Below are 57,671 nucleotides of genomic sequence, written 5' to 3'. Positions count from 1 at the left end.
AGCCAAATCTTCCGTCGGTTCCATGTCCGGATAGCTCAACCTGATAGATTCTGAAGCCGTCATATTTTTTGTTCCCGATAGACAGTACATTTACTCTTCCTTTGAGTTGTTCTTTAATTTTATCTTTTAACGTTTCGCGCGTAAGTGAAAGATTGTTACTGCCAGTATCAAAATTAAGAACCAGAGAATCTGTTTTATTAAGAAGTGTTTTTACAAAGATGGTATTCTGCCCATTGATCCCGAGACGAATACTATCGTGAAAAGGAGGATTCAAATTACTGAAATTTTTGGGAATCTGACTTTCAATTCTGGTAAGACAAGAATCTTTATCTTTAAGAATAATGATAAAATCTTTTTTCTCCCCTTGTTTCACGGTAATTCTGATGGAATCGATATCTGTTTTTATTTTTACGGTTCTGGTACCTTTGCTTATTTTTGTAACCGTGTATACATCAGGTTTTATAGAAGGATCGATATTCCAGTCCGTTTTCAGTCCGGTATCTTCTTCTAGAAAGATCGCCTTGGACGAATTAGCCTTTACCACAGGAAGCTTTTTTTGAGCCATAATCTGAAGGTACGAAATAGTTAAAAATAAAAAGGTGAAAATATATTTCATAGCGAATATGATTATATGAGAAACTTTCCGAGATAAATCATGACAATATCCAGTGATGTACTTCCCAGAGTGGATCCGTCATGGAAACAGTTATCGGTAGGAGCAATGTAAAAATGATGAGGTTTATGCTCTATTTTCAGCATAGGATAATCGGGAAACAGTTTCATGAAATAAGAAGTAATGTTTTTGTTGTTTACTTCGTTCTCTTTCAGGTCTATTTCTTTTTTTATCATATTATACGCTTGTATCATCGACAGATTCATTAGCAATAAATAACGCGATTCCTGTCCTAAATTAAATGTTATTCTGTTTCCGAATGTATGAGAATTATGCAGCGTCATATTTTTTGAGCTGTCTTTATGAACTCCAATAAACTGCAAATCATTGATGGAATATCCTGCCGGCATTCTTCTCTTATCAAGAGATACAATTTCACTGTTTGCATAATTGGTTGCGAGGCTCATAAATCGGAATGGAGCCAATGAAATACGCTGCAAAAATTCATTAATATGGATATTTATCTGGTCTACGAGTTCCTTATGCTGTCTGAATTTATTAAAGACTTCTTCTTCAGTAATGGATGTCCCAAGATCCAGCTCGGAAAAAAGGCTGCGGATATTCTCCGGCAATTCACCTGTAAATACAGAATTGTAGTCTTTTTTGTTCTTATGGTCTCCTATGATTATTTTATATTCCTCAGCATCAGGCGTACGCCAGTCCCGCTTTGGCAGGTAAGCTTCGGGCTCATATTGCTGTAAAAACTTTTCGCCTCTGAAAATAAATTCGTTGGACTCCTGTTGGGTATGATGGAGAACTCCTGAATTAATCTGAAGAGTTCCGCCATTATAATCTGAGTATATTTTGATTCCGGGTTTTAGTTTATTCATGGGATTCAGTATTTGTCAAATATTCCGACATAGACCATGGTGACGTCAAAACCTCTATTTCCGAGGGTCGTACCATCATGGATGAAATTATCGGTAGGGGCAATATAGTATTGATAAGGTTTAATTTCCAGTCTTAAAACAGGATATTCGGAATAGTGTTTAAAAAATTGCTCAACAATATTATCAGACGTTATTTTCTCTGAATATTTTTTTTGTATTTCACCATAAATCTGTCTCAAAGTTAAATTAACAAAATACAGATAACGTGATTCTTTGCTTATATTTATAGAAATCCGATTTTCTGATTTATGGGCAGTATGAGGAGTATAAAAGTCGCTTTTATCGATATGTAGACCCGTATATTTAAAAGTATTCTGCCCTATATGATGAAAGGTGGTGCTCTGCATATCGGGAAGGGACCTGGCAATTCGATGAAACTTATACTTTCTCTGCAAAGATTTCTCATCCAGAAAAACATTTAGTAAATCATTAATCTGTTTTGTGAGCTTTTCATTTTCCTGAAATTTCTTAGGAATATCAAAAAGAGATTCACAGTCATTGAGATCCAACTTTTCAAATAAATCCTGCAACTCTTCCGGAATGGCGCCCAAGCCAAGCGTATTAAATATTCTGCTGCCGGCATCTGCTGTAGAAACCTTTCTATATTCGGAATCTGTGAGACAGCGCCAGTCCATATTAGGCAAATAGGCATTGTTGTAATATTCAATTTCAGAATCTGTATTTTTAACAGGACCTACTCCCGAATTGATGCTGATCTGATTTTTTATATCCTGAATATGCCGATCGTATATTTTAATTCCTCTTCTTAAACTCATGCTAAACTGTAGGCTGATAATTTATCTTTAATATTCTTCTGAACAGAAACAGATCCTTTATTCTCAAGCTCTTCTACAATTTCGTGATACGAAACTCTGGTGAGAGCCATTTCTTTGCAAGCTTCATCAGACAAACTGTTTATCAGGTCATTTTGTATATAACTTACCAGCTTTATCATATCATGGCAGTAGATCGTAGGATTATCAAACCCATTCTCGTTGGAATATCTGTTGAGAAGAAAACCACCGCCGCATATTTCATAAATTGGGCAGTTAAGGCACTTTTCGTTAACCATCTGGTGAGAATTGATATATATATCAAACAATGGATCTTCCAGTACAGAGTCTATCTCGTGAGTATGAATGTTAATGTCATTTCTGGTAATTCCTTCGTAGCATGCTCTTATAGAATCTGCCACTTCCAGGTTTCCGTTTGTTTCCAGAATGGCTACCCCGTTTTTTTTCAGTCCGAGCATCTGATCCCCGACTTCTTCACCCGCAATAAGCTGAATCAATGTTTTAAAGAATCTCATATTGGGTCGTTCCGGATCATTTTTCCAGATGGCAAAGAGTTCAATCAGCCAATCCGCGTAAGGCGTATAATTGTTTGTATTTACTTTTTCTCTGATGATACCGTCCGGCAACTTGTCGAAATGTCCATCTGGTAGTAAAAGGTTAAAACTAAGAATATTGAGATCTTTAAATTCCTGATACAGTACCTGAGGACTGATATTTAGATTTGCAACGGATAATACGTTATGCATTCCTTTATCCAATCCGAGCTGTATGGCATTGCGGACCTCATCATAAGACCCTTTCCCATTGTGAAAAACACGATATTTATCGTGATATTCTTTGGGTCCGTCTATACTGACACCGACCCGGATGTTTAATTCCTTAAATAGATTATACCATTCTTCATCCAGACCTACACCGTTGGTTTGAAGGATAAATTCTAAATACGAATCACTGAGTTTTTCTCTGAATATTTTTATGCTTTCCCTGTAAAATTCTTTTGGATATAATAAAGGCTCACCGCCATGAAAAATAATCTGAAAGGATTTCAGTTCATATTCATCACTATAGCGTGACAGTTTTTCTGCGAATGTTTTCATCGTATCAAGTGACATGAATTTGGGTTGTTTGAGATAGGTTTTATCTCCCAAATTATACATGTAACAATACGAACAATTGAGATTGCATCTGCTTGCAACCTTCAGAACAAAAGAAGTAACCATATCTCTAATAATCAATAAAGTTCTTCGCTATTTGACCAGCGAAGAACTAAAGTTTTTAAAATCAAAAAATTAAGCTTTTAAAAATGGATCATACCTGTTGTAAGCAGCTGATGCACCTGAAATGGCTACTACATCACAGCTACCACCTCCCGGAGGTAATGTAATGACACCCCCTCCACCTGGAGCAACGCCTAAATTATTACTTCCTCCGAAAATAGATTTGTAAAGATCTACATTTTCTTTTTCAGAATTCTGGATTGATTTTTTTAGAATCTCTTTTTGTTCAAGATTACTCGTGATTTTAAATTTCTTTTTCATAAAGATGAGTTATTAATTTGTTATTTCACCAAATATAGAAAATTAAATTCACAGCAAAAAATAATTTTAAATAAAAATTTAATTATTTATTTGCTTAATTGATATAGCAAAACCACCGCTTCTCACCATTTTCATATTGATCCTGGATTTGCTGGTAATCTGTTTTTTATAGATATGATAGCTTTGCGGATTGTTGATGTAGTCTGCATCCTTCCCGTCTTCGTAGATAGTGGCTTCATACTTTTTACCTTTATCCAGGAATGAAAAATCCAGTTTGTAATCCCGTTTATTTTCATCGGTAATCCCACCAACAAACCAGTTTTCAGTACCTTTTGCTTTTCTCGCTGTAATCACATAATCTCCGGGTTCCGCAGATAAAATTTTCGTATCGTCCCAATCTGCTGCTACATCCTTAATAAACTGGAACGCATCCATATGTTTCTTATAGTTTTCAGGCAGATCGGCAGCCATCTGTAGCGGCATGTACATCGTTACGTACAGTGCCAGCTGTTTAGCCAGTGTAGTTTTTACAAAACGTTGATCTCCCGGGAAATAATAATCTAATTTAGTCTGGAAAATTCCCGGCGTATAATCCATAGAACCGCCCATCCATCGGGTAAACGGAAGAATGGTCTGGTGGTCCGGATTGTTTCCGCCAAATGCTTCATATTCGGTTCCACGTGCGGCTTCGGCAGAAATATAATTCGGATAGGTACGGCTTTCTCCTGTAGGACGTACCGATTCGTGGGAATTGACCATAATTTTATACTCGTTTGCTTTTTCCGCAATCCTGTAATAATGATTAATCATCCACTGTGAATAATGGTGCTCTCCTCTCGGAATTACATCTCCCACATATCCTGTTTTCACGGCATCATAACCATATTTATTCATTAGCTGGAATGCTTTATCAGACCATCTTTCATAGTTTGTTGCAGAACCTGAAGTTTCGTGGTGCATAATCAGCTTGATTCCTTTTGAGTGGGCATATTCATTCAGCATTTTAATATCAAAATCAGGATAGGGCGTAATAAAATCAAAAACATATTCCTTCGAACGTCCGAACCAGTCTTCCCAACCGATATTCCAGCCTTCGATCAATAATCCCTGAAAGCCGTTTTCCGCGGCGAAGTCGATGTATTCTTTAACTTTTGTATTATTAGCCCCATGTTTTCCGTTCGGAGTCAGCTTTGTAAAATCGGTTTGCCCCAGACGCACATTGGATTCCGGCTGACCGTACGCCCATTGTGATTTCCCGATGATCATTTCCCACCAGACTCCCATATATTTGGTTGGGTGAATGTAAGACGTATCGGTGTATTTTGTAGGTTCATTCAGGTTGAAAATCATTTTTGAATCCATTACCTCTTCCGCTTTCGGAGCTACGATAATGGTTCTCCAAGGTGTCACCATAGGAGTCTGCATATACCCTTTCGCTCCCTGACGGTCTGCCGTAAGGTGCGTTTTAAACTTAAAGTTCTGTGCGTCCACTTCCAGGTGTGAAGCCGGATAATCCAGGACTGCAGCTTCCGCAAGATTGATATATAAAGGTTCTTTGCCCTCTTTTTTAAGCATCAGCGGCGACTGAACCGCATTTTTGATCAGGGTTTGCGAAGCATTGGCATCAGCTGCCTTTGGCCATCGTGCCGGAATTTCGGAAATCTTGGTTTCCTGATACTGGTATTCCTGGGAATCGTAGTCGGCGACCATCCACCAGGCTTTCATATCGCTTGTCAGATCAATTTCAGAATCTTCTTCACGGATGACAAAGTAATTAAGGTTTTTCTGCTGCGGAAATTCATATCGGAAGCCCAGACCATCATTAAACAACCTGAATTTTACGACAATACTCCGGTCCGTTGTATCCTGATGTAAAGTAACCGCCAATTCATTATAATGGTTGATATAGTTTTTCTTTTCTCCCAGAACCGGCTGCCAGGTTTCGTTTTTGGCATCTCTTTTTTCTTCTGTTTTGGTAAAGCCGCTGTTTAAGTCGAATTTCGCATCTTCCGGCTTTGCAATCTCGGAAGCGAATTTGATGGAGGTATCTTTAAATAATCTCAATCCTAATTTGGAATCCTCCACCACAACATTTCCGTTGTATTTTAAATTATAAAACGGCACGCCTTGCTTCATCTGGAAATTCATTTCAAATTTCCCGTCCGGCGATTTTAAAGACTGGGCATTCAGTCCTGCAAACATCATAGAGAACAATACTGCCCCCATTGTAATTTTCTTCATAATGACTATGTATAAGTTTTTAAAAATAAAGAAACTGTTGCTGTAACGCAACAGTTTATATTGGTAATATTTTGACGTTTTCTTATAATTTTACTGCTGTGTAAACTAAATTTACTTCATCAAAACTTATTTTATATGTTCCAGCTATGCTAATTGGTATATTGGCACCACCTGCGTCCAAGGTTCCATTGTGTCCGTCATCTCCAAAGTTTGTTCCCCAATCATTATTAAGTCTGAATTTGATTTCTCCTACTGTCAATACAACAGTCACTTCCCATTTTTCTGTCATACTATTCCAAAGTAAATCTGTATCAGGATCGCTCCAACCATTTGGTGTCGCAGAACCGATGACCCCCCATGAATAAGGTACCAAAGTAAATTTGTTGGTATTCGTATTTACAGTTAATTTTTGATTTCCTGCATTTATTGCTTTCAGATCACTACCCCCATCATATATAAGGTCTGAATTATTATTCGTTCCATAACTGTGATCCCAGTTCTTCATCGGTGTAATTTTAAATCCGGAATTTGCAGATGTAAAATTAATATATCCTATATAAATACCATTGCTTGTGGCCGATTTCAAAGCTTGGGCTGTAGGCGGATCCCAATTTTGATAAGCACCCGGAGCATACATATAAGAAACCAGAGCATATGGATTTACCGATATTTTCTGGACTGAAGAATAAACAGGAACTCCTTGTCCTACCATAGTTTTCAACCTTATATCTACATCAGTAGCAACTCCGGTAGGCAATCCAAGATTTAACATTAAAGCGTTAAATTCAACAACCGTATAAGATTTAGACAATACCCCATTATTTAAACCTACTTCTTTTGGTTCAGAAAAATTAGTACCCGCAACTGCAAACTGTAATACATTGGTAATTTGTACGGCAGGAGTATATTGTGCAGGAGTAATAGTCAAAGTAATTGCAGTGTTATTTGCATTTGAACTGGATAAAGACAATGTAGTTGCACTTGTTTTAAGTGTAGGCTCTGATTTTAAAGACAAAATAGCCTGATCCTCATCTTTTTCGCAGGACCATACCATCATGATTGTGATAGCTGCAAAAAGAAATTTTATTATATTTTTCATTATTTAAAATTAAGAATTAATAACCCGGGTTCTGAGATAAATTAGAATTGAGATTCAGATATTTATTTGGAATAGGAAACAAAACCCTCGTTGAAGCAATTGATGAGCCATTTTGGATACCACCCTTCCACTGCCAGGTATAGCCGGAAACATAATGATTCAATCTAATTAAATCCTGTCGTCTTGTACCTTCCCAATACAATTCCTTCCCTCTTTCATTTAAGATAAATACTTCTTTAGCATCGGCTGTGGTAAGTGCATTAATATCTGATATTGTCAGGTTTACAATACCTGCTCTTGTTCTCAATGTATTGATATATCCTAAAGCTGTTGCGGTGCTTCCTTTTCCATTAACGATTGCCAATTCAGCATACATTAAATAAGCATCACCCATTCTGAACAAAGCAAAATCGGCATCTGCAAAAACTCCATCACTTCCATTTCCACCATTTGCCTGTTTATTAGAAAACTTAATCAATTTCGTTCCTTCTTCAAATTTAGAATAATCTGAAATGGCTGCAGGATCTGTACTTCCAGGTACTTTCATTACCCTAGCATCTGTCCCGGTAGACTGAATAAATTCCTGCCGGGTCCTGAAACCTGCCCAACCATCATTGACACCTAACGTAGCTCCTACAGGCTTAGTACAGCTTGCAAGAATTAGAAAAGTTGTTCCACCATAAGTTTTTGTTTTAATCCCATCAAAATTGATGGGAAAGATCGCTTCATCTTGTGCACCGTTAATGTTGTTATCTGCTTTAAATAAGTTAGCATAAGGTATTGTTGCAATTTTATAAGCTGAACCAATTACTTTCGTAATTTCAGTCAAAGCTTCAGTACTTTTATCTATGCCAGTATACACTTTTGCATTCTGATATAGTTTTGCTTTAAGCATCCATGCAGCAGCCTTATCTGCACGACCATACTCGTTGGTCTTAGGAGCTGCCAAATCTGCATCTATATCATTCAACTCTCCTATCAGATAGTTAAAAACATACTCTCTCGATTGCATTGGGGGTTTTATACCGGAACCAATAACTTCAGTTTCTGTTGCAAAAGGAACCTTCCCATAAATATCTATCGCGTGGTAGTAAGATAGAGCTCTTAAAAATCTTGCTTCAGCACGGAACGTTTTTATCTGGGCTTTTAAATTTTCAGCAACTCCTCTGGATGCAAGCTTATCATCGGTTGTTTCTCTTAAAAATTCATTTACCAAGCCTATCTGGAAAAATATTCTAGCAAAAAAAGCTTCATTGAATTTATTATCGGCATTCCAAGTATTGAAGTTTAAATCTCTGATACCAGGATTTTCAGATTCTCCCCACGCAATGATAGCTTCATCCGTCGTAAGTTCCTGTAATTGCCAATAACCCCTTATATATTGTGAAAAACCTTCATTTGGTCCTCCGTCTGCTTCCAATCCCAAATCTGAGTTTCCATTGGGGGATGTTTGTCCTGTTACTGCTAATCCGGCATAGATTTTCGCTAAGAACTGTTTATAAGATTCCGGATTGGCATAAAACTGTTCTAACGTATACAATTCATCATCATTCACCTTAACATCCAGATCATTAAGACAAGAAGTTGCTGACACCAGAAATATACTTGCAATAGCCAGTGTTCTTAATTTTACTATATTTAATTTCATTTTTTCCTAATTTAAAAGTTAGCATTGATACCTAAAGTAAACATTCTTGCTCTCGGGTATATTGAAGAGTCCCTTCCATCATTGAATACTTCCGGATCCAGGTTCTTATATTTCGTAATAATAAGCACATTATTTACACCTGTGTAAAATCTAATGGAACCATTATTTTTTAATAAATTATTAAAAGTATATCCTAAGGTAATATTATCCAATTTTACAAAACTTCCGTTTTTCACATAATAGTCAGATTCTTTATTGGTAAATCTAAAAGTAGTGTTACTAAAGTCTACAGGAGCATTATTAATAGTGCCGTCTACCGTATTGTTGATATTTCCCAACTGCGCCCTGTCCGCAGAAATCTGATCATACACATAATTCCCTATACTTGCTCTCCACGCCATCGAAAAGTCAATGTGTTTTCCAAAAGTCGCATTGGTCATAAAGCCCATTGTAACGTCTGCTTGTGGTTTTTTATAGATATATTTATCTGCGGAAGTTATTACACCATCATTATTTCTATCGACATAAGCACCTTCTATCGGTTTCCCATTACTATCATAAACCTGTTGATATACATTGAAGGCAAAGGGAGAATACCCGGTAGTGAATGTTTGTACAAATCCTCCAAGACCTACACCACCTTTATCAATATTATCTGTTTCTAACTCCTTAATTTTTATATTATTGTAAGTTGCGTTATAATTGAAATTCAGGGTGAAATTTTCCTTTTTAACAGCCTTTACATCTAAACCTAATTCAACACCTTTAGATTGCAATCTACCGATATTCTTAGGACCAATAATCCTCAAATTTTCCAAAGGTCCTTCAGGTACAATAGAAAGTAGATCTTTAGTATCTGCCAAATAAAAATCCAATGTACCAGTGACCCTGTTCTTAGCAAATCCAAAATCTAATCCCAGATTATATTTCAAACTTTCTTCCCATTTCAAATTTTGATTATATCCATTTGGCTTTGCGATCTGATAAAAAGTGTTTCCGAACTGATAAAATAAGGTGGAAGAAACGTTATAGGTTTTAAAATAATCATATCTGTAATCTCCTATGTCTTGCTGACCCGTTTTACCAATACTTGCTCTTAGTTTAAGATCAGATACAGCAGAGTTTCCTTTTAAGAAACTTTCTTCAGAGATTTTCCACGCTGCAGCAACTCCTCCAAAGTTACCCCATCTGTTTTCTTTACTAAAACGGGACGAACCATCTCTCCTGTAATTTACGGTAAGTAAATATTTACCAGCATATCCTAAGTTCAATCTACCAAAAAATGCCTGCAAATTAACATCTGGTTTTGAATCAGGATTGTAAAAATTGTTTACGGGGTCCAGAGTATATAAAAAGATATTACCACTTGAAAAACTTGTTTTATGATAGTTTTGATACTCATATCCTCCCATTATGTCGAAATTGAATTCACCAAGTGTTTTACCGTAATTCAACTGTACATTAGCATTTTTATTCAAAAGGCTTTCACCAGAGTAAGATTCTGAACCATAATAGTCAAAAGTATTTTTAACAGAGTAATACCCGTTTCTAGAATATTTATTTGTTGTTACACGGCCATCCAATTCCTTACTGTCCAAACCTGCGTTGGCAATCAATCTTAAATCAGGTAAAAAATGAAATTTATATTCCATATTTACATTTCCAAAAAATCTTTTGAAATTTTGAATATCATGCTTATTTCTTAATTGTGCTACAGGGTTAGCAACACCATTTGGATTGTAGGTGCCTGTAGTAGAATTGAAATTACCTCCGCTATTTTCATAGTATCCATCGCCATAAATAGAATTGTTGTCGTAAACAGATTGAGTAGGATTCATGGAAAGTGCATTGCCAATAGCTCCTTCTTCAGCATTATTCTTAAAAGTATAAGAATAAGTACCAGTAATATTGAATTTTAAGTGATCATCAAAAAAACTTGGGCTAATAGCTATATTGCCTGTCGTTCTCTGAAAACCTGATGTTATTAATAATCCGTCATTATCTAAATGATCTACAGAAAAACGGGTTGGTACCTTCCCAAATAAACTCCCCGAAACAGAGGCATTAATGTCATTGGTTACAGAAGTTCTGAAGATTTCGTCCTGCCAATCTGTATTAGCCGTTCCTAGTTGAGATGCTTTACCGGGTACATATTGATTAATCAAAGCCCTAAACTCATTACCATTATATACTTTAATTTTTTTTGCTAAGGTATTGACTGTAGTAAAAGCATTTAATGAAACTCTTAGCCTTTTGCTGCCTTTTTTGGTAGTTATCAATAAAACTCCATTAGATCCTCTGGATCCATAAATTGCAGTGGAAGCAGCATCTTTTAATATGGAAAAAGATTCTATGTCATTTGGATTAATGGTAGATAAAGAAACTCCATCCAAAGGTAAACCATCTACAACCAACAAAGGCTCGTTACTTGCATTCAAAGAAGAACCTCCCCTTACTCTAATTATCGGTTCACTTCCAGGTGTACCAGATTGAGTGATTACTACTCCAGCAGCACGACCGTTAATAAGCCCTTCCGCAGTTGGCACAGCACCTCTGTTAAAATCAGCTGTTGACAAAGCAGTAATCGATCCCGTCAAATCAGTTTTCTTTTGCTTTCCATATCCAATCAAAACCACCTCTTCGATTTTTTTCTCTTTGGTGGTAGAGTCTGTCTGCGCATTCACCATGGCACTTGCCAATAGAAAGGCAGGCGCAATTTTTAATACCGTTGTAAAATTCTTCACAAAATTATTTTTATATAGTTTCTGTTATCATATATAGCATCATGCTACATTTGCAATTTAACAAAAAAATAGAATTATGTTAATTTTATTATAATTTAAGATAAAATTGTGTAGATTATGAGCCCTATCATATTAACATTTTATTTTTCAGACGATTAACATAAAACATGTATTGCATAATATGATATTAAATTAATAATTAGTTAAACATTTGTTTAACTTAATATCATACCCTATAGCAGCAATAGACTAAAAAGCTGAGAAATTTGAAGCAAAATAATTCCGGAGATAATCCTTATCTTTGCGGGTAAAATTTATTAATAGATGTCAAACAGAAAAATGATTACGGCTGCGTTGCCTTATGCCAACGGACCGGTTCATATAGGGCACTTGGCAGGAGTATATATTCCTGCGGACGTGTATGCAAGATTTCAGAGAAGATCAGGAAAAGACGTAGCCTTTATCTGCGGTTCGGATGAGCATGGAATCCCCATTACGATCAGAGCTAAAAAAGAAGGGGTAACGCCTCAGGATATTGTGGATAAATATCATGAAATCATTAAAAAATCATTTTCCGACTTAGGAATTTCTTTTGACGAATATTCAAGAACAACATCTGAAAAGCATTACGAAACCAGCCAGGATTTTTTCAAAGTGCTGTATGAAAAAGGAAAATTCACAGAAGAAGTTTCCGAACAGTATTTCGATGAGCAGGCTAATGAATTTTTGGCAGACCGTTATATTGTTGGAACCTGTCCGAATTGCGGCAATGAAAATGCGTATGGAGACCAATGTGAAAGATGCGGTTCCACCCTCTCACCTTCTGAACTGATCAATCCAAAATCGATGCTGAGCGGTAATGTCCCGATTCTTAAAGAAACCAAAAACTGGTACCTTCCACTCAATGAATATGAAGATTTTCTGAATGAATGGATTATCGAAGGCCATAAGGACGACTGGAAACCCAATGTATACGGACAGGTAAAATCATGGCTGAACGACGGACTGAAACCGCGCGCCATGACCCGTGACCTCAACTGGGGCGTCCCGGTTCCGCTCCCTGATGCAGACGGAAAGGTACTGTATGTATGGTTTGATGCTCCGATCGGATATATTTCCTTTACCAAAGAATGGGCTGAGAAAAACGGGAAAGACTGGAAAGACTACTGGCAGAGTGAAAGTTCTGATCTTGTTCATTTTATCGGAAAGGATAATATCGTATTCCACTGTATTATTTTCCCTGCGATGATGAAAGCCCATGGAGATTTCATTATGCCCGCCAATGTTCCGGCTTTTGAATTCCTGAACCTGGAAAATGATAAGATCTCGACCTCCAGAAACTGGGCGGTTTGGGCACACGAATATGTAGAAGATTTCCCTGGACAGCAGGACGTGTTAAGATATGCCCTTTTGTCATCCGCACCGGAAACAAAAGATAATAATTTTACCTGGAAAGATTTCCAGACGAAAAACAATTCTGAACTGGTAGGGATTTTCGGGAACTTTATCAACCGTGTGGCAGTGCTGATTCATAAATACTACAACGGTGTGGTTCCCCAAGGAGACATTAATGCTCCGGAGTTGCAGGAAATCAATAAAGCAGCGAAAGAAATTTCAACGTTCCTGAACAACTATGAATTCAGAAATGCCCTGACAGCGTTAATGAATCTGGCCCGTTTCGGAAACCAGTATCTTCAGGCAGAAGAACCTTGGAAAACGATTAAAAACAACCCTGAAAAGGCAGCCGGTTCACTATTCGTCGGAGCTCAGATTGCAGTAGCTTTGGCGCAGCTGTGCGAACCGTTTATGCCGTTCAGCTCAGAGAAATTACTGACTATGTTTAATGTTGACCAGTCAGAATGGAGCAATGTTGAAGACAGGAATGTTTTAATTGAAACCGGACATACCATCAATGAAGCTTCTCTTCTCTTCTCAAAAATTGAAGATGACGTTATTGAAGCCCAAATCCAGAAGCTGGAAAACACCAAGCAAAACAATAAAAAAACCAATCCTAACGCCAATCCAATGAAAGAAGAAATCACCTTTGATGATTTTACGAAAATCGACTTAAGAACAGCAACCATTATTGAAGCTGAAAAAGTAGAAAAAGCCGATAAACTGCTGAAACTAAAAGTAGATACAGGAGTGGATGTAAGAACGGTAGTTTCAGGGATCGCGGAAAGCTTTACGCCTGAAGACGTGATCGGGAAACAAGTTATGATTTTACTGAACCTGGCACCGAGAAAAATCAGAGGGATCGAATCTCAGGGTATGCTGTTGTTAACGACAAAATCTGACGGGAAATTATCTTTCGTAACACCGGATGACAGCAACGTGGAAAACGGTATTGAAATCGGATAATTATAAATCCTAACTATATAAATGGGCATTTTCTGATGCCCATTTTTTTCTGAACAATGATCAAAAGAAATGTCTTAAATAAACTTTCTAACAGAGAATTAGAAAAATATCTGAACCCTGACAACCGCTTCGTTCCCGAAGCTGTTCAGGTGGCGTTTGAAATTCTTAAAGAAAGAGGACACCATTTCAGTGAATCGGAAAAAACAGCAGTGAATGATTTGATTTTAGCTAAGAAACAGGAAGAACAAATCAGGACAAATGAAGAGAAAGAAATCTGGGAAGACCATCTTACAGAAGACCCTTCTGCCATAAAACTTCACTCCAGAACTGCCATTACAATACTTACCGTATTGTTCGGCACTATTCCGGGATCCATTTTGTTATTTTTAAACCTGCTTACCGTAAGAAAATATGCATCAGCCATTTTCAGTTTGCTGATCGGCTTCGGTTTTTTCTTTTTCCAGAATTATATGTTATCAAAAGGTTTTGGAGGCAGCAACAGCAGCTCTAGGTACAATCTTGAAATGGGGAGCATTGCACTGGGAGCATTAATCCTATTGGTACTGTCTGTAACATGGATGCCCAAAAAGTTGCCTTACCGCCCTAAAACGCTGATACTTCCCATCATTTTATCTTTAGTGATGATTATTATGATGTATATTAATTATAAAGGATGGTTTACTGCCTATCCTGTCGTGCAAGTTTTTAAATTAATAAAAGACTTGTTAGATTGAAAGGAAATCAAATAAACGTTTTATCTTTTAGTCAGCCTTGCCAGATAAGAATCATCTTCCTGCACTATCTTTTCAATCCTGAACCCGTTATATTCAGCTGCATTTTTCAGCGTATTAAAATCTAAGTACAGCCATCTGATCGGGTCCTCCGATTCGCCTTTGTAGTACACCACATAATCCAGCTCCCCATAATATCCGTTGGCCGGAATCAAAACTCCACCATCTTCCTCATCACGGTCAAACATATACAGGATATCGGTACTATCGATCAGGATCTGCCCGTTTTCATGAAGCAATGAATACAGCTTTTTCAAATAAGTATCAATGGTAGAAAGGCTCTGGAAAATTCCGGTTCCGTTCATGAGTAACAAAATCGTATCAAAGGTTTCCCGTGAAAAATGAAGCATATTTTCGCAGACGGTCTTTTTAATTCCGCGGAGTTGACAGACTTCAATCGATTTCGGAGAAATATCCATGGCAGTTACGTCTGCATTTCTTTCATCCTGAAGATAAAGCGAATGCGAACCTGCTCCCGCTCCGATGTCCAGCACTTTTCCATGCGCCAGCTCAAGCGCTTTCTGCTCAATGGCATTCATCCCTGTAAAATCCCTGAAGAGGTATTCTACCGGAAGTTCATCCAGTTCGGAAATTGAAGTTTCGGTCTGCAGATCTTCAGGATTTTCGTTGTGATAATAATCGTGGATGGCCTGGCCCATTAGGTCTTTCATGATGAAATTTAATGACACAAAGATAAGGCTTTTAACAAGAAAGAATAGCCATAAGTCAGAAAGTATAAATTTAGTTTATTATTTGAAATTTTAAATAAAAATAATATTAGCTTCTATCTAATTCTTTTGATTACTATTTTGAATATATATTAATCCATTATTACGAATATTAGTTTCGAATATAGATATAATTATCTGAAAAGATAAACTATTTTTTAATATAAGTAAAGTAAAATAATATTATCTAATTTTAAAATTATATATTTGATTTAATTAAAAACTAATACAAAATATGTCACTAATAAACAGTTACGCAATTTGGAATAATAAAGGAGGAGTTGGGAAAAGTACGATAACATTTCATCTTGCATCAAGATATGCTGAATTAAATCCAAATATTAATGTTTTGGTAATTGATCTTTGTCCTCAAGCAAATTCCAGTATGATGCTACTTGGCGGTGGAACTCAAGGAGAACAACAAGTTATTAATTATTGTAGTCAAACTACACCAACAACTGTAGTCGGTTATTTAAGTAATGTTATAAGCAACGGTTCTGGCGCACCATTACCAGATCCTAATAATTATTTAGTTAAAGTTTCTACAGTTAACAATAACATGCCAGAAAATATATTTTTACTTAGTGGCGATGGAAATTTAGAACCTATGGCTCCAGCAATCAGTGATGCAGCAAGCGCAAGATCTTTAACTCCATCCGCTCAACCATGGGTTTGGATACATAATATTTTTAGGAATTTAATTGATGATATTGTTTCAAATCAAACTGACACAGATTGGATGGTTTTCGTAGATACAAATCCTAGTTTTGGTATCTATACTGAATTAGCTATTTGTGCTGTAAATCGTATAATTTCACCAGTAAATGCAGATGACTCATCAAGAACCGCAGCAAATGCAATGGCAATTCTTTTACATGGTACAAATCCGCCTCACCCAATATATGGAACATGGACTTTTGCTGCACAGGCTATCAACTATAGAATTCAAATTCCTAAAATTCACTTAATCATTGGAAATAGATTAACACAATATAGTGGAGCTTCTGCTGCATTTGGAGCATTATCAGATGCTACTGCAAATACTTTATATAGTCTATATAATTCTAATTCAAATTACTTTACTTCAAGGACTAATGCTCCTAGTAATCTTGATGATTTTAGACAAGAATATTCAATTCCTTTACGAGATTTTAATACTGCTGGAGTAGTATCAGCTCATTTAGGAAAAAACTTAAGCTCAATGACACAAGGATATTATCCTGTACATGGGAACCAAGTTAAAGTAAATGCTCAACCAGTTAGTGACTGTTTACATGCTATTGATGCAGTAATTAATTTATTATAGAATTATTTAAAAATAATTCTATAATTTTTATGTTAATAAAACTCCATCACCATCATCCAAATTTTCTATTTTTAAAAATACTTCATTCCTTTAAAATTTGCCTAACTTGTATCTATCAAAAGAAGATGGATTGAATGACAAATAAAAATTTAAATTTTCATAAAGGATTCACGTTCAGCAGGCACGTTCCGGAAGAAGTCTCTCATTTCGACCGTGTTTTTGATGTGTTCAAAGATCTGCTGACGCATACGTCAGGCGATATTGAGGAAGCCTTTGAGTGGCTCGATATGCTGGATAAGGAATATGATATTTTCACTGATGAATATACATTGGAAGATTTTGAGGAAGACCTTAAAAAGCGTGGTTATATCAAAGAAGAAAAAGACCCGGAAGACGGCAATACAGGAACGGGGAAAGGAAAGAATGTACTGACCGCTAAACTGGAAGCGGCATTGAGGGAATTTGCCTTAGACCAGATTTTCGGTAAACTTAAAAAAAGCGGCATCGGGAACCACCGTACCACCAAAACCGGAGTCGGCGATGAACGGGACGGAGAAAACCGGTCATTTCAGTACGGCGATGATCTTTCCACGGTAAATATGACCGAAAGCTTAAAAAATGCACAGATCAACAACGGAATTTCCGACCTGCGGCTGACTGAAGATGATCTCATTGTCGAGGAAACAAAACATAAAGCGCAGATGAGCACCGTACTGATGATCGATATCAGCCATTCCATGATTCTGTATGGAGAAGACCGGATCACCCCTGCCAAAAAAGTAGCAATGGCTTTGGTAGAGCTTATCAAGCGTAAATATCCCAAAGACTCCATTGATATTATTGTCTTTGGAAATGAAGCGTGGCCGATTAAAATCAAAGACCTTCCTTATTTACAGGTCGGACCTTATCACACGAATACGGTGGCCGGTTTGGAACTGGCGATGGATATCCTGCGAAGAAAAAGAAATACCAATAAGCAGATTTTCATGATTACTGACGGAAAGCCAAGCTGCATCAAGCTGCCTACCGGTGAATTTTATATGAACAGCAACGGACTGGATGAAATGATTGTTTCGCAATGCCTCAACAGGGCTGCCCAGGCCAGAAAGCTGAAAATTCCAATTACCACTTTTATGATTGCCCAGGATCCTTACCTCCGAAAATTTGTAAAAGCTTTTACGGCCCAGAATCAGGGAAAAGCTTTTTTAACAGGATTATCAGGACTGGGACAGATGATTTTTGAAGATTACGAAAAAAACAGAATAAAGAGAATATGATATTAGATTTCAGATGCAAGATATTAGATTTTAGACTTCAGATATTAGATTGCAGATTTCAGACTGGTTTCTAATAAATTTAATTTCACAGAATATTAATAGTATAAATGATTACTGCTCAAGATACAATGAAAAACGATACGACATTTAAAGAGTTAAAAAATTCAGGATATACGGATAAAACAATCAATCAGGAAATCCAGGCGAATCTCATTACAAAGATCAAAGCAAAAGAGCCTGTTTTTGAAGGGCTTTGGGGATATGAAGACACCGTAGTTCCGCAATTGAAAAAAGCGATTCTGGCCGGCCATCATATCAACCTTTTGGGTTTACGCGGACAGGCAAAAACAAGAATTGCGAGAAGCATGGTGAATCTCCTGGATGAATACATGCCTATTGTAAAAGGTTCTGAAATTAATGACAGCCCGTTCCGGCCGATTTCCAAATTTGCAAGAGACCTGATCGCAGAATATGGTGACGAAACCCCGATCTCATGGGTACACCGTTCTGAGCGTTTCTTTGAAAAGCTCGCTACGCCGGATGTTAATGTGGCTGACCTTATCGGTGATATTGACCCGATTAAAGCGGCAACTCTAAAACTGCCGTATTCTGACGAACGCGTGTTGCATTACGGAATGATTCCGCGTGCCAACCGATGTATTTTCGTATTGAATGAGCTTCCGGATTTACAGGCAAGGATCCAGGTTTCTCTGTTTAATATTCTACAGGAAGGCGATATCCAAATCCGCGGGTTTCAATTGAGAATGCCACTGGATATACAGTTTGTATTCACCGCAAACCCTGAAGACTATACCAACAGGGGAAGTATTGTAACCCCTTTAAAAGACAGGATTGGCTCGCAGATATTCACCCATTATCCGCAAAGTATTGCGCTTGCCAGACAGATCACCGAGCAGGAAGCCCTGATTTCTGCAGAAGATAAAGCAAGTATCAAGATTTCTGACCTGGCCAAAAACCTCTTGGAAGAAGTAGCTTTTGCAGCCCGTGACAGTGAATATGTGGATGCGAAAAGCGGAGTAAGCGCACGTCTTACGATCAGTGCCATGGAAAACCTGGTAGCCGCTGCCAAATTGCGCCTTATTGAATCAGGATCTGAAAGAACGGCAGTCCGTCTGCTTGATTTTATGTCGATTATTCCGTCCATTACCGGAAAAATTGAACTGGTCTACGAAGGTGAGCAGGAAGGTGCCGATTATGTAGCAAAAATATTGATCGACCAGGCAGTGATGACCCAGTTTGAAAGCATTTTCCCACGCATTTCCAAACTGGAAAAAGAAGGCATTAAAACGCCGTATACAGACCTGATCCAATGGTTCAATAAAAACCATATCGAGCTTAATTACCATGATACTGATGAAGAGTTTTATGCCAAACTTAACGGCATTATTCCTCTGACTACTGTAGTCGAAGAAAATGCATCTGAGTTAAGCACAGAAGACCAGAATTTCTGTAAAGAACTGGTATTATGGGCACTGACCATCAGTAAGAAACTGGACAAATCTGAAAACCAGGCTTCTTTTACATTCGATTCTGCGGATGTCAATTCATATTTCAGAAACTAATCAAAACTTAGTTATTAGTTATATAAAAATATTCCCTGAGGTTTCAGGGAATATTTTTGTATGTGATTATTTCAATTGCAGAATAGGAATGTCTCTTCTTACTTTTAATTCAGAATTTCATTCATTGCGGTTAAGATTACAGGCTGTCCATCGGTGATCATGAGGGTATGTTCATGCTGTGCCATAAATCCGCCTTTATTGCCGACCATGGTCCAGCCGTCATTCTGCTCCACTGCAATATTGGAAGTTGTTGAAATAAATGTTTCAATGGCTACCACAGAATTCTTCCTGAATCTTCTCGTATCAAAACGGTTTTTATAATTCAGCAGTTCATCCGGCTGCTCATGAAGGCTTCTTCCGATGCCGTGTCCTCCCAGGTTCCTGATAACTTTAAAACCTTTGTTTTTGGCTTCGGTTTCCATCAGCAATCCGATATCGGCTATTTTTACTCCACCTTTGATCGTGCTGATGGCTTTCCGGAGAATTTCTTTAGAAGCATCCACCAGTTTACGGTGCTGATGAATATCTTTCCCGATAATGAATGAAGCTCCGTTATCCGCCCAAAATCCGTTCAGCTCTGCAGAAACATCAATATTAATTAAATCACCTTCTTCTAAAACCCTTTGATCACTGGGAATGCCGTGGCAGAATTCATTATTTACGCTGATACATGTCCATCCCGGAAATCCATACGTCAGATAAGGAGCAGACCTGGCGCCGAAATCCGCAAGGATTTTCCCTCCGAATTCATCAATCTCTTTGGTGGTCATGCCTGGCTGAGCATAGTTAATCATTTCCTTGAGTGTATATGCGACAGCTTCACCGGCTTTCTGCATTCCTGTCATTTCATATTCGTTGGTTATGGACATCTTATTATTTTTTGGAGGTTTATAAAAATATTTGGAAATATAAAGTTACGATTTCTGATTTAAAGCCGTAATATGCCTTACGTTTAAAACCAAAGTTGTCAGAAAATCATCATAGAAATAATGTTGACCGGCATTCCATTCTTAGCCCCGATTGAACGGCCTGCCTGAGCTCTTTTTGTTCTTTCAGCGGCGGCTTGCAGCCGCCGCTGAAAGAACAAAAAAGCGAGTAGTGAAAGCGGGAAACAGCTCCTAAATAATTCCCAAAAAACGTAAAGCCCCGGTCTTACGATAAGAACAGGGGCTTTACTCGTGAAAAACAAGGTATTTTTACACCGCAGGGCCTGCGGCATCTTTAATTTCTTCCAATAACTTTTTACGTTCCCGGAGCCGCCTCCTGGCAATCACGGATTTACCGCTGAGCAGCCTGATAAATCTCAGGGATTCAAACCGTTCCCTGCCGAAATGGTGGGTCAGCACATACACCAATACTCCGGTTCCCGCAATGAGAATGTAGCCGAAAATCTTTTTACCCGCAATAAGAATGGCGTTCAGCTGAATGAGTTTCATGCCGGAAGCAACATTCTGGGGCGGAAAATTCATTCCATCCATATACACGGCCAGATCACCTACAGCCATTACCTGGAAACGGTACTGGAACCATGAATACAGGGCAGAAAATATTCCTACGGCAAGGAAAGTACGCCATACGAGAACCAACCCGATCGCGGCCAGCATTTCGTCCATCTCCAGCTTATCAAGGGTATAGAACCATACGGAAATAAACAGCGAACACATTCCGTATCCTTTCAGAAACATCGGCAGGTACCAGCTATCATAACTGAATTCCGGCACCATTGAGAGGTACATGATCAGCACATACCCCATCATGGCAGAGAAACCTGAGAAAATAAACATCTTCAGAGGGATTTCCCTTTTGAACCAGAAGACGGCTATGATTCCTGCCAGAATAATCCCCGGGATCATCAGGAGGTTAAGCCTTGCATTCGTCAGCTGATCATAGCCTAAAACTCCGACTGCAAAAGTATTCTGAATGGAGGTCGTGCCTAAAAACATCCCCAGCCACAACAGCATAAACAGACCATGCTGCACATTATTCTTTGAGAAAATGGTAAATGACAAATACGGTCTCTTTAAAGTCATCTGCCGGATCACGAGTAAGGAAAAGCTTACAAAAGCAGCGAGTCCTGCATTGACAATATGTTTCGAGTTCAGCCAGTCCTGCTGTCTCCCGAATGAGAAAACATAGGCTGAAAACATAAAAGTGGCGATAAACAGCAGAACACTCAGCCAGTCGATGTAATGCAGCGGAACTTTCAGGGCAAAATACTTATTGTGCATAAACGCCCAGTGAATCAGTGCCAGCATGAAACACAGCACAGATGCCAAAATGTAGAAATGCTGCCAGTTATAGATCATGGAAACTTCCACGGCATAATATGCTGCTACCTGGTTCATCATCAGCACAAAGGTGTAGAAAACTCCGTAAAACATTCCGCGGTTCCCGATCATGGTCATCAGCGGCAGGAATAACTCTATGGTCACCATCATTTTCAGAAACCCGATTACCAGAGACGTGAATACAAAGATCATCGGCTCCATCGTTGTTGCATTGATGTAGCTCAGCAATCCCAACAGCACCAGAAGCAAAGTCATTTTATCCCGTACCTTAAATCTCATTTTCATCCGCAGTACGACCGGCATACAGGCACCCATCCCTATGGTGGAAGCATAATTTGCCCACATGAAATATTCGGTCATTGATCCTGTTCCGCTTACCACGAAGCTGATGTTTCCAGTGTACACTCCTCCCAGCGGCATCACTACAGTAAGCAGCAAGACCATCAGCAAAAACTGCACGGGTTTCGGAACCCAATCGTTATATAATCCTTTATTGTACATAAATTACGGTTAGAGGTTAGAAATTAGAGGTCAGACATCAGACAATAGGATCTGCGATCTTAATTTTGGTTTTTTATTGGATTTAAAGATATCTGCTTATCTTATATTCTCCTGATGAAGATTCCTGTGTATGAAATCTTTCATTGGCATCTGCATTAATAGATAAATATCAGATAGTACATTATCAGATTTAAGCAGTTTTTTATATTGCATCAAAATACTATATCTAATATACTTCCTACTGCAAAAGTCTGATGTCTAGCGTGCGAAATCTCCTGTCTATTTATTTGTTTTAATTCTCACGTTCATATTCATTCCGGCACTCAGCTGGTCTATTGCTGCTTTTTGGTTAGCCGATGTAAACTCGATCCGTACCGGGATTCTCTGCTGGACTTTGATAAAATTCCCTGTAGAGTTATCGGTCGGAACACTGGAATATCTGGAACCGGTGGCTGCTGAAACCGCAGTGACCACTCCTTCAAATTCTTTTCCGCCTAATGCATCTGCGGTCATCATGATCTTCTCTCCTACTTTGATGTTCGGCATCTGGCTTTCCAAGAAGTTCGCCGTTACCCATTTCTGCCCGTTTAAAACAATTGTTGCAACCTGCTGGCCCGGCTGGATCAGCTGGCCTTCTGAAATCGTTCTCCTTCCCATCACCCCGTCATAAGGTGCTGTGATTACCGTATACGATAAATTGATTTTTGCCATTTCCAGAGCCGATTTGGCTCTTTTGATTTCGGCATCAATAATTCCGAACTTGCTTTTTACTTCCGTTGTGGAATAACTGGCCGACTGCTTCTGGTTAGCCAGGGTTTCATAAGCTGCTTTCTGGGCATCATATTCGGTTTTTACCTGATCGTATTGCTGCCGGGTTACAGCTTCTGAAGCCAGTAAATTCCTGTATCGGTTCAGGTTCTGTTCCGCATTCCATAGTCTTGCTTTTGCGCCTGCCATGTTGGAGGCCATTACATTTACATTATTGGCTACGGTATTTACAGATGAACTGGTAGCCGCACGCTGTGCCAGTGCATTCTGATACGTGGCTTCTGCCTGTCCGAGCTGTGTAAGGATCTCACGGTCGTCCAGTATAACCAATGTATCACCTTTTTTAACTTTCTGGTGTTCAATAAATTTAATTTCTTTGATGTAGGCTGAAACCCTCGTATTGACCGGGTTAATGAATTCTTCCACCTGGGCAGCCTCTGTGTAGGTTTTATCCCCGATATGAAAATATTCGCATATTAACCAGAACAGGCCGAAACCGATGACCACAAATACGATGATATTGGAAATAATGCTTCTGATTTTATTTTTTTTCGTTTCTTTTTTCTTTGCAGCCACCGCTGAGGACGGAGGCGACTGTGTGTTCTGAGTATTTTGTCCCTTGTTTTCCATTGTTTTATTTTTCGCGTAAGATTATAGTGTTCCTGTAGATTTTAAAAGATTATAATATTGATACAGCACATTGATTTCCGCGTTGCTGTAATCCAGCTCGGACTGGAGCTTCTGGTTCTGCGCATCGATCATTTCTGCCTGAACCGCTAACTGATTCAGATATTTAGCCTCTGTAATTTTATAGTTTTCTTCGGCTAATTTTTTGGCATCGTTCAGGATATCGGCTTGCTGGATCGATTCCTGATATTTTACATAAGCAGCATTCACAGCCATATCGATATTCTGTTCAGTCAGGGTTAAGACATCACCGGCCTGGACTTTCTGAAGCTCACCCAATTTCACCCGTTCTTTTGTTTTATACAGGTTATCAATATTATAGGTCAGGGAAATCCCGGTCTGCCAGCCTCCGGAATACATATCCAATACAGGGTTTCTCGTTGTGATGGGCCGTTGTAAAGCATACCCGCCGAATCCTGATATCGCAGGCATCTTATCGGTTTTGATGATTTCGATGTTTTTATCGGCAACGCTGATGTTGGTATGAGCTGATTTTACCAGCGGATTGCTTTCATGAGCCAAGCTTAGGTAATAATCCATCCCGATTCCAGTTTCTTTATTTTCCAGTTTTTCAATGGGAATAATCTCGGTATCAGCCGGCAGTCCTAACGCCATATTCAGATTATAATTAAGGATCTTTCGGTTGTTGGATAAGGTTAAAATTCCCTGGTCAAGGTTTTTAATAGCCAATTCTCCACGGATGACTTCATTTCTGGTCACCATCCCCTGCTGATAAAATTTCTGGATATTCTTCAGCCTTTCCTGGGCCAGTTTTTTGTTATTTTGAAAAACCTCCTGCTGATTCACTGTTTTATACATATCGAGATAATTGGAGATCACCAGAAATTTTACGTCCAGCTTATTTTTTTCGAGATCCAACTCAGAAAGCTGTTCACGGAGCCCTGCCATCTCAATAGATTTGTTCACCAGGCCTCCTTTAAAAATCAGCTGCGTAGCCTGTACCGCATAAGAGCTTCCGTAATGAGGCATAGGAACATTCGTGGAGTTTGAAAAATCTTTATCGATTACTAAAGCGTTCCCTAAATAAAACTGACTTGTTGAAGCCGTAATATTAGGCAGTTTCTGAAGCTTTACAAGAGCTGTATTCTGTTTTGCAATATCAATGTTCCATGCGGAAACTTTCAGCTGCTGCTGGTTCTGCACCGCAAGCCCGGCCGCCTCCTCTGCCGTCATCTGTTTTCTGTCCTGTGAAAAAAACAGCGCAGGAAAGACTGCTATCACTAGTGATAGTACTGTTTTTATATTCTTTGCCATTGTACCTTGTTTTACGATGCAAAGTTATGGTACACATGCGTTCAAACAAATGTTTAAATTTTGGAAAAAGATGTTCAAATGTAAGATTCAGCTTTCAAATTGGTTACGGTACTGTGACGGACTTTCACCGAAATGTTTTTTAAAAAAATGCGAAAATGAATACGGATCACTGAATCCAAGTGTGGAAGAAATTTCTGAAACAGGCTTACTGGAGGAGTTCAGCAGTACTTTGGCCTCGTTCATCACAACCAGTGCAATCACCTGGCCGGCAGATTTACCGGTCACTTCCTTCACTACTGCAGAGAAATGTCTGGTTGTAATAGACTGGCGCGCTGCATAAAACTCTACACCGCGTTCCTTATTATGGAATTTGGATAGGTCATTTAAGAAAATAAAAACAATTTCCTCCTGTCTCGACATCTGGTTCATGGCATTGCTGTCTTCCTTGGAGATAATCCCCGCCATCTGGTAGCAGAATACGGAAAAAAGATGTTCTACGATTTCTTTTTTATAGGTCATTTCCGTTTCAGAGTCCAGAATATATTTCAGGAAATTGACACTTTTCCACACCACTTCCATTTCATCGGGATGAAAAGCCACACCGATATTCATTTGCTGCCTGAAATACCGGTAGGTAATAAGCCGGTTGAACTTCAGGGAGAGGGCTGAAATAAATTCTCTTTTGTAGGATACCATCCTCGACTGGAAATCATCGCTAACGGAAATCATTTCGTAGACGGTCTGCGGATCAGTCACCATAAACATATTGGCGGAAAGCTCAAGATCCCTGAAATGCTGTTTAAGCTTTATAGTTCCCGTCTTAATGAAGATAAAAGCAGGATTATCGGGCCGGAAAGGCTTATCGGTAGCAATCCGCTCGAAAATATTATGTTGCGTAAAAATCTCAACTCCGAATTTTTCCAGGACAGACATAACACAAATATAAGCAATCTGCTGAGCGATTGCAAAAATTTATTATTTTAGTGTTTTCCAAATAACCGGTATGAGAAAGATAGATTTATTGTTTGCAGAATACGCAGAAAGCCACAGAAACAGTACCAATAAACTGATTCACTGGATCTGTGTTCCATTGATTTTCTGGACGATCTTAGGCTTTATCTCGCTGATTCCCTCAAAGTCCATCTGCTTTATCTACATCGGGTGTATAAGCTTTGTGAGCCTTGCCGCCATGGCTTTAGTCACCGTATTTTATATGAGGCTTTCTTTTTTAATTGGCTTCATTATGCTTGTTCTTATGGTGATCATGGAAAGTTTTGCTTTCGGCGTGAATACCCGTTCAGAAAGACCATGGCTTGTTTATCTTTCGGTTTTTGTAATCACCTGGCTGTTACAGTTTATCGGGCATAAAGTTGAAGGAAAAAAGCCTTCATTCCTGAAAGACATCCAGTTTCTCCTGATCGGACCGATCTGGCTGCTGAGCTTTATCCTGAAGAAAGCTGGTATCCGGTATTAATCTTCCAGGGCATACACGGCAAAACTTGCCAGCCAGTGGTCTCCGCCGTAATTTCCCTGGAATAATAAAGGAATCCCATTGGATAAGAAGACCTGAGCGGTTTTCTGGAAATCTTTTTTCAATGGATGATGATCCGGCAGGGCCTTAGCAATTCCTTTCATGCACCAGGCTTTGGAAAAAGACAACCCAACCAGATGAACGGTCTGGTAATCTGACAAATCACTTACCACAGAGATTTTTTCAATATTCTCAAGGCTGCGTTTTTCGTAGAAAGTATTCAGCCACTGTACAAATTCCTTCTGAGGGAGCACTCTTCGCATCAGATCGGCAATTTCCAGGCTGGGCGAAAACAAGTCCGAACCATCCGGTTCAAGATAAGCCGGTGTTTTTTCGTCTTTCAGATAAAAATATTTTGCCTTTTCCAATAGTTGATTTTCAAAATCTTTATCCTTATTTGCTCTGGCCCAGTCGATGGCGAAAGCCATAGCAAAGGCGGTATTGGGATGAACGCCGGTCCGGTTTGGATAGGTTTGTTTGGGAAGGTAAGATTTCCAGGAACTTAAGATTTTATCGGTTAACGGTTTTAGGTTCTGATGCCAAAGCTTTGCTTTCGGATGATCCCAGGCAATCAGTTCCTGATCCAGCTTCAGGAGCCAGGCCCAGCCGTAAGTTCTTTCAAAAGTAGTGGTAAGCTGATATTTTGTAAAATAATCTGCTTCCGTCTGGAGGTTTTCTTTTGTAAAGGAGTGATCCAGGATATTTTCAATATCCTTGGCAACAGATAAGCCCGGTTTGGTTTTTAATAATCTCACCAGCATCCAGTGTCCGTGAACCGAGCTGTGCCAGTCGAAACAGCCGTAAAAACTCGGATGTAATACCTTCGGGCTTAAAGAAACCTCACCGGCATTGTTGATGATATGGGCCGTTTTATTCGGGTATTCCTGCGCAATACAGTGCAGCGGTTTTTCCGCTAATTTCATGGCCATGTCATCGCTAAGCTTCGGAACGTCCTGTGCGTACATTGAAAAAGGAATAATCAATACTCCCAAAAGACTGTTTTTCATCCGATAAAAATAAAAAAATATACGGTTCGTCGTATTGGTAACCATTTAAAAATTGGTAACCATTTAAAATATGTCATTTATGCACGAGATGTTTAATTTTTTAATGCAAAGATTTTTTTTCTGTATGTTTTATTTAAAGGTGAAGATTGAAGCAGCAAGCTGATTGGATGATGCACCTGTTTTATCCATATGATTTATCAGTGGCTTTGCTGTTATCCTCTACTTTTACATATGAAGTCTTTATCAATGAAACTTTGTGTTTATATTTAAAAGGTTTGTTCTTCCGTTCCTAACATTAAATCTGCTGAATCAAAAATCAGTAATAAATTATTTTAGATAGGGTTGTAAACAACTTTGAAATACTAAAATGTAATTTATTTTTAAATTTATACTTTACCTGTTTTAAGAAAACGTAATTTTAGGTAATATTGTAAAAATGAACACCATGAAAAAAGTATTGTTGCCTCTGTTCTGCCTGCTTATTATCCATTGCGGAAAATCTAAAAATGATTCCCAACACGAAGTAAAAGCTGATCTGGTCGAAGTATTGGCCGATGATGTTGTTGAAGCATCTAAAGAAGAAGCTCCACCACCACCAAGAGAGATGGAGCCTGTAAATGATAAAACCGTAAGTTCTGCTGTAGCATCAGCCGAAGATGTAGAACCTGAAACCGGTAAACCGACCCGAAACACAACAGCAATATCCAAGAAAGTCATTAAAAACGGGAACATGTCCATTCAGGTAAGTGATATTAAAAAAGCACAGAACCAGGTCAATAGCATCCTGAAAAAGAATAAAGCCTATATACAGAAAGAAAATTTCAGCAATACTGATGTTGATGAAAATCTTGATTTTACCATCAGGGTCCCTCATCAGAATTTCGATGCCCTGATCAATACTTTTTCAGACGGTGTTGGTTCAGTGCTGTCAAAAAACATCTCTTCCGATGATGTGACTGAAGAATACACCGATATTTCGATCAAATTGGCGAATAAAAAAATATACCTGGAAAAATACCGCGATATGTTGAAAAGTGCAAAGACGACTAAAGATATGCTGGAAATCCAGGAAAATATCAGAGCGCTGGAAGATGAAATCGATGTTTCGGAAGGCAGGCTGCGGTTTATTGATGACCGTGTGGATTACAGCACCCTGAACCTCAGCCTCCACAAAGAAAAGGTAAGAAGTTCTGAAACTTCCAAGATCGGTTTCGGAAGCCGTTTCGGGGATTCGCTTACGGAAGGCTGGAACAGCTTTGTAACCTTCCTGCTTGGCATTATTGCTTTATGGCCGTTTTTCCTACTGATTCCTGTTGTTATTTTGGTATGGAAAAGATTGTTATGCAAAAGAAAAAACAAATAATCTCAATGTAAGAGCTTTATATCTTATCAGGCTTTACCTGATCTAGCAGAGCAGTTTATATCCGGCTCCTCTGATGCTCATCAGCTCCACTTTCGGATCATCTTTCAGCATTTTCCGAAGGTGGGACATAAATACATCCATACTCCGTGCATTGTAGTAGCTGTCATCTCCCCATATTTTAAGCAGTGCTGCTTGCCTTGGCAGTAAGGCATTGCGGTGTTCCAATAGCAATTCCAGGATAGCAGTCTCCTTATAGGAAATCCTGTACTGCCCATGAGGCGTAATTAACTCCTGGCTTACGGTATCGAGCGTACAGTCTCCGAATATTTTCCGGTTGGAAGACGGCGCATACTGCTTCAAAGGGTTGCCGAAGCGTGTCAGCAATGCTTCTATACGAATGAGCAATTCTCCCATATTAAAGGGTTTCTTCAGATAATCGTTTCCACCACTCCTGAATCCCTTGATCACATCTTCGGGTAAAGATTTCGCGCTCAGGAAAATAATAGGAACGGTACTGTTCAGCCTGCGGATATCTTCTGCCAGCGTATATCCGTCTTTCAGAGGCATCATAATATCGAGCACGCAAAGATCCGGTGATCCGGATTCGAAAAGCTGAAGAGCTGTCCGCCCGTCAGCAGCTGCTTCCACCTCGTAGCCGCTGCTTCTGAGGCCGTCGCTGATGATTTCCGCCAAAGTAAGTTCGTCTTCGGCATACAATATTTTATATTTCATGATAAGCAGGTAAATTAACAATAAATATGCTTCCGGTATCCGGCTCTCCGGCTACGGTAATGGTTCCCCCGTGTTTTGCAATAATCTGCTTCACATAATGAAGGCCAAGCCCGGTTCCTTTTACCATATGGATATCCGGATTTTCAGGGATCCGGAAAAACCGTTCAAAAATACGGTTACGGTATATTTTGGAAATTCCCGGTCCGTTATCCTGAACCGTGACAATGATCTGCTCATGTACAGACTTACAGGTTACTTTGATCAATACTTCCGGGCCACTGTATTTAACCGCATTATCCAGCAGATTATAAAAAACGTTGGTAAGATGCACCGGATCACCATTCACGAAACAAGGCTCTTCAGAGGGAAAATAATCAATCGTTACTGAACCGCCGCCGTTCTGCAAGCGCATAGAAGATACTACCCTGTCGAGTCCCTGCTGTACATCATACAGCTCGGGACGCAGGTTGATCTCACCATTGTCCAGCTGTTCCAGATTCAGTACCTTATCGATCATCAGGTTCAGACGGTTGATCTCTGTTTTACTGATGGCCAGATAATTCTCCATACGGACCGGATCATTTTTAAGCTGATATCTTGTAATGGAATCCAGGGCCGCTTCGATAATAGCTACCGGCGTTTTCAGTTCGTGAGTCATATTCCCGGTAAAAGCAAGCCGGGCCTGGGTATAAAGCCGCTGGCTCTGCAAGACTTTAAAGAGGAAACGGAATGCCAGGCCGGTCAGCAAGATCATCAGAAAGGAAGAAATCAGGTAATACCGCATCCTTTGAAGAACCACTTTTGTTATAGAAGGAACCACAAGCTGATAGGTATGAATAAAAAAATTGAGGTTGTATCCAAAATGCAGGCTTCGGTAGTCGGCATTTTGTGCCTTATTCCAGTTTTCCTGAGATTCCGGTTTACCGGTCTTATAATCGTAAAGAATATAAAAACTTGAGGTATTAATATTCTGCCGCCGGCATTCGAGCTTTACCAGGCTGTCCATCCGCCGGAGATCCCTTTTATCTGCCGCCATGACGGTCTCCAGGGTTTCCCCGTTATCAAATACAGAAACCAGCCTTCTCTTCCTGGGTTTAGATTTATGATTAGCGATGCGCAAACCAATGGTAATCAGCGTACTGTCATTCCTCATTTCTGTTTCAAAACGGCTTGAAATTCCTTTGTTCCGCATATGGGTATACGATTGCTTAAGCTGTAGCCATTCCGGGGATAGAAAGAAATTCCTGAAGTTTTCGTTGTTTTCGTGTCCCGGCGCTACACTCAGGTATTCGCTCATACGCGCAGCATCGGCAACTGCCTGGTCCAGATCTCTTTTCACCTGAACCTGCTGGGAATGGAACAACTGGATCAGCCAGGCCGCCTGGAGCGCAATACTGGCAATCATAGCAAAGAGTACGAGCGGATAAGCATATCGATTGGAGAGCCATTTCATACCGCTAATTTGATGATAATTATGGAATATCAATACCATATACAGAAAGATTTAACCTTAATTAACCCTGACTGATGCTATTTAACCGTGATTAACGGGCCTTAACATAGAACTGGTGTAGGTTTGCCGTATGAAAAATATCCTATTATTTCTCCTGATAAGCATTTCAGGAATCATGCATTCCCAAAACTCAGTAAAGGGCACTGTAAAAGATACCAAAGGCCATCTGCTGGATGCCGTGACGATTACTTTAACAAAAGACCAGAAGCAGATTGCCACGGCTTTCTCTGATCTTGGAGACTTCAGTTTGAACCATCCGGAAGCAGGAAATTATACGCTTACAGCTTCCTTATCCGGTTATCAGCCAGTACAAATAACTCTGCAGCTGCCGAAGGAAGAGATTTCCCTTGTCATGCAAAAAAGTGAGCATATGATTGAGGAAGTTACCATGACCAAAAGAAAGCCTCTCATTGAACGGAAGATCGACCGTATCAGCTTTCATGTGGAAAACAGCATTATTGCTTCCGGAGGCAGTGCCTGGGAAGCATTATCCAAAGCACCGGGCGTTCAGGTGACTTCTTCCAATACGTTGACTGCCAACCGTAAGAATGTCAGGATCTACCTGGATGGAAAACCCTTAACGCTTTCCGGTGATGATCTGGCGGCCTATCTTCAGGGAATGCCGTCAGACCAGGTTGCCCAGATTGAAATTTTCTCCAATCCACCTGCGCGGTTTGACGCAGAAGGAGCTTCGGTAATCAACATCATTACCAAAAAATCAAAAAAACAAGGTCTTACTATTAACCTTTCAGGCGGCCTTACTCAGGGATCCCGTACAGGATACACCGGCAATACCACCTTCAATTACCGAAAAAACAAATGGAATATGTACGGAAGCTACGGATTTACCCGCCGGAATACTTTCCAGGACCATAATACATTTATTAATTATGGAAATTCTTTATGGAACGGTACCCATCGTACGATATATGCCTCCGATCCTCATGCTTACCGATTAGGTATTGATTATCAGGTCACAGACAATCAGCTACTGGGCTTTTTGGTTACCGGAAACAACAGGAAAGGCAGCTCTCAAGGATCTGCCGTTACCCGAATCAGCAGACCGGCAATGAAACCCGATTCTCTTCTGAACACGGATAATTATGCTTCAACCTTTGGAAATCAGTATACATATAACCTTAATTATAACCTGAAACTGGATTCGGCGAAAAGCAGCCTGAATATCGATCTGGATTATTCCCCTTTCCGGAACAGCAGCCGATCATTCACAGACAATGTAACATTGCTTCCTGACGGCAGCGAAACCTCCAGCTTCTTTCATATATATACTCCAAGCTCACAGGATATCGATATTCTTTCGGGTAAAGCAGATTATCATTTTAAAGCTTCCAAAGGACTGGAGATCACTTCAGGAATCAAGTACAGCAGTACAAAAAGTACCAGTATCTTTGATTATTTTAACCGTGACACATCGGTATTTACAGCAGTAGAAGCAAACAGCAATCATTTTATCTACCGTGAAAATGTAGCTTCTTTTTATACCAGCGCATCCGGTAATCTGGGATCATGGACGGTGCAGGGCGGGCTGCGCGGTGAATTTACACGTACCAACGGCTACTTGCAAAATCAGGATCTGCTGAATAAGAGAAATTATTTCAAGCTATTCCCGACCTTATTCGTTCAGTACAGGCTTAACGATTCGCATGAGTTGCAGCTCAATTACGCCTACCGAATCGAACGGCCCGAATACAACCGTCTGAATCCTGCCAAACGTTTCTCTTCCCCTTACATTGTATATGCAGGAAATCCGGCCCTGCGCCCGGCCTTTGTGCATAGTTTGGAAGCAGGCTACACATACAAACAGAAATACAATCTCACAGCGTATTACACCTCTACCCGTGATGTATTTACCAATATTGAAGTACAGGACAATAAAACCCAAAGGTATTATGGTACGCAGGCTAATCTCGGGCTTAGTGCTATGGCAGGTATGCGGCTGTCGGCACAGATAAAACTTCTGGCCTGGTGGGATCTCAACCTCTTAGCCGATGTTTACCGACAGCGGGAAAAATCAGAATATCTGTCGGGAAGCTTCGATAATCACATGGTTTCTTTTTCAGGTTCTCTTAACCAGTCGTTTTCTTTGGATAAGGGAACCGGGCTGAAAGCTGAAATCAATGCTACGTATAACAGTCCGGGCATTCAGGGAGTCTATACGGCGCGCGTCAATTCCCAGATAGATGCAGGTATTAAGATGAATATCCTGAAAAATGCAGGAACACTGCGGCTTACGGCAACCGATATTTTTAATACCAATAATAATTTTGTCAGAATCAATTACCAGGACCAGCAGAGCAGCTTTTTCTATCACCGCGAAAGCCGCTTTGTAACACTGAGCCTGCAATACCGGCTAGGCAAAAATATTACCGCCTCACGAAACCGCACCACAGCAAGTGAAGAAGAAAGGAAAAGAGCCCTGTAATTTTGCCGTCAAAGTATTTACTAACGGATTATATTTAATTACAGAAAGGGACTATTGTAAATGATTATCCATATAAATTCTATGCGATTAACAGCCGGCGATTTCTGTTGCCCAGCTGTTAATTTTTTAGAAACAAGTTTAAAATATTGAATAAAAATTTTGTTTACGGGTATTCTTTACTGTCTCATAAATAGTTACATAAATTGAAAAGGTGGTATTTAAATCTTAATGAAAGCGGCTTAATTTTTGCAAATCGAAACTTCGTTAGGATACGGTCTCATAAAAGTGTACAGAATAGCAGATTCTTTGATAGGATATTTGGACAAGCTTTGTAATTAAAGCTGATCGATATCTTTAGACATGAGAAATGTTTATGCTTTTAAGATTGATATCTTCACAACCTGTTTCAATTTTTATTTTAGCAATAAAAGTCATCAAAACAATAAGGCATTGATTATTATTTTTTGCCTCTTTTAGTGTTAAGATTTAATTCATTGAAAAGGTTTTAAAATATAACTCCGTTTCCTTTAACCTGTTTAAAAGTAATACTATTTAAAACGTATGACGAAATCTGTATCCGCCGGCAGTCGTGCTTTAGGGCCTTTGAAAGCGCTTAACTTTTTCATGGCCGATATGCAGGCCGGAATTGGTCCCTTTCTCGGCATTTTCCTGTTATCCAAAGGCTGGCAAAGCGGACCGATCGGTACTGTTATGACGCTGGGAGGGATTGCCGGAATGCTGATGACCGCTCCTGCCGGGGCTGCTATTGATGCTACCAGCCATAAGCGCAGGTATGTGATTATCCCCGGAATCTGTACCGTGATTGCTTCTGCCCTGATTCTCCTTTCACAGGACTTCTGGGTGGTTGCCCTTTCCCAGGTGGCGACAGCAATTGCGGGTGCGGCCATCGGTCCTGCGGTAGTCGGCATTACGTTGGGAATTGTCAGACAAAAAGGATTCAACCGGCAGAACGGCCATAACCAGGCATTCAACCATGCCGGAAATGTTGTAGGTGCTGCTTTGTCCGGATATCTGGGACTGAAATGGGGAATGACGGCCATCGTTTTATTAGCTGCACTGTTTGGAGTATTATCGATCATCAGCATCCTGATGATTCCTGCCGAAAGTATCGACAACAAGGCAGCGCGCGGGCTGAAAGAAGAAAGTGAAGAAAGTGAAAAAGCAAGCGGACTGAAAGTATTGTTCCAATGCAAGCCCCTGTTGATCCTGGCAGCAGCCTTAGCTTGTTTCCACCTGGGAAACGGTGCGTTACTTCCGCTGTACGGCATGGCAGCAGCAACCAAAATGAATGGCAATGCTTCTATGTTTGTAGCGCTCACCGTAATCATTGCACAGCTTGTCATGATCGTCGCTTCAATCGTTGCAATGAGAATTGCAGAGAAAAAAGGCTATTGGCTCGTCCTGCTGATCTCATTCATTGCATTACCTATACGCGGGCTGATCGCTGCCAATATGATCAGCCATATCGGGTTATATCCGGTACAGATTCTGGACGGGATCGGAGCCGGACTGCAGAGCGTTGCGGTTCCGGGACTGGTTGCCCATATCCTGAACGGAACCGGACACATTAACATTGGACAGGGCGCTGTGATGACGATTCAGGGATTAGGCGCTTCCTTAAGTCCGGCCATCGGAGGATGGATCGAACAGAAAATGGGTTATGAGCATGCCTTTATGATTCTGGGAAGCTTTGCTGTAATTTCCATTACGCTTTGGGTCTTCCATTCTAAAACCATAATCAAGGAATGCGGCTATCCGGTCACCTAAATTTATATTACCTTTTACCATCATCAATATAGAGATCCAAAGCTGAATTATATGGGCAGTGAATTTTTTATTTATCTGATCGCTTTGCTGGCTACCGCTGGTGTCATCATAAGACCTTTTAAAGTTCCGGAAGCAGTGTGGGCCGTAAGCGGAGCCCTGCTGTTACTGGTTTTTGGACTCATCACCTTTTCCGGGGCATGGACAGGAATCATTAAAGGCATGGATGTTTACCTTTTTCTTACCGGAATGATGATGCTTGCGGAATGTGCCCGTCAGGAAGGACTTTTCGACTGGCTGGCGTGCCATGCAACCCGCTTTGCAGCGGGGTCATCGGTTAAGCTGTTTATCTTAATCTATTTGGTAGGCCTTGTGGTAACCACTTTCATGTCCAACGATGCCACAGCTGTTGTGCTTACCCCTGCCGTTGCAGCGGCCATGAGACGTGCCAAGATAAAGCAGCCGCTCCCTTACCTGCTGATATGCGCCTTTATAGCTAATGCAGCATCTTTCGTGCTCCCTATTTCCAACCCGGCCAACCTAGTGATTTACGGGAAAAACATGCCTTCACTCTCAACATGGCTGGGCACTTACCTGTTGCCTTCCGCCGTTTCGGTTATTCTTACTTTTATCATGCTTTTTCTTACCCAAATAAAAGTACTCCGTGAACCTGTTGCCCGGGATCTCGCAATTCAGACTTTGCTACCCGGAGGTAAAATGGCACTTGCAGGTATTGTGATGACGACCGTCATTCTGCTGTTTGCTTCATTTCAACATTGGGACCTGGGTTTACCGACCGCTGTTGCCGGGGTCAGTACTGCTTTGCTGATTACGGTACTGGCTAAAAAAAATCCAATCCGGCTGATCCGACATATTTCGTGGTCGGTCATTCCTCTTGTAGCCGGCCTGTTTATCCTGGTGGAAGCAATGGCACAGACAGGAATCATTGCCACGTTAACAAAAACAGTAACAGAACATGCAGCGCGCTCGGAGGAAGCAACGGCATGGATAAGTGGTCTAACCGTGGCTTTCGGAAGTAACCTCATCAATAACCTTCCATCAGGCTTGATCGCCGGAAGCGTAGTTTCTGCCGCGCATATTCCCGAACTGGTCAGAAGCAGTGTGCTGATCGGCATTGATGTAGGGCCCAATCTTTCCGTGACTGGCTCTCTGGCAACCATCCTGTGGCTTACCGAACTGCGGCGGCACGGCTATTCCATCAGTGCATGGAAATTCCTGGTGTTGGGCTGTTTTATTATGATCCCCGCGCTTATTGCTGCGTTGATCGTGGTGAGGATTCAGTAAATCATTGCGATCGTTAAGCCTGTCGGAATTTTGTTTTTTATAATCTTTCTTTCGCATTCAGCATGTTCAATAGATCATAATATAGATGAAAAAAATAGTTCTAAAAAATAAGAGATGATGAAAACCATCAAATTTATTTTATTAAAAACTCCGGAAGCCACTAGCCTTCGGAGTTTTATTTTGCAATTATCTATATTATCTAAGCATTAAAATGTTCCTTTACTTTTTCCAGCACCTGCTCTTCACTCATTTGCTGGGACGTGTCCAACGTAATCTTCAGATCCTTGAACTGGGCGGTATCGTGAAGGTATTTTTTAAATTCCTCCTGAACGGTTCCGGGGCCGGTGACATAGACTTCCTGGGAATTGGTCAGCAGGTGTTCTATTTCTTTAAAGTATTTGATCCGGTTGGTTCTTTCGGCGTTGTTTCCGGCATTCTCGCTGGAATTTCCGTGCTGTATTTCTGCTTTCACAGGGCTGCATAAGAAAAATTTAAAGGCGTTCTGGGCATCATGATTTTTTACAACGATGGCTTTTTCGGTATCCATCCATAATCCAGCTAATTTTTTGTCCGACATAATTGTTTTTTTAGTTATGCCCTTGTAATGACAAGAATAATGCTAAGCATACGTTAATGGGTTGTTAAAAAACAACATCTGTAAACTTTCATAGCATTGCCTGATTTTAGCTTGGTGTAAGAGTTTGTTAAATATGTGATTTCCTATTAACCACCCCGTCTAAATTTTAAAAAAATTGGTCACCCCTCCGGTAGATGGGAATTTTTCATGTCATGACTATTTCTTTAAATGGGCAGTAACATAATCTCTCTGGATTACTTCCCCAGCACGAATACCGCAGGGATTTTATGCAGCTCCGGTTTATGTTTCTGCCAGTCCTTGATGGTTTTGGTACGGATGAATTCGTGTTCCGGATCGTTGATATTCGCAGCGATGCACAGTTTGATATTCGGGGATAAGAATTTAAACAGGTCTTCTAAAAGCTGGTTGTTGCGGTATGGAGTTTCCATGAAAATCTGGGAATATCCCGTTCTCTGGACAAGCCCTTCCAGATGCTGGATCTGCTTTTTCTTTTCGGTTCTGTCAATCGGAAGATAGCCGTTAAAGGCAAATTCCTGCCCGTTGAAACCGCTTGAAATCAAAGCCAGGATAATGGATGAAGGTCCGGATACCGGAACGACCCGGATATTTTTTTCATGGCACCATTTCACAATTAAATTTCCGGGATCGGCAATGCACGGCAGCCCGGCTTCGGAAAGCAATCCGAAATCCTGTCCGTTCATCATCAGCGACTGTGCCTCTTTGATATCTGCATTTTCGGTGTATTTATCCAAAAGGAATAATTTCAGGTCTGACTGTTTTTTCTCCGGCGCAAAAAACTTCACGACCTTCCGGGCCGTCTTTTCATTTTCCACGAAAAAATAATCAGTCTGCATGATATAATCCTTGATGACAGGGGAAAAATGGGTAATCGGGGTATTCTCTGAAAGGTAAGCGGGAAGTAAAAAAAGCATTTTTGAGAGTTATGAGTTATAAGTCGTAAGTTATGGGGTTTTGAGTCTGTTCGTTTAAGCGGCGTGCAATCTGTTCACATCCGCAATCCAGGAGCTGGTAGACGTTTTCAAATTCTTCCATTCCGCCCCAGTACGGGTCAGGAACTTCTGCGTTGCCGTGATCACCCAGCACTTCCATGAAGAGGGAAATCTTTTGCCTCTGTTCCTCATTCTCCGCTTTTGAGATCACATCTTCCATCACATTAATATCCATACAGTATATGGCATCAAAATTCTCCAGGTCTGCATGGGTTATAGGTCTTGAACGCTGCCCTGAAATATCGATACCATGAATTTCAGCTGTTTTTAAAGCCCTAGGATCAGGATGTTTGCCTTCGTGCTGAGAAATCGTTCCGGCAGAATCCACATGGACTCCCGCAGGAACCTTGGTCTTCATGATTCCTTCTGCCAGAGGGCTTCTGCATATATTCCCGAGACAGACCATTAATATCTTCATTGTATAGAGTTTAAAGATGAAACATCAGCTGTTTTAACGGTACAAAACTAAACAAAAAATGAAGAATACGTTTATTCTTCATTTTTAGATATTTCAAAAAGGTTTTCCTACTGTTTGATTTTTTCGGATAGTTCCTTAACATATTTTTTCACTTCCTTATCGATCTTGGAAACATCTTTAATGGTATCACAAGCGTACATTACGGTAGAATGGTCTTTCCCGCCCATTTCTTCACCGATTTTGGTAAACGTGGCATTGGTAAGCTCTTTTGCAAAATACATGGCCAGTTGTCTCGGCAAGGCAATCTCTCTTTTTCTGGTTTTGGATAAAAGCTGCTCTCTCTTGATCCCGAAATAATCACACACCACTTCCTGAATATAAGGAATGTTAATGATTTTTTTCTGGTTGGCAGCAATTTTATTAATCGTGTCCTTTAACAGCTCAAGACTTAAATCCGATTTATAGATGGTTGAATAGGCAATCACTGAATTGATTACACCGATAAGCTCTCTTACATTCGTTTTGGCTTCGGACGCAAGGAAATCAAGCATATCTTCGGTTAAAACAATCCCGTCGCGGCTCAGCTTATCCACGATAATCTGTCTTCTGGTAGAATAATCCGGGGATTTGATTTCTGCAGAAAGTCCCCATTTAAAACGGGAAACAATTCTGTCCTGGATATCCATAATATCTGCTGGCGCTTTATCGGAAGTCAGGATAATCTGTTTTCCGTTCTGGTGCAGGTAATCGAAAATATGGAAGAAACTGTCCTGGGTAGCCGATTTTCCGGAAAGGAACTGAATATCATCAATAATAAGGACATCCACCATCTGGTAGAAATTGGCAAACTCAGTCTGCTTGTGTGCTTTCGCTGCGGAAATGAACTGCTGGATGAATTTTTCAGACGACAGATACAAAACCACTTTATCGGGAAACTGGCTTTTTACTTCCAGACCGACAGCCTGTCCAAGGTGGGTTTTCCCTACTCCATATCCTCCGTATAAAAATAAAGGGTTAAAAGCAGTGGCACCCGGTCTCTTTGCAATCGATCTCGCAACGGTAGCCGCAAATTTATTGCTTTCCCCTTCCACATAATTCTCGAAAGAGAAATCCGATTTCAGGTTGGAATCGATATTTACTTTTTTGATTCCCGGTACTACGAAAGGATTGACAATGTTGGAAGAAAAGCCCTGCGGCATGGTCTCCTGCATTTTAGGCGTAGGAACCGTTTTTCCTTTCATATTCATGGTAACAGGCTTCTCCAAACCGGAAGGCTTGTTTTCCATTACCGAATACCATAATTTCACTCCTTTTCCTATGTTCTTTTTCAGGGCAGCGGAAAGAAGAGAGAGGTAATTATCCTCAATATATTCTTTGTAAAAATCACTCGGAACCATTAGCGTAAGGTTGTTGTCAACCAGAGAAACCGGCTGTACCTTATCAAACAGTAAATCGAAAGATTTTTCAAGTTTTTTCAGATCAGAATTATCTTCAGCAGCGTTTAAATTATCGCGCATAAACTGAAGGCACTTCTGCCATATCATCATTAAATTTTCATCCATAATTATGCCCCGATTAATTCTTTGTTAGTACTCATTTTAGAAGGATGACAAAGGTCTCATTTTTTTATTTTAAAAAAAAATATTGCGCTTATTGATTATTTAAAAATATATTTGTATGAATAATTAAGTGATAAAAATGATACACACAACACACTCATTACGAGTACGTTACGGAGAGACAGACCCAATGAAATACGTCTACTACGGCAATTATGCAGAGTACCTTGAAATTGGCCGGGTAGAACTTTTTCGAAGCCTCGGAATGTCATATAACGAGATTGAAAATCAAGGAATTTGGCTCCCTGTTTCGGAGTATAAAATTAAATACCTGCGGCCTGCTTTTTATGATGAAAAACTTGAGATCCATACGTATGTAAAAAAAATTCCCGGTGTAAAAATTGAATTTGAATATGAAATTTATAATGAAGAGCATCATAAGATTACCGAAGCCGCCACTACCCTGTTTTTTTTAGATGCCAAAACCAATAAAGTGGTAAAATGCCCGGACTATCTTATGAAACTGATTGAAGAAAACTGGGACAGTTCATCCGATGTTACACGATAAAAAACACACCTATTTATGAAGATTGCATTTTTAGGACCGCAGGCGAGTTTCACACAGCTTGCCGCCAGCCAGTTATTTCCGGATGCTTTGCTTGTACCGCAGACCCATATTTTAGACTGTTTCCTCGCCGTAGAAAACGGTACCGCTGAAAAAGCGGTTGTCCCTTTGGAGAATTCGATTGAAGGAACGGTTTCCATGACCCTGGACTACCTGTATCATATCCAAAACATACACATCGAAGCGGAAGCCGTAATGCCGATTGCCCATCACCTGATGGTGCATCCCGATTGCCATGTGGAGGAGATTACAAAGATTTATTCCCATCCGCAGGCGCTGGCCCAAAGCTTTCACTTTTTAGATCAGAAATTTAATCTGGCTGAAAAACAGAACTATTCTTCAACCGCAGCGGCCGCTAAACATGTTGCCGATCATCCTGAAAGGAATCTGGCGGCAGTGGCTAATCAGGTTGCCGCCGATCTGTACGGGTTGAAAATTATCCACCGGAATATCCAGGATTCTGATCAGAACCACACCAGGTTTATCATCATTTCCAAAGGTGTGAACGGATACGAGAACACCAAGCTCAGTATCCTGGGTGAAAAATCCGGACTGCTGATTACTTTGCCTGAAGATCATCCCGGCGGTCTCCACCAGGTGCTTTCGGTTTTCGCATGGCGGAAAATGAACCTCAGCAAAATAGAGTCAAGGACTTTGAAAACCGGACTGGGCAATTATTTTTTCTTTATTAATGTCGTAGGAAAATGGGAATCTGCCCTGCACCATAATGCATTATTGGAATTAGAGGCTCTGGATGCAAAAACGCGGTTTCTAGGCAATTATAAGGAGTTTATTCTAGAGCATTAAAGGCACAGCCTTAGCAAACATTTGATTATATTTGATTGACCAAAAAGCTAACAATGCTGTATCCGCTGATCATTATATCAATTGTTGTCATTTTCATCATTTTTAACCATCTGAATACTAGGGTACGTAAACTGGAAAAGGAAATTTCCGAGCTTAAGAAAAACTTCAGCGGCAATAGCCAAATCATAAAAGAAACAGAAACGGCAGAAACAGAATCTTTGGTTCCATTGCATCCTGAAATGCATCCTGCTCTATCGAATGCATCCCCACTATTACCTGAAGATATTCAACAAAAGCAGGAAAAAGATCTGTTCGGGATGGTCTTTGAATTTTTAAAGCAGAACGCATTAACGATTATCGGAATTTTCACGTTGGTCCTGGGAATCGGGTATTTTGTAAAATACGCAATCGACAGGAACTGGCTTGGAGAAACAGCAAGAGCGGGGATCGGTTTTGCATCCGGCGCTGTTATGATTACTATCAGTCATTTTCTGCGGAAGAATTATGCTGTTTTTTCGTCCATTGTAACGGGTGGTGGCATTGCGGTATTTTACTTTACTGCTACGATTGCCTTCAGGGAATATCACTTATTTTCCCAGAATGCAGCTTTTGTGGTCACCTTTTTAATAACACTGCTCTCCCTTTTCCTGTCCTACTATTACAATAGTGAGATTTTAACGATTTTCTCTTTGTCAGGCGGATTTCTTGCTCCACTCATGATCAGCACGGGAGAAAGCAATTATCTTTTCTTATTTACTTACATCACCGTTCTGAACATCGGAATGCTGGCGATAGCCTATCTGAAAAACTGGAAAAGTATCGGATGGATCTCTTTTCTATTTACCTACAGCTATCTTTTTTTCTGGACTGCTGAAAAACCAGAGGTCTCAGGCATTTACTTCTATCTCGGCAGTTATGTTATTTTCTATGCATTCGGTTTACAGAATTACTTAAGAAAAGGCTCGCTACTGTCTTCTGACATTTTAATGCTTATATTAACGAATTTTACGAGCGTTATCGGACTTGCCTATATTTTTAACCTGTTACAATATGAGCATGTCATCATTTTTCCGGCAGGCTTTGCGCTGGTGAATCTGGGGTTGCTTTACAGAGAATATTCAAGGAAAAATTTCGGGACTGCCTATTCTGTTTTCGCTGGAATTGCTGCAGGCCTTTTTACGACGGCTTTTGCATTACAGTTCCAGGCCCATTTGATTACGAGTGTCTGGGCCATTGAAGCAACATTGCTTTTATTCATCTGGAAAAAAACATGCCATTCAATTTTCAGGTTGTGCTTCTATATCTTATTTCCCCTGGTAATTCTTGCGCAGATCATCAGCTGGACGTCTTATGCGGATGTGCAACGTTTAGCAATTATCTTTAATCCGGTATTCCTGACAAGTTCGGTAACCGTGGTCACCACTTTTGTGAATTTAATTTTACTAAGAAAACTTCCGGAAAACAGTGAAGACACCAATTTCTTTGAGCATGTTTTCAGCATCATTAGCTATGGAATCATTTATATATCTTTTCTGCTTGAAATCATCTATCATATTTCGGAAAAGCCAGCAATGGTGATCTTCAATATAGCATTACTTTTCAGCATCTTTTATATTTTTCTCCTGCTGATATTCAGGAAACCTCTGAGAATACGCAACACTTTGGAAATACTGCTCTTGTATCTACTGTTCATATGCATTATTATCGATACTTCCATTGCTGGCTCCGGGCTTATTTCAACCTATCTTCTTAACAGGATTTCTGTCGGTCTGTATTTTCTTTATTTATGCTACCTCATTCCTTTTATTTATATTGTGGTAAAAATCCTCCGCGCTACCGACTTTTTCAAAAGAAAGCTATCCTACTGGATTTTTGCAGGTACTGTAGTGACAGCTGCCAGTTTTGAAACCTACCATCTTTACGGACTCTTAAATGCCACTAACCTTTCAGAGTTTACCCAAGCAGGTAAGCATTTCGCTCTGCTTTATCTTCCTGTTATCTGGGCGATTATTGCCAGTACTTTTATTTACAAAGGGATGAGAAACAGTAAAACAGAATATAGTAAAATAGGTTTCACCCTGCTCGCACTCACGATTTTAAAACTGTACATCTATGATGTATGGAAAATGGATAATGTTTCCAGGATTATTGCTTTTATTATATTGGGAATGATCTTATTATTCAGCTCATTGATATTCCAGAGACTCAAAAAGGTCATTAAAAATATAATCGATAAAAATAAAAATGAAAATTCACCGGAAAAAAAGCCCTGAATAACAATAAAAATACTTTATTTATCATGATTGATTAAATAATTATAAAATTTTAGTTACTTTTTGCAAAAAATAAGTACATTTATAAAGTATTTAATAGTTATTATTTCCAGATTATGAAAAAATTATTCTACTCCTTTTTACTGCTGTCTTCTGCCACTGCATCTGCACAGAAAGACGTTAACGCAAAATTTGCAGTTGCTAATGATATTGTAGGAACAGTAGATATGTTTACAGCCAATCATAAAAATTCCATACAGAGTACGCGTACGTATAAATCCGCAGCAGAACTGCCCCAGAACCTGAAAAACTTCAGCTATCTTGCAGATAACGGATTGGTGGAATACAAACTGAAAAGCGGCACCAGCATAGACAGATTAGCACTTTCAGAGGTCAACGTACAGTTCGGTCTTCCTGAACAAACACCTGTTTTTATTGACGGCTATGAATTTAAAAATACGAATACCAAAGTATATGGAGATCTTCTTTACAATATGCAGGTCATAGACCGTAACGGCCAGAAAGCTGTCTCCATCACTACCACAAAAAAGTAATTTCTCAGATCATATTTAAATGAAAGGATGCTCAGGCGAGCATCCTTTTTAGTATTTATTATTCCATTTTTTCTTTAATTCTTCATAGATCTTTTTTTCTGTAGCATTATTACCCGGCTCATAGAGCTTCATGTCCCTGATCTCTTCCGGAAGAAAATCCTGATCCACAAAATTCCCTTCATAGGAATGCGCATATTTATATTCCTTGCCGTAATCCAGGTCTTTCATCAGCTTTGTCGGTGCATTTCTCAGATGAAGGGGCACGGGTAGATTGCCCGTCTTTTTCACCAGAGCCAGCGCCTCATTGATTGCCATATACGCAGAATTGCTTTTCGGGGAAACAGCAAGATATACTGCTGTTTCACTTAAAATAATTCTTGCCTCGGGATTGCCGATCACATTCACCGCCTGAAAGCAGTTATTTGCGATGACCAGCGCATTCGGATTGGCCAACCCGACATCTTCCGCTGCCAGGATCAGCATTCTCCTGGCAATGAACTTGATATCTTCACCACCCGCAATCATCCTGGCCAGCCAATAGACTGCACCATTAGGATCGCCTCCACGCATGGATTTGATGAACGCCGAAATAATATCATAATGCTGTTCGCCGTTTTTATCATACAGCGCCATCGTCTCCTGTAAAACTTCAAGGACGGCTTCATTGTTAATTTCAGACAATGGAGAGTTTTTATGCTGGTTTAACACCAACTCCACCGAATTGATAAGCTTTCTTGCGTCGCCGCCGGAATACTGGATGAACGCTTCTTTTTCAATGATTTTAAAATCTGTCTTTTCATCCTTGTTAAACCTTTCCAGCGCAATATCAATCAGCTCTTCCAGCTTTTCATAGGTTAATGATTTGAGGATATACACCTGACTTCTGGAAAGCAAAGCGGAGACCACTTCAAAACTCGGATTTTCCGTGGTGGCGCCAATCAGGACGATCCAGCCTTTTTCAACCGCATGCAGCAGAGAATCCTGCTGGGATTTATTGAACCGGTGGATTTCGTCAATAAACAGAATCGGGGATTTACCGGAAAAAAGATTCTGTTTTTTGGCGTCTTCGATCACATCTCTTACATCTTTCACTCCGGAAGAAACAGCGGAAAGCTTATAAAATTTCCTGCCTGATTTCTCTGAAACAATTTCAGCAAGTGTTGTTTTTCCGGTCCCGGGAGGCCCCCAGAAAATGAGGGAATTGAGAGAATTGTTCTCAAGCATTTTACGTATCGTGCCTTTTTCACCGGTGAGGTGTTCTTGGCCCAGCACATCGCCCAGCGTTCTGGGTCTTAATTTTTCAGCTAATGGAATATTTTGATTCAAGATCGTTCAGATTTAAAGGGTCTATTTTCAAGCTTTGTGATGACTGCAATGGATGTTCTTAATCTACAAAGTTACCAACAGGAAAACACCGGAATCAATCCGGTGAACCGGTTTCTGCAATCCCGAAACTTCTAACAAATTTAAACTAATTTTCAATTTTTTACGCTATTTTTGCAGTGTTTTGAAACCTGTATTGAACAAAATAATCACTTTCCCTCTGGTAATCCTGATCAAAATTTACCAATGGTGCATCTCTCCGTTACTGCCAAAAAACTGCCGGTATGAACCTACCTGTTCACATTACATGGTAGAAGCCCTGCAGGTTCATGGTATTTTCAAAGGGTTCTGGATGGGGATGAGAAGAATTTCAAAATGTCACCCATGGGGAGGAAGCGGCTACGATCCTGTTCCGCCAAAACACAATCATTAAAAAATAAACTACTAAAAAAATAGAAATGAATAATATTTTTTTCAGATTTTATCTCGTATTCTTTGCGCTGATTACCCAATTATTTTTTGCACAAAATTATCCTGACGGAATGTCTGATGCCACTTTAAAGGTAAATGCTGCTGATGTTCCTGTTAAGGTGTATGCTACAACAGAACTCTCAGACCTGAATGTATTTCCGGACAGAAAAGTAGACGGGAATGTTCTGGTTATTCTGAACGAGTCTAATTTCGAGCCTGCCTATTTTAATTTTACGGCTTTAACACTGGCAAAGTTTAAGGATGCGAAATACCAGTTTCTGGATAAGAATTTAAAACCCATTGAAACTTCACCAACCAAAGAAAACATCGATACTTTCAGGTATGCCGTAAAAACAGACAAAGCGATAGCAGCCGGTGATTCCGTTAGCCTGGAAACAACGTATAAGATCTGGAATCCTTCAAAAGGAATTCAATTAGGTCCAATTACGCTGCATTTTTACAGCCTGATGTTTATTTTCGCGTTTGGTTTCGGTTACATTTTAATGAACAGGATGTTCAAAATTGATAATGTTAATCAGAAATACCTGGAGCCGCTTTTTACCTGGACTTTGATCGGAACAATCCTGGGTGCCAGAATGGGCCATGTGATCTTTTATCAGCCTGAACTTTTCAAAGAAGATTTCTGGAGCGTATTTTTACCGATAAGCACCAAAAACGGGTTTAAGTTCACCGGATTTTCAGGATTGGCCAGCCACGGCGCAACGATTGCACTGATTTTTACAACGCTTTATTATTCATTTAAAATCATCAGAAAAAACCCTTTCTGGGTGTATGACCGTTTAGGAATCGTTGTGTCTTTAGGAGGTGCTTTTGTAAGGCTGGGTAACTTTTTCAATTCTGAAATTATCGGAAAGCCTGTTGATCCCAACTCTCCTTTTGCCATCCTTTTCCCGCAGCAGAGCAGTGAATATGGCCTTACCGTTCCGAGATATCCTGCACAGCTGTTTGAAGCTTTCGGATATGTCTGCCTGTTTGTGATCTTATGGATTCTGTATCGGAAAACCAACAAAAAATACCAGCAGGGATGGTTATTCGGCCTATTCTTTATTATTCTGTGGGCAATCCGGTTCTTCGTGGAATTCCTGAAAGAGCCTCAGGGTGATGAATTTATCCAGTTTGGAGGATTGAATACCGGCCAGGTGCTTTCCATTCCTTTCATGATTGCCGGAGTTGTTATTATGATCATCTCCAAAAAATTCACGATCACGAAAGAGCAGAACGAGAAACCGGACTAAGTATAAAATTAAATTTCAGAACCGTCAACTGATGGGACTTCATAAAAAAGCAGGTTTGTATGATTATAGACCTGCTTTTTGCAGGTAAAAGCTTGTTGCTATTCCAGATTATGACAATTTTTTATTAAAATATCCTTGTTGTTTTCCTTTCGAGTTCTTGAAATACATTTCCGAATGCATGGATCACATCTGTCGGAAGCATGGCTTCTTTAGAACATTTTTCGGCAGTATATTCCGCAGCTTTCCCATGGAACCATACGCCCAAAAGAGCAGCATCTTTTTCAGAATAGTTCTGTGCTAAAAAAGAAGTTAGGATTCCCGTCAGAATATCCCCGCTTCCTCCTTTTGCCAATCCCGAATTTCCTGTGATGTTATAAAACACCTGTCCCTGCGGAGTGATGACCTGTGTATGATGGTCTTTCAGTATTATATAAATATTCATTTCCTTTGCTTTCTTTTTTGCCAGCTCCAGTCTTATAAAAGAATTTTCTGTTGTCCCGAACAGTCGCTCAAACTCTCTCGGATGCGGCGTAATAATAGACTTCTTAGGAATAAGCTTTATATTTTCTGCATCTTCTGAAATAATATTCAGTGCATCTGCATCTAGAATTAACGGCTTTGAATAGGCTTTCAGAAATTTCAGAAAGCTTTTTGCTGTTTCTTGCGCTGTTCCCAAACCGGGGCCTATTCCCAATACAGAATGTTCATCCACTTCAATAGTATCTATAAAATCATTCCCTCCTTCAATAAACATGGCTTCAGGATTGGAAGTTTGCAGGATCTCATACCCACACTTCGGAGCCAGAGTAAAAGTAAGTCCGGCACCGGTTTTCAAAGCAGCTTTCGTAGCCAGAACCGCCGCGCCTATTTTACCATAGCTTCCTCCGATAATCGTAACTTTTCCGTAGGTTCCTTTATGAGAAAATTCATTCCGCGGTTTAAAAATATCTTTAACCATTTCATGAATGACAAAATCATCCGTTTCAGTTGCTGAAATATATTCTTCACTTAACCGGATATCCAGAATATGAACTTTTCCTGCGTGTTTTCCTGTTTCGGGATGAAGAAATGCTTTTTTCCAGAATTGGAAGCTCAAGGTATAATCTGCCGTAAAAATAGTGGCATCATCAGAAGAAATCGTATCGGCAAAAAGCCCCGAAGGAATATCTATTGAAATTTTAATATTGTTCTGTGAGTTTAAGAAGGTGATCAATTCTTTCATCTCTCCTTCCACATCTCTCGACAGTCCGGTTCCAAGCAGCGCATCGATAATTACAGTCCTGTTATCAAAACGGTAATTTTCGGCCTCTTTAAAATCTCTGACCCTAATACCGGCAATCTCTTTTACATTTTTAAAATTGCTTTGGGCATCGGGAGAAAAGTCGGCTTTGGAATTGGTAAAGACGTCCACATCAAAACCTTTAGTATATAACATTCGGGCTACAGCAAAACCATCGCCTCCATTATTTCCGCTTCCGCAGAAAACAGCAAAATTCCTGTGGTGGCTGCAATGTTCCGAAATCCAGTCTGCGCATGCCTGCGCGGCACGCTCCATCAGCTGAATGGAAGTCACAGGTTCATTTTCTATGGTATAATGGTCACAATTCCGGATCTGCTGTGCGGTGAAAATCTTCATTATAATGCTTTTATAAGCAATTTACAAAAGAAATTCCAACCTGCCATACAGCAGGGTATGACCAATTAAAAGTATCAGATTTTATAATTATTCATTTTTACCATGTTATAAAAATTACGAAAATTATATTTCATACCTTTTAAAATGCTATTTTTGTTATGATAACGCATAAAAAACTAATTATGGGATTTATTAAAGAATTTAAAGAATTTGCATTTAAAGGCAATGTACTGGATCTGGCAGTCGGTGTCATCATAGGTGCTGCATTCAGTGCCATCGTAAAATCTTTTGTGGATGATATTATTACGCCACTACTCCTGAACCCTGCCTTAGAGAAAGCCAACGTGAAAAATATTGCAGAGCTTTCGTGGGAAGGGGTTAAATATGGTAATTTCCTGTCATCCGTCATCAGTTTTATAATTGTTGCTTTTGTTTTGTTCCTGCTGATCAAAGGAGTGAACAGCCTTAACAGAAAACCTGATCCTAAGCCAGCCGCACCGGCAGGCCCTACTGAAGATCAGAAGCTGTTAATGGAAATCAGAGATTTACTGAAAACTAAAAACAGTCTATAAAAGCAAAGCACTTCAGTAATTGAAGTGCTTTGTTTGTCTTTTAATCCTATTATTGGATCTGTAAAATGCTTGAAATCTGCTCTGCCAGGGAAAGACCGATTCTATCCTGTGCTTCCAGAGTGGACGCTCCTGTATGGGGAGTCAAAGAGATTTTTGAATGGCTCAGTATTTCTTTTGAAGGCGTAGGTTCATTAATGAAAACGTCCAATCCTGCAAATTTCACTTTTCCCGAGTTTAAAGCTTCGATTAAAGCCGTTTCATCAATTACCCCGCCTCTTGAACAATTGACAATTGCTACTCCGTCTTTCATCATTTCAAACTCTTTTTTCCCGATCATATAACCGTCTTTCTGAGCCGGAACATGAAGCGTAATAAAATCCGCATGCTGAAGAACATCCTGAAGCGGTTCCGTTTCTATGTCCACATTGATGAACTGCTTATTGTAAAATGTAACCTTTATGCTCGCTTTTCCTATATTGTTATCTGCTGCCACTACTCTCATTCCCAATCCTAAAGCAATTTTTGCCACTTCCTGCCCGATTCTTCCCATTCCGATGATCCCGATAGTCTTTCCTTTCAGTTCAATCCCCGCAGCATATGATTTTTTCAGAGCAGCAAACTCAGTATCTCCCACTACAGGCATTTTCCTGTTGGAATCCTGCAAAAATCTAGCTCCTGAAAACAGATGGGCAAACACCAGTTCCGCAACCGACTCTGAACTTGCCGAAGGAGTATTGATGACATGGATCCCTTTTTCCCTTGCGTAATCAACATCTATATTATCCATACCTACGCCTCCCCTGCCGATGATCTCCAATGAGGGACAGCTGTCGATCATATCCTTTCTTACCTGCGTTGCACTGCGCACCAGAATGGTACGGATTTTATGCACATTGATATAATCCGCCAAAAGCTCCTGAGGAACTTTTTCAGTAATCACTTCAAAACCTTTTTCAGTCAGGGCATCAATACCGGATTGATCCAAGCCGTCGTTTGCTAACACTTTCATATACTTTTGCTGATTTTAAAATTACTTAATCTTTAATTAATCGTTTAATCTTATTTTAAATTTTATTCTTCTTCCTTAAAGACCTCAATGGTCACCTGCTTTTCAACAAGATCCGTAAATTTCCCTTTGTATCTCGTTGCCCTTACCAGGTGATTATCGATCCAGTGGTAATTCCCACCTCTCGGCTTCCCGCATAAAACGCTGTGATACCGGAATCCATGCCTGTCAAGCCAGTCAATAGTTATTTGCTTAAGATCTTCTGTTCTCGATGTGAAAAAACAGATCTGATGTCCTTCATCATACCATCTGTTAATGGTTTCCAGAGCGTCCGGAAAAGGCTCACAGGTGACCATTCTTTCCGGTTCTTCATTAGGAACATCTTCTGTGATGGTTCCGTCTATATCAATTAAATAATTTTTTACACCATCCTTCAGGATCGGACTGATGTGGGCTTTATATTCTAATTCCATTTTAAAAAATTGAATAACAAAGTTATGTTTTTTATAGTAAAGAGGTTTGTTAAACTTAATATATATTCATTTTTTCGCAGTAAAGCCTGGTATTGTAAAAACAATCCTATCATGGTATTCTTAAGATCATTAATCACAGGAATACCTTTGTACCTGTTCACAATTCATCACATTCGTTCTTTATACGCATATAAAACCAAAAAATATGATGTTTAACCAAAAATTTCCAAAATACATTTATTACTCTTACATTTGTAGAAATGGAAGAATTCGTAGTTTTAGTTAATCCTGAAGATAAAATTCTCGGCTCAATGGAAAAGCAGCAGGCTCACGTCAACGGTTTATTACACCGGGCTTTTTCTGTATTCCTGTTTAACAAAAAAGGTGAAATGCTGTTGCAGAAAAGAGCTTCCGGAAAATATCATTCCCCGTTAAAATGGACCAATGCCGTATGTTCTCATCCTAGAATCGAAGAAACTTATCTGGAAGGTGCACAACGAAGACTGAAAGAAGAGTTGGGAATTGAGGCTGAGCTTTCACAAAAATTCAGTTTCATTTATAAAGCAGATGTAGGAAACGGACTTTGGGAGCATGAGCTTGACCATGTTTTTTCAGGAACTTTTGAAAACGAATTCATGCTGAACCGTGAAGAAGTGGAAGAAGTAAAGTATATTTCTATGGAAGAACTTGATAAAGAAATGGCTGAAAAACCTGAAAACTTCACCGAATGGTTTAAAATTATTCTGGAAGAATATAAGCACCAACTTTAATCCCATGAAAAAAATCCTGTCGGCACTATTTTTATATACAGCAGTTTTCTCTTTTGCCCAATCAGCTTCTACGAAAGTGTACGAAAGTCAGAATTATTCCATTACCCTGCCGGACGCATGGAAAGTGACCGATGATGACAACATTATTAATATTTTCCCGGATAACCATATCGGTGCAATTACCATCTCAGAATACCATGGACTGAACCTTCCTAAAGAAGAAACCAAAAAGTTTATTCTTGCACTTTATAAGTCTTCAGATGACGAAAAAAATGTAAAAAGCAGAAATGGCAAGAAAGGCTATACAGAATATTTTTATGAGTATACGGATCAGAAAGAAAAGCTGATCTGGCGTACCCGTGTTTTTCAGAAAGACAAAGACCTTTTCCTGATCTCAGTGAATTGCGGACAGAAATATTGGAACGGGAATTATATGACGCTTTTTAATGAAGCGTTTGACAGTTTTAAAATAAAATAATACAATAAAAATTAAAAATGAAGAAAACAGCATTGTACGACAAACATGTTTCTTTAGGAGCTAAAATCGTACCTTTTGCAGGCTTTGAAATGCCTGTGCAATATTCCGGAGTTACTGAAGAGCATTTTGCTGTAAGGGAAAAAGCAGGTCTGTTCGATGTTTCCCATATGGGACAGTTTTTCGTGGAAGGCCAGGGATCTAAGGATCTTTTACAATTTGTAACCACCAATAATGTGGATGCTCTTGAAAACGGAAAGGCACAATATTCATGTCTTCCGAACGAAAACGGCGGGATTGTAGACGACCTTATCGTTTACCAAATGGAAGATGATAAATATTTTGTGGTGGTGAATGCTTCAAATATTGAAAAAGACTGGAACCATATTTCAAAATATAATACATTCGGGGCAAAAATGACGAACGCTTCAGACGAGATGTCACTATTGGCAGTTCAAGGTCCGAAAGCTACTGAAATTCTTCAGAAATTGACGGAAACCAATCTTTCTGAAATCCCTTATTATCATTTTACCGTGGGCTCTGTGGCCGGGGAAAATGATGTGATTATTTCCAACACAGGTTATACCGGAAGCGGAGGTTTCGAGATTTATTTTAAAAACGAATCTGCACAGAAACTTTGGGATGCCATTATTGAAGCCGGAGCAGAAGAAGGAATCATTCCGTGCGGATTGGCATCAAGAGATACCTTAAGACTTGAAAAAGGATTCTGCCTGTACGGAAATGATATTGATGACACCACTTCACCAATTGAAGCAGGATTGGGATGGATTACAAAATTTGATAAAGATTTCCTTTCTAAAGATACTTTTGCTAAACAGAAAGAAGAAGGAATTACCAGAAAATTAGTCGGTTTCGAACTTACGGATAAAGGCGTTCCGAGACATGATTACCCTGTGGTAGATGCTGAAGGAAATGTAATCGGAAAAGTAACTTCGGGGACACAGTCTCCGATGAAAAAAATCGGTTTAGGATTGGCGTATGTGGACAAACCTCATTTCAAATTAGGATCTGAAATTTTCATCCAGGTAAGAAACAAGAATATTCCTGCCAAAGTAGTGAAGGCTCCTTTTGTATAAACGGAAATTTAAGGATAACAAACCGTTCTGCACCATCGCAGGACGGTTTTTTTATGCCGTTTTCAACCACTGGCATTTTTATTGTACCACATTTTCACTAAAATATCACCATATGGAAATTCTGAAAAAAACAGCCGCCTTAGGGATCCTTGTATTCGGTATGCACTTCGCCTGTGCCCAGTCGGGTACAGATAGCCAGAACGCCGGAACTATCACTGTAGACGGCGTCGGACAGACAAAAAACTACTCTTCGAATGGAGTAACGGCAGTGATTTCAGGCGTAAAGAATATCATTACCATTAAGGGATATGTCTCAAGGCTGGAAGTGTCGGGCTCCGGAAATACAGTCTATACCGACAAAATCTCACGGATTTCCGTAGAAGGAACCGACAACAAAATCTTCTACGGTACCTCGCCCAATAAAAACGGTAAACCGGCCGTATCTTCCAATGGTGTGGGAAACAGCGTCCGTAAGAAATAATACTATTTCAATCTTAATAAAAAGCCTTTGGATTCAAGGGAACCAAAGCCTTTTTTATTTTTAATGACTAACTTTTACAAAATGGTTTTCAGAAGCTTAATCCGGCTATCCACTGTATCTTTTTTGTTTTAACCGCTTTTGTCCGGTAATAATCAAGGTTCGGTAAAAAACAAAAAAGGATGCCGTTCCTATCCGGGCTAGGATGCAGCTTTTCTTTAAGCCTCCGGACTTCCAGAGGACAGCAAAACCTAACGAGTTTCAAAACCCGATGATAATACATCCGTTTAAAATCACCGTAAGCCAGACTAAAAAATTCAGTATTTTTCATCGCATAAAAACCTCATAGTTTTCAGAATCTACGAAACTTAGTTATTGCTCATAAATTCCTTCAGTTTCTCCAGATTCTTCTTGTCATTTCCTGTAAAAATATGGTCATCCGTAAGAAAAACAGGACGTTTTAAAAACGTATAGTGGTCCAGAAGCAATTCTTTAAAATCATTTTCTCCCAAAGTTTTTATATCAAGCTCCCTTAATTTGATCTGTGTTGATTTTTTGTTTATTAAAGCTTCGTAAGATTGTGTCAGACTATACATTGCCTCCAGCTCTTCCTGTGTCATCGGTTCTTTTTTAATTTCACGAAGCTCCCAGCCTGTTAAATTGAACTGCCCCAGGATTTTCCTGCAGGTGTCACAGGTATTGAGATAAAATACTTTTTTCATTGATAATGATTTACTTTTCAAAATTGAGCTTAAATATAGGATTTTAAAAATTATTAAATATCTTTATTAAAATTTTAAAATGGACAACAAACCAATCACCTTCCAGTTTATTTCCGAGCCTTCCGATGTCAACTATGGTGGAAACGTTCATGGAGGAAGTGTGATGAAATGGATCGACCAGGCCGGATATGCCTGTGCAACGACATGGAGCGGCAATTATTCCGTAACGGTGTATGTCGGCGGGATCCGTTTTTATGAACCTATTAAGATCGGGGAAATTGTAAAAGTGGAAGCACAGGTCATTTATACCGGTTCTTCGAGCATGCATATTTCCATCAACGTCTTCTCCAGAAACCTCAAGCAGCCGAAATTTGATAAGAAAACACACTGCATCATTGTTTTTGTAGCGGTAGATGAGAACGGAAAAAAACTTCCCGTTCCGAAATGGATTCCTGAAACCGACGACGAGAAGCAGAATGAACGCTATGCGATACGCCTGATGGAGCTCCGGACTCAGATTGAAGATGAAATGAAACCTTTTTTATAAATGCAAAGAAGAGATTTTATACAGCTTTCTTCATTGGGGTTTTTAGGTCTTTATTCCTGCGGAATTTCAAATTTTAAGAATCATAAAACAACATTGGGAATACAATTATACACTGTCCGTGATGCCATTGCCGAAAATCCGGAAAAAACGCTGGAGAGACTGGCACATTTAGGTTTTACCGAACTTGAAATTTATGGCTATAACGGAAGTTTCTTTGGGAAAACTAAACATGAATTTCAGACTATTTTAAAGAATACAGGTTTAAAAGTAATCAGTTCTCACCATACGACCGGAATTCTTCATGCTGAGAAAGGTACTTTGTTAGAAGATTGGAAACAATCGGTGGCAGATATGCATGAGATCGGGGTAAAATATATGGTTTGTTCCTACCTTTTTCCTGAAGAAAGAACCCTAGAAAATTACCGGAAATTACCGGATTTGCTGAATCGTTCAGGAGAAACCACCAAGCACGCAGGAATACAGTTGGCATACCACAACCATGATTTTGAGTTTGAAAAGTTTGATGACCATCAGAATATTTATGATTATATTCTTGAAAATTCATCACCTGACTTGGTAAAGATGGAGCTGGATCTGTACTGGATTTCAAAAGCAGGATTTGATCCGCTGGTGTATTTTGAAAAGTATCCTAAGAGATTTCCGTTGTGGCACGTCAAGGACATGAAAGTCGGTTCTAAGGATTTTGCTGAAATCGGAAAAGGAACGATTGATTTTAAAAGAATTTTTGAAGCAGGAGAAACGGCAGGCCTTGATTATTGGTTCCTGGAACAGGACTCCAGTGATAAAGATATGTTTGAAAGCATACTGATCAGTAAAAAGTATATTTCGGAAAACCGGTTCTTTTTAAAATAATATTTATCTTTGCGTTCCAAAGGAAATGGTGTTCTTCCTTACCCAACCGCCCGTTTCAACGAGGCTGATGACGCCTGATTAATAAATTATCAACAGTAATTGATCAGGAAAGTTATGTCTAAGCATCAGAGAGCATTCAGCAATACAACCAAATTCCACCTCAGGTTTTTCTTCAGAAAATATCCGGCTTTGCCTTATATTGTAAAATGGCTTTGCCTCAGCCTTATCGTCGGAGCACTGGCGGGAACGGCTTCCGCAGGTTTTTTAACATCTCTTCAGTGGGCAACGGATTTCAGGGAAAACCATCTATGGCTGATTTATTTATTGCCTGTTGCCGGATTTTTGATTGGCGCTTTATATCATTATTTCGGAAAGGATGTAGAAGGCGGAAATAATCTGCTGCTTGAAAACATTCATAACCCGGGAAAAACTATTCCTTTTAAAATGGCTCCTTTTGTTTATCTGGGAACACTGGTCACTCATTTTTTCGGGGGCTCGGCAGGACGTGAAGGTACGGCTTTACAAATGGCGGGAGCGATTGCCGATCAGCTGGCGAAACCTTTTAAACTCAGTAATAACGATAGAAAAATCCTGTTGATTTCAGCCATTGCGGCAGGGTTCGGTTCCGTTTTCGGAACACCTTTGGCAGGTGCCGTATTTGGCCTGGAAGTTTTTCTCGTTGGGAAAATCCGGTACAATGCTCTATTTCCTGCTTTTGCTTCGGCAATCTCGGCAGATTTGGTGACCAGCATCTGGAATGCAAAACATACGCATTACCATATTGACCTGGTTCCTAAGCTTGAATTCCTGCCTATACTTTACAGCATTCTTGCAGGCATCACCTTTGGAATCTGCGCAGCTACCTTCAGTAAAATGCTTCACCGGATAAGCGCCATTTTCAGATTATACATCACTTACCCTCCTCTTCGTCCGTTTACAGGCGGAATCCTTATTATGTTATTGGTTTTTGCAATGGGAACCTCCCGATATATCGGGTTGGGAATCCCAACAATCCTGGAATCTTTTGACAGGCAGCTTCCACCATATGATTTTGCTTTAAAACTGGTTTTTACCGTCATTACCCTAGCCGCAGGGTTTAAAGGCGGAGAAGTGACCCCTTTGTTCTTTATCGGTGCCGCTTTAGGCAGTGCCATTTCATTAGTTATCCCGCTTCCGTCCGGCCTGCTGGCAGGGATGGGATTTGTCGCCGTATTTGCCGGAGCCACGAATACGCCTCTCGCCTGTTTGCTGATGGGC

Annotated in this window: 51 protein-coding genes and 1 riboswitch (2 of these 52 cut by a window edge); of the genes, 24 read left to right on the top strand and 27 right to left on the bottom strand. The window is 39.8% G+C overall.

The genetic code is table 11. The features are described 5' to 3' along the window. The 9 genes from MKJ01_RS09095 to MKJ01_RS09055 all read right to left on the bottom strand — a co-directional run. On the bottom strand, positions 1-616 hold the 5' portion of the coding sequence (locus MKJ01_RS09095) for a hypothetical protein (RefSeq protein ID WP_241614343.1). The gene continues 542 nt to the left of window position 1, outside the view; the window shows 616 of its 1,158 coding nt (coding positions 1-616); the start codon lies at positions 614-616; the stop codon falls past the left edge of the window. An 11-nt stretch (positions 617-627) separates the two neighbouring features. Further along, positions 628-1,503 carry a hypothetical protein gene (locus tag MKJ01_RS09090; protein WP_241614341.1) on the bottom strand — a complete coding sequence of 292 codons (876 nt, stop codon included), beginning with the start codon at positions 1,501-1,503 and terminating at the stop codon, positions 628-630. A 5-nt stretch (positions 1,504-1,508) separates the two neighbouring features. Further along, positions 1,509-2,339 carry a hypothetical protein gene (locus MKJ01_RS09085; protein WP_241614340.1) on the bottom strand — a complete coding sequence of 277 codons (831 nt, stop codon included), beginning with the start codon at positions 2,337-2,339 and terminating at the stop codon, positions 1,509-1,511. Further along, the gene (locus MKJ01_RS09080) at positions 2,336-3,577 is read right to left on the bottom strand and encodes a radical SAM protein (RefSeq protein WP_302850481.1); all 1,242 of its coding nucleotides are present in this window, start codon (positions 3,575-3,577) and stop codon (positions 2,336-2,338) included. Before MKJ01_RS09080 ends, MKJ01_RS09085 begins: the two co-directional genes overlap by 4 nt. Positions 3,578-3,646: 69 nt before the next feature. Then, positions 3,647-3,895, bottom strand: coding sequence for a hypothetical protein (locus MKJ01_RS09075; RefSeq protein WP_241614338.1), 249 nt, complete (start codon positions 3,893-3,895; stop codon positions 3,647-3,649). 78 nt (positions 3,896-3,973) lie between these two features. Then, entirely contained in the window at positions 3,974-6,136 is a 2,163-nt protein-coding gene (locus tag MKJ01_RS09070; RefSeq protein WP_241614337.1) for a glycoside hydrolase family 97 protein, read from the bottom strand. An 82-nt stretch (positions 6,137-6,218) separates the two neighbouring features. Further along, positions 6,219-7,235, bottom strand: a complete 1,017-nt coding sequence (locus MKJ01_RS09065; protein WP_241614336.1) for a SusE domain-containing protein — start codon at positions 7,233-7,235, stop codon at positions 6,219-6,221. A 16-nt stretch (positions 7,236-7,251) separates the two neighbouring features. Then, entirely contained in the window at positions 7,252-8,883 is a 1,632-nt protein-coding gene (locus tag MKJ01_RS09060; protein WP_241614335.1) for a RagB/SusD family nutrient uptake outer membrane protein, read from the bottom strand. Positions 8,884-8,894: 11 nt separating this feature from the next. Further along, the gene (locus MKJ01_RS09055; protein ID WP_241614334.1) at positions 8,895-11,627 is read right to left on the bottom strand and encodes a SusC/RagA family TonB-linked outer membrane protein; all 2,733 of its coding nucleotides are present in this window, start codon (positions 11,625-11,627) and stop codon (positions 8,895-8,897) included. 324 nt (positions 11,628-11,951) lie between these two features. Between MKJ01_RS09055 and metG the strand changes: the two genes are divergently transcribed. Further along, positions 11,952-13,988, top strand: coding sequence for a methionine--tRNA ligase (metG, locus tag MKJ01_RS09050; RefSeq protein WP_241614333.1), 2,037 nt, complete (start codon positions 11,952-11,954; stop codon positions 13,986-13,988). A gap of 56 nt (positions 13,989-14,044) precedes the next feature. Continuing rightward, positions 14,045-14,722, top strand: coding sequence for a hypothetical protein (locus MKJ01_RS09045; protein ID WP_241614332.1), 678 nt, complete (start codon positions 14,045-14,047; stop codon positions 14,720-14,722). 20 nt (positions 14,723-14,742) lie between these two features. Here MKJ01_RS09045 and MKJ01_RS09040 read toward each other — a convergent pair whose 3' ends face one another. Further along, on the bottom strand, positions 14,743-15,450 hold the full coding sequence (locus MKJ01_RS09040) for a bifunctional 2-polyprenyl-6-hydroxyphenol methylase/3-demethylubiquinol 3-O-methyltransferase UbiG (RefSeq protein WP_241614331.1): 708 nt from the start codon (positions 15,448-15,450) through the stop codon (positions 14,743-14,745). Between the two features lie 292 nt (positions 15,451-15,742). On the opposite strand from MKJ01_RS09040, the gene MKJ01_RS09035 reads away from it, so the two are divergent. The 3 genes from MKJ01_RS09035 (at position 15,743) to MKJ01_RS09025 (ending at position 19,673) form a co-directional block, all read left to right on the top strand. Then, positions 15,743-16,813 (top strand): ParA family protein, encoded by a 1,071-nt coding sequence (locus tag MKJ01_RS09035; protein ID WP_241614329.1) that lies wholly within the window; start codon positions 15,743-15,745, stop codon positions 16,811-16,813. A 134-nt stretch (positions 16,814-16,947) separates the two neighbouring features. Continuing rightward, positions 16,948-18,090, top strand: coding sequence for a VWA domain-containing protein (locus tag MKJ01_RS09030; protein ID WP_241614328.1), 1,143 nt, complete (start codon positions 16,948-16,950; stop codon positions 18,088-18,090). A gap of 128 nt (positions 18,091-18,218) precedes the next feature. Then, complete coding sequence (locus MKJ01_RS09025) at positions 18,219-19,673, top strand: sigma 54-interacting transcriptional regulator (protein ID WP_241614327.1); 1,455 nt, start codon at positions 18,219-18,221, stop codon at positions 19,671-19,673. A 104-nt stretch (positions 19,674-19,777) separates the two neighbouring features. On the opposite strand, the gene map is transcribed toward MKJ01_RS09025, so the two are convergent. The 5 genes from map to MKJ01_RS09000 form a co-directional block, all read right to left on the bottom strand. Beyond that, positions 19,778-20,542, bottom strand: a complete 765-nt coding sequence (map, locus tag MKJ01_RS09020) for a type I methionyl aminopeptidase (protein ID WP_241614326.1) — start codon at positions 20,540-20,542, stop codon at positions 19,778-19,780. Positions 20,543-20,869: 327 nt separating this feature from the next. Further along, a complete protein-coding gene (locus MKJ01_RS09015; RefSeq protein ID WP_241614325.1) occupies positions 20,870-22,462 on the bottom strand; it encodes a hypothetical protein in 1,593 nt (530 codons plus the stop codon). Between the two features lie 279 nt (positions 22,463-22,741). After that, on the bottom strand, positions 22,742-23,860 hold the full coding sequence (locus tag MKJ01_RS09010) for an HlyD family secretion protein (RefSeq protein ID WP_241614324.1): 1,119 nt from the start codon (positions 23,858-23,860) through the stop codon (positions 22,742-22,744). Between the two features lie 21 nt (positions 23,861-23,881). Further along, positions 23,882-25,192, bottom strand: coding sequence for a TolC family protein (locus tag MKJ01_RS09005; protein WP_241614323.1), 1,311 nt, complete (start codon positions 25,190-25,192; stop codon positions 23,882-23,884). A gap of 87 nt (positions 25,193-25,279) precedes the next feature. Beyond that, positions 25,280-26,125, bottom strand: a complete 846-nt coding sequence (locus MKJ01_RS09000) for an AraC family transcriptional regulator (RefSeq protein WP_241614322.1) — start codon at positions 26,123-26,125, stop codon at positions 25,280-25,282. 70 nt (positions 26,126-26,195) lie between these two features. Between MKJ01_RS09000 and MKJ01_RS08995 the strand changes: the two genes are divergently transcribed. Beyond that, complete coding sequence (locus MKJ01_RS08995; RefSeq protein WP_241614321.1) at positions 26,196-26,666, top strand: DUF962 domain-containing protein; 471 nt, start codon at positions 26,196-26,198, stop codon at positions 26,664-26,666. On the opposite strand, the gene MKJ01_RS08990 is transcribed toward MKJ01_RS08995, so the two are convergent. Further along, entirely contained in the window at positions 26,663-27,730 is a 1,068-nt protein-coding gene (locus MKJ01_RS08990; RefSeq protein ID WP_241614319.1) for a DUF2891 domain-containing protein, read from the bottom strand. The two genes, MKJ01_RS08995 and MKJ01_RS08990, sit on opposite strands and share 4 nt — an antisense overlap. 445 nt (positions 27,731-28,175) lie before the next feature. Here MKJ01_RS08990 and MKJ01_RS08985 point away from each other — a divergent pair, with 445 nt between their 5' ends. Next, on the top strand, positions 28,176-29,093 hold the full coding sequence (locus tag MKJ01_RS08985) for a DUF4349 domain-containing protein (RefSeq protein WP_241614318.1): 918 nt from the start codon (positions 28,176-28,178) through the stop codon (positions 29,091-29,093). A 42-nt stretch (positions 29,094-29,135) separates the two neighbouring features. On the opposite strand, the gene MKJ01_RS08980 is transcribed toward MKJ01_RS08985, so the two are convergent. Both MKJ01_RS08980 and MKJ01_RS08975 read right to left on the bottom strand, forming a co-directional pair. Further along, positions 29,136-29,825 (bottom strand): response regulator transcription factor, encoded by a 690-nt coding sequence (locus MKJ01_RS08980; protein WP_241614317.1) that lies wholly within the window; start codon positions 29,823-29,825, stop codon positions 29,136-29,138. After that, complete coding sequence (locus MKJ01_RS08975) at positions 29,815-31,278, bottom strand: sensor histidine kinase KdpD (RefSeq protein WP_241614316.1); 1,464 nt, start codon at positions 31,276-31,278, stop codon at positions 29,815-29,817. Before MKJ01_RS08975 ends, MKJ01_RS08980 begins: the two co-directional genes overlap by 11 nt. A gap of 130 nt (positions 31,279-31,408) precedes the next feature. Here MKJ01_RS08975 and MKJ01_RS08970 point away from each other — a divergent pair, with 130 nt between their 5' ends. From MKJ01_RS08970 to MKJ01_RS08960, 3 genes are all read left to right on the top strand, one after another. Then, entirely contained in the window at positions 31,409-33,781 is a 2,373-nt protein-coding gene (locus MKJ01_RS08970) for a TonB-dependent receptor (protein WP_241614315.1), read from the top strand. 561 nt (positions 33,782-34,342) lie between these two features. Continuing rightward, positions 34,343-35,569, top strand: coding sequence for an MFS transporter (locus tag MKJ01_RS08965; RefSeq protein ID WP_241614314.1), 1,227 nt, complete (start codon positions 34,343-34,345; stop codon positions 35,567-35,569). A gap of 51 nt (positions 35,570-35,620) precedes the next feature. Next, positions 35,621-36,871 (top strand): arsenic transporter, encoded by a 1,251-nt coding sequence (locus MKJ01_RS08960; protein WP_241614313.1) that lies wholly within the window; start codon positions 35,621-35,623, stop codon positions 36,869-36,871. A 199-nt stretch (positions 36,872-37,070) separates the two neighbouring features. Here MKJ01_RS08960 and MKJ01_RS08955 read toward each other — a convergent pair whose 3' ends face one another. The 4 genes from MKJ01_RS08955 to dnaA all read right to left on the bottom strand — a co-directional run bounded on the left by MKJ01_RS08955 (position 37,071) and on the right by dnaA (position 40,459). Next, complete coding sequence (locus tag MKJ01_RS08955) at positions 37,071-37,448, bottom strand: hypothetical protein (protein ID WP_241614312.1); 378 nt, start codon at positions 37,446-37,448, stop codon at positions 37,071-37,073. A gap of 254 nt (positions 37,449-37,702) precedes the next feature. Further along, positions 37,703-38,401, bottom strand: a complete 699-nt coding sequence (locus MKJ01_RS08950) for an SAM-dependent methyltransferase (protein ID WP_241614310.1) — start codon at positions 38,399-38,401, stop codon at positions 37,703-37,705. A 16-nt stretch (positions 38,402-38,417) separates the two neighbouring features. After that, positions 38,418-38,897 carry a low molecular weight protein-tyrosine-phosphatase gene (locus tag MKJ01_RS08945; protein WP_241614309.1) on the bottom strand — a complete coding sequence of 160 codons (480 nt, stop codon included), beginning with the start codon at positions 38,895-38,897 and terminating at the stop codon, positions 38,418-38,420. Between the two features lie 107 nt (positions 38,898-39,004). After that, complete coding sequence (dnaA, locus tag MKJ01_RS08940) at positions 39,005-40,459, bottom strand: chromosomal replication initiator protein DnaA (RefSeq protein ID WP_241614308.1); 1,455 nt, start codon at positions 40,457-40,459, stop codon at positions 39,005-39,007. A 136-nt stretch (positions 40,460-40,595) separates the two neighbouring features. On the opposite strand from dnaA, the gene MKJ01_RS08935 reads away from it, so the two are divergent. The 4 genes from MKJ01_RS08935 (at position 40,596) to MKJ01_RS08920 (ending at position 44,715) form a co-directional block, all read left to right on the top strand. Then, positions 40,596-41,024 (top strand): thioesterase family protein, encoded by a 429-nt coding sequence (locus MKJ01_RS08935; protein ID WP_241614306.1) that lies wholly within the window; start codon positions 40,596-40,598, stop codon positions 41,022-41,024. Positions 41,025-41,039: 15 nt separating this feature from the next. Next, positions 41,040-41,888, top strand: a complete 849-nt coding sequence (pheA, locus tag MKJ01_RS08930) for a prephenate dehydratase (RefSeq protein ID WP_241614305.1) — start codon at positions 41,040-41,042, stop codon at positions 41,886-41,888. A 53-nt stretch (positions 41,889-41,941) separates the two neighbouring features. After that, on the top strand, positions 41,942-44,161 hold the full coding sequence (locus MKJ01_RS08925) for a DUF2339 domain-containing protein (RefSeq protein ID WP_241614304.1): 2,220 nt from the start codon (positions 41,942-41,944) through the stop codon (positions 44,159-44,161). 116 nt (positions 44,162-44,277) lie between these two features. Next, on the top strand, positions 44,278-44,715 hold the full coding sequence (locus MKJ01_RS08920; protein WP_241614303.1) for a hypothetical protein: 438 nt from the start codon (positions 44,278-44,280) through the stop codon (positions 44,713-44,715). 48 nt (positions 44,716-44,763) lie between these two features. On the opposite strand, the gene MKJ01_RS08915 is transcribed toward MKJ01_RS08920, so the two are convergent. Continuing rightward, positions 44,764-46,041, bottom strand: a complete 1,278-nt coding sequence (locus MKJ01_RS08915) for a replication-associated recombination protein A (protein WP_241614302.1) — start codon at positions 46,039-46,041, stop codon at positions 44,764-44,766. Between the two features lie 193 nt (positions 46,042-46,234). On the opposite strand from MKJ01_RS08915, the gene yidD reads away from it, so the two are divergent. Both yidD and lgt read left to right on the top strand, forming a co-directional pair. Continuing rightward, complete coding sequence (gene yidD / locus MKJ01_RS08910; RefSeq protein ID WP_241614301.1) at positions 46,235-46,471, top strand: membrane protein insertion efficiency factor YidD; 237 nt, start codon at positions 46,235-46,237, stop codon at positions 46,469-46,471. A 445-nt stretch (positions 46,472-46,916) separates the two neighbouring features. After that, entirely contained in the window at positions 46,917-47,765 is an 849-nt protein-coding gene (gene lgt / locus MKJ01_RS08905; RefSeq protein ID WP_368366347.1) for a prolipoprotein diacylglyceryl transferase, read from the top strand. A 124-nt stretch (positions 47,766-47,889) separates the two neighbouring features. Here the strand turns inward: lgt and MKJ01_RS08900 are convergent, their stop codons facing one another. Further along, positions 47,890-49,401: an NAD(P)H-hydrate dehydratase gene (locus MKJ01_RS08900; protein ID WP_241614299.1), complete on the bottom strand. Its 1,512-nt coding sequence runs from the start codon at positions 49,399-49,401 to the stop codon at positions 47,890-47,892. A 182-nt stretch (positions 49,402-49,583) separates the two neighbouring features. On the opposite strand from MKJ01_RS08900, the gene mscL reads away from it, so the two are divergent. Further along, positions 49,584-49,973 (top strand): large conductance mechanosensitive channel protein MscL, encoded by a 390-nt coding sequence (gene mscL / locus MKJ01_RS08895; protein ID WP_241614298.1) that lies wholly within the window; start codon positions 49,584-49,586, stop codon positions 49,971-49,973. Positions 49,974-50,022: 49 nt separating this feature from the next. On the opposite strand, the gene MKJ01_RS08890 is transcribed toward mscL, so the two are convergent. Further along, on the bottom strand, positions 50,023-50,982 hold the full coding sequence (locus tag MKJ01_RS08890; RefSeq protein WP_241614296.1) for a D-2-hydroxyacid dehydrogenase: 960 nt from the start codon (positions 50,980-50,982) through the stop codon (positions 50,023-50,025). Positions 50,983-51,044: 62 nt separating this feature from the next. Further along, the gene (locus tag MKJ01_RS08885; protein WP_241614295.1) at positions 51,045-51,452 is read right to left on the bottom strand and encodes a hypothetical protein; all 408 of its coding nucleotides are present in this window, start codon (positions 51,450-51,452) and stop codon (positions 51,045-51,047) included. Positions 51,453-51,712: 260 nt separating this feature from the next. Between MKJ01_RS08885 and idi the strand changes: the two genes are divergently transcribed. The 4 genes from idi (at position 51,713) to MKJ01_RS08865 (ending at position 54,275) form a co-directional block, all read left to right on the top strand. Further along, entirely contained in the window at positions 51,713-52,222 is a 510-nt protein-coding gene (gene idi / locus MKJ01_RS08880) for an isopentenyl-diphosphate Delta-isomerase (RefSeq protein WP_241614294.1), read from the top strand. A 4-nt stretch (positions 52,223-52,226) separates the two neighbouring features. Next, entirely contained in the window at positions 52,227-52,700 is a 474-nt protein-coding gene (locus MKJ01_RS08875) for a hypothetical protein (protein WP_241614293.1), read from the top strand. A 17-nt stretch (positions 52,701-52,717) separates the two neighbouring features. Beyond that, on the top strand, positions 52,718-53,794 hold the full coding sequence (gcvT, locus tag MKJ01_RS08870; protein ID WP_241614292.1) for a glycine cleavage system aminomethyltransferase GcvT: 1,077 nt from the start codon (positions 52,718-52,720) through the stop codon (positions 53,792-53,794). A gap of 112 nt (positions 53,795-53,906) precedes the next feature. Then, positions 53,907-54,275: a DUF3060 domain-containing protein gene (locus MKJ01_RS08865; protein ID WP_241614291.1), complete on the top strand. Its 369-nt coding sequence runs from the start codon at positions 53,907-53,909 to the stop codon at positions 54,273-54,275. Between the two features lie 365 nt (positions 54,276-54,640). Here MKJ01_RS08865 and MKJ01_RS08860 read toward each other — a convergent pair whose 3' ends face one another. Further along, a complete protein-coding gene (locus MKJ01_RS08860) occupies positions 54,641-54,994 on the bottom strand; it encodes an arsenate reductase family protein (RefSeq protein ID WP_241614290.1) in 354 nt (117 codons plus the stop codon). Positions 54,995-55,073: 79 nt separating this feature from the next. On the opposite strand from MKJ01_RS08860, the gene MKJ01_RS08855 reads away from it, so the two are divergent. The 3 genes from MKJ01_RS08855 to MKJ01_RS08845 form a co-directional block, all read left to right on the top strand. Beyond that, complete coding sequence (locus MKJ01_RS08855) at positions 55,074-55,541, top strand: acyl-CoA thioesterase (protein ID WP_241614289.1); 468 nt, start codon at positions 55,074-55,076, stop codon at positions 55,539-55,541. Further along, positions 55,542-56,414: a sugar phosphate isomerase/epimerase gene (locus MKJ01_RS08850; protein WP_241614288.1), complete on the top strand. Its 873-nt coding sequence runs from the start codon at positions 55,542-55,544 to the stop codon at positions 56,412-56,414. It begins immediately after the preceding gene. 12 nt (positions 56,415-56,426) lie between these two features. After that, positions 56,427-56,498: riboswitch (Fluoride riboswitch) on the top strand. A gap of 30 nt (positions 56,499-56,528) precedes the next feature. Further along, positions 56,529-57,671: the 5' portion of a voltage-gated chloride channel family protein gene (locus tag MKJ01_RS08845; RefSeq protein WP_241614287.1), read on the top strand. The gene runs 162 nt beyond the window's last position; 1,143 of the gene's 1,305 nt are visible here — the first part of the coding sequence; its start codon is at positions 56,529-56,531; its stop codon lies beyond the right edge, outside the window.

It is taken from the genome of Chryseobacterium sp. SSA4.19 (assembly GCF_022601875.1).
GTDB lineage: Bacteria > Bacteroidota > Bacteroidia > Flavobacteriales > Weeksellaceae > Chryseobacterium.
The sequence above is the reverse complement of the archived record's forward strand: the minus strand, read 5'-3'. Positions and strand labels throughout refer to the sequence as shown.

Coding starts and splice junctions, on each gene's coding strand:
- MKJ01_RS08850 (WP_241614288.1), top strand. CDS start 55,542: ATGCAAAGAAGAGATTTTATACAGCTTTCTTCATTGGGGTTTTTAGGT.
- MKJ01_RS08945 (WP_241614309.1), bottom strand. CDS start 38,897: ATGAAGATATTAATGGTCTGTCTCGGGAATATATGCAGAAGCCCTCTG.
- MKJ01_RS08950 (WP_241614310.1), bottom strand. CDS start 38,401: ATGCTTTTTTTACTTCCCGCTTACCTTTCAGAGAATACCCCGATTACC.
- MKJ01_RS09040 (WP_241614331.1), bottom strand. CDS start 15,450: ATGAAAGACCTAATGGGCCAGGCCATCCACGATTATTATCACAACGAA.
- MKJ01_RS09070 (WP_241614337.1), bottom strand. CDS start 6,136: ATGAAGAAAATTACAATGGGGGCAGTATTGTTCTCTATGATGTTTGCA.
- MKJ01_RS08955 (WP_241614312.1), bottom strand. CDS start 37,448: ATGTCGGACAAAAAATTAGCTGGATTATGGATGGATACCGAAAAAGCC.
- MKJ01_RS08890 (WP_241614296.1), bottom strand. CDS start 50,982: ATGAAAGTGTTAGCAAACGACGGCTTGGATCAATCCGGTATTGATGCC.
- MKJ01_RS09035 (WP_241614329.1), top strand. CDS start 15,743: ATGTCACTAATAAACAGTTACGCAATTTGGAATAATAAAGGAGGAGTT.
- MKJ01_RS08995 (WP_241614321.1), top strand. CDS start 26,196: ATGAGAAAGATAGATTTATTGTTTGCAGAATACGCAGAAAGCCACAGA.
- MKJ01_RS08990 (WP_241614319.1), bottom strand. CDS start 27,730: ATGAAAAACAGTCTTTTGGGAGTATTGATTATTCCTTTTTCAATGTAC.
- map (WP_241614326.1), bottom strand. CDS start 20,542: ATGTCCATAACCAACGAATATGAAATGACAGGAATGCAGAAAGCCGGT.
- MKJ01_RS08970 (WP_241614315.1), top strand. CDS start 31,409: ATGAAAAATATCCTATTATTTCTCCTGATAAGCATTTCAGGAATCATG.
- MKJ01_RS09085 (WP_241614340.1), bottom strand. CDS start 2,339: ATGAGTTTAAGAAGAGGAATTAAAATATACGATCGGCATATTCAGGAT.
- MKJ01_RS08980 (WP_241614317.1), bottom strand. CDS start 29,825: ATGAAATATAAAATATTGTATGCCGAAGACGAACTTACTTTGGCGGAA.
- MKJ01_RS09030 (WP_241614328.1), top strand. CDS start 16,948: ATGACAAATAAAAATTTAAATTTTCATAAAGGATTCACGTTCAGCAGG.
- MKJ01_RS08975 (WP_241614316.1), bottom strand. CDS start 31,278: ATGAAATGGCTCTCCAATCGATATGCTTATCCGCTCGTACTCTTTGCT.
- MKJ01_RS08900 (WP_241614299.1), bottom strand. CDS start 49,401: ATGAAGATTTTCACCGCACAGCAGATCCGGAATTGTGACCATTATACC.
- MKJ01_RS09010 (WP_241614324.1), bottom strand. CDS start 23,860: ATGGAAAACAAGGGACAAAATACTCAGAACACACAGTCGCCTCCGTCC.
- MKJ01_RS09075 (WP_241614338.1), bottom strand. CDS start 3,895: ATGAAAAAGAAATTTAAAATCACGAGTAATCTTGAACAAAAAGAGATT.
- MKJ01_RS08925 (WP_241614304.1), top strand. CDS start 41,942: ATGCTGTATCCGCTGATCATTATATCAATTGTTGTCATTTTCATCATT.
- MKJ01_RS09025 (WP_241614327.1), top strand. CDS start 18,219: ATGAAAAACGATACGACATTTAAAGAGTTAAAAAATTCAGGATATACG.
- MKJ01_RS09045 (WP_241614332.1), top strand. CDS start 14,045: ATGATCAAAAGAAATGTCTTAAATAAACTTTCTAACAGAGAATTAGAA.
- metG (WP_241614333.1), top strand. CDS start 11,952: ATGTCAAACAGAAAAATGATTACGGCTGCGTTGCCTTATGCCAACGGA.
- MKJ01_RS08960 (WP_241614313.1), top strand. CDS start 35,621: ATGGGCAGTGAATTTTTTATTTATCTGATCGCTTTGCTGGCTACCGCT.
- MKJ01_RS08920 (WP_241614303.1), top strand. CDS start 44,278: ATGAAAAAATTATTCTACTCCTTTTTACTGCTGTCTTCTGCCACTGCA.
- MKJ01_RS08855 (WP_241614289.1), top strand. CDS start 55,074: ATGGACAACAAACCAATCACCTTCCAGTTTATTTCCGAGCCTTCCGAT.
- MKJ01_RS08865 (WP_241614291.1), top strand. CDS start 53,907: ATGGAAATTCTGAAAAAAACAGCCGCCTTAGGGATCCTTGTATTCGGT.
- MKJ01_RS08885 (WP_241614295.1), bottom strand. CDS start 51,452: ATGGAATTAGAATATAAAGCCCACATCAGTCCGATCCTGAAGGATGGT.
- pheA (WP_241614305.1), top strand. CDS start 41,040: ATGAAGATTGCATTTTTAGGACCGCAGGCGAGTTTCACACAGCTTGCC.
- MKJ01_RS09065 (WP_241614336.1), bottom strand. CDS start 7,235: ATGAAAAATATAATAAAATTTCTTTTTGCAGCTATCACAATCATGATG.
- MKJ01_RS08985 (WP_241614318.1), top strand. CDS start 28,176: ATGAAAAAAGTATTGTTGCCTCTGTTCTGCCTGCTTATTATCCATTGC.
- MKJ01_RS09000 (WP_241614322.1), bottom strand. CDS start 26,125: ATGTCTGTCCTGGAAAAATTCGGAGTTGAGATTTTTACGCAACATAAT.
- MKJ01_RS08935 (WP_241614306.1), top strand. CDS start 40,596: ATGATACACACAACACACTCATTACGAGTACGTTACGGAGAGACAGAC.
- MKJ01_RS08860 (WP_241614290.1), bottom strand. CDS start 54,994: ATGAAAAAAGTATTTTATCTCAATACCTGTGACACCTGCAGGAAAATC.
- dnaA (WP_241614308.1), bottom strand. CDS start 40,459: ATGGATGAAAATTTAATGATGATATGGCAGAAGTGCCTTCAGTTTATG.
- MKJ01_RS09080 (WP_302850481.1), bottom strand. CDS start 3,577: ATGGTTACTTCTTTTGTTCTGAAGGTTGCAAGCAGATGCAATCTCAAT.
- MKJ01_RS09005 (WP_241614323.1), bottom strand. CDS start 25,192: ATGGCAAAGAATATAAAAACAGTACTATCACTAGTGATAGCAGTCTTT.
- MKJ01_RS09090 (WP_241614341.1), bottom strand. CDS start 1,503: ATGAATAAACTAAAACCCGGAATCAAAATATACTCAGATTATAATGGC.
- MKJ01_RS08965 (WP_241614314.1), top strand. CDS start 34,343: ATGACGAAATCTGTATCCGCCGGCAGTCGTGCTTTAGGGCCTTTGAAA.
- MKJ01_RS09060 (WP_241614335.1), bottom strand. CDS start 8,883: ATGAAATTAAATATAGTAAAATTAAGAACACTGGCTATTGCAAGTATA.
- gcvT (WP_241614292.1), top strand. CDS start 52,718: ATGAAGAAAACAGCATTGTACGACAAACATGTTTCTTTAGGAGCTAAA.
- idi (WP_241614294.1), top strand. CDS start 51,713: ATGGAAGAATTCGTAGTTTTAGTTAATCCTGAAGATAAAATTCTCGGC.
- mscL (WP_241614298.1), top strand. CDS start 49,584: ATGGGATTTATTAAAGAATTTAAAGAATTTGCATTTAAAGGCAATGTA.
- MKJ01_RS09015 (WP_241614325.1), bottom strand. CDS start 22,462: ATGTACAATAAAGGATTATATAACGATTGGGTTCCGAAACCCGTGCAG.
- MKJ01_RS08875 (WP_241614293.1), top strand. CDS start 52,227: ATGAAAAAAATCCTGTCGGCACTATTTTTATATACAGCAGTTTTCTCT.